Origin of the sequence: Thermococcus kodakarensis KOD1 (assembly GCF_000009965.1) — an archaeon.
Lineage (GTDB): Archaea > Methanobacteriota_B > Thermococci > Thermococcales > Thermococcaceae > Thermococcus > Thermococcus kodakarensis.
Map to the genome: position 1 here is coordinate 1,605,031 of NC_006624.1, position 57,014 is coordinate 1,662,044.

The following is a 57,014-nucleotide window of genomic DNA, read 5'->3' on the forward strand; positions in this document are numbered from 1 at the left end:
AACCGTCAACAGCTACAAGAGGCTCGTGCCGGGTTATGAAGCACCGGTTTACATCAGCTGGGGTTATAGAAACAGGAGCGCCCTCATCAGAGTACCAGCTTTCAAGGGAAGTGGTGCGAGAATAGAGTACCGCTGTCCAGACCCGAGTGCAAACCCCTACCTCGCCCTCGCTGGAATTCTTATGGTAGGACTGGACGGAATAAAGAAGAAGGTCGAGCCAGACTCGTACGTCGAGACCAACGTTTACGAGATGGACGATGCCGAGAGAGAAAGACTAGGAATAGATACCCTCCCAGGAAGCCTTGGAGAGGCACTGGAGGAGCTGAAGAAAGATAAGACAGTCAGAGAAGCACTCGGCGGAGCCTACAAGAACTTCATCGATTACAAGGAGAGGGAGTGGGAAGAATACATTGAATACCTGAGCTCAAGGGATATCCCAATTGACACCAAGAAGGTTACGGAGTGGGAGCTTGAGAGGTACTTCTACGTTTGATGGGCTCCCTCAGGCCCTTCTTTTTCTCCCATGTGCACTACGATGGAACCCCCTATTATGAGCGCCGCACCGAGTAGCTGAACCAGACTTAACTTCTCCCCGAAGAGGAGGAAAGCCAGAAAAATCGCCACGACGGGCTCCACAGTTGCCACTATACTGGCCCTGCTAACTTCCACCTCTTTGAGGGCGTGGTTGTAGAGAACGTAGCCAAGAAACGTCGGAAAGAGTGCCAGGGCAAAGAGGTAGGGGATTGCTCCAGTGGGTACACTAAAATCTGAGAAGGGGGCGAGGAATATCATACCAAACAGCAGTGTGTAGAAGAGCGCCTTTTCAGGCTCTTCTTTCCTAACCGCGAACTTGGCCAGGATGCCGTAGAGGGCATAAGTAAAGCCCGAAAGGAGACCAAAGACCAGGGCTTTGGTCGAGAATGAAGCACCAGATCCGTTAACAAAAAGCACACCAAGGGTGACCATAACCAGCGCCGTTAACTTCTCTTTCGTTATTTTTTCGTTGAAGATCAGCCTGCCGAGGATTATTGAGTACATAGGCGCGGTATAAAGCAAGAGGACGGCGAAGGAAACGGAGGATATCGTAACGGTGTAAAAGTAGAGGGTGTAGAACAGAAAGATGCTGAAGAAGCCGTAGAGGGCGTAGAACCTGAGCCTCGAGCGCTCGATTGAAAAGCCGATACCCTTCAGCTTGATATATGCACCGAGGAGAAGAAGGGCAAAAACGACGCGGTAGAAGACCATCGTAAATGGCGTCAGCCCAAAGCCATCCAAGTACTTGGCGAAGATGCCGAGTGTCCCCCACATCGAAGCTGCCAGAAAAACAAAAAGGTAGCCCTTCTTCATGATTTCACCTCAAAACTCCGGCCCCACAGGAAGCCTCCGCTTGTGCTCGCTCCTCCTTACAAGGCCCTCAACGTATTCGACCTTCTCGACGCTTATTCCAAGCTCCTCTACTATCTTCTCCTTCGGCATCTTGAGGTCAACGAGGCGCCAGAGTATCTCGTCAAGAAGGCGGTAGCTTATTCCCAGCTCATCCTCATCAGTCTGTCCTTCCCATAGGCCCGCCGTGGGCTTCTTCTGGATTATTCGTCCTGGTACGCCGAGCAGCTTTGCTATCTCCCAGACTTCGGTCTTGTAGAGGTTTATCAGCGGCGCGTAGTCGCTCGCCCCGTCGCCCCACTTCGTAAAGTAGCCAGTTAGAAACTCGCTCCTGTTGCTGGTCCCAAGGACGAGTCTGTTGAGCTGGTTTGCATGAGCGTACAGAAGAATCATCCTTGTTCTGGACATGATGTTTCCCAGAGAGCGTTTGTCTGGCTGAAAGCCGAGCTGAGAGACGAAAGACTCAACGATCGGTTTGATGTTTATGACCTCGTAGTCTATCCCGAGGCTTTCGCAGACGAGCTTTGCATCTTCGACGTCGTTGTTCTCGTAGTAGGGCATTATGAGGCCCAGAACATTTTCTGTTCCAACCGCCTTCGCAGCAAGGTAAGCAGCTGTCGCACTGTCAATCCCGCCGCTTATCCCAATCACAAACCCACCACTGCCACTCTCTTCGAGCTTTTCTGAAAGGAAGCTGGTTATAGTCTCAATGGCGGCACGATAGTCAAGGGCTCTCATTTTTTGCATCCCCCTTCTGCTTCTTCATATCTTCCTTCAGGGTCTCAAGGAAGCTGATATATCCCCTAAACGCAAACACACCGCCAATTATCATCAAAAAGAACGCGGGATAAGTAAGGTACGAATAGGGGTAGTCGAACCAGTAGACCACATACTCATACTCCAGATCCCCATCGAGAACCGTTATTTGGGGCGCTGATTGAACGTCCACGCTAACGTTTCCATTATTTAAAACGTACTCAAGGTCTTCTCCACCAAGGGACAGAAGCACTGACGCATTATCAGACCACATCACTAGGGTTCGATTAACGACATCGTAGGAGTACAAATTCCCCTCCTCGATTGTATGGTTACCCGGGCCAAGAACACCATGCCATTCGCTTTTTTCCAGGGTTCTATAAGATGCCGCAAACGACATGATGAGAGCGAGGAACAGCAAAATCAGACCGGCTAGTATTGGGGGGTAAGTTATACCTTTTTTGAATGTAGTCACGAGCCTCACCGAGAAGGAATAATGAAGAAGATATAAAAAGATTTCAATACTTGCCAACGAGGTGGCACTCGGCGAAGTGGTTGTGCTCGTACTCTATGAGCTGCGGCTGTTTGGCATCACAGAGGCCCTTCTGAGCGTAGATACACCTCGGGTGGAAGCGGCATCCCGGCGGTATGTTGACGGCGCTCGGAACCTCACCCTTGATCGGCAGTTCCTTGATGACGTTTCTCCTCTCCGGCTTTGGTTCGGGAACCGCTGCCAACAAGGCCCTGGTGTACGGATGAAGCGGGTTGTCAATGACCTTCTCGGCTGGGCCCATTTCGACGATTCTTCCGAGGTACATCACCGCCATCCAGTCGGCGAAGTACCTTGCAGTTGACATATCGTGCGTGATGTAGAGGTAGGTGACGCCAGTCTTCTCCTTGAGTTCCTTCATGAGCTCAAGAACCTCTGCACGGATCGAAACGTCGAGCATCGAGACTGGCTCATCTGCAACGATAAAGGTCGGATTCAGTATTAGTGCACGGGCGATTGCAACACGCTGCCTCTGACCACCGGAAAGCATGTGCGGGAACCTTCCGACGTAGTCCTCAGGCGGGGTTATCTTAACCATCTCGAGGGCTTTGTATATCAACTCCTCGCGCTCTGCCCTAGTTTCGCCGATGCCATGGATTAGGAGGGGCTCTTCAAGAACATCGAAGATCCTGAACCTTGGATTCATTGAACTAAATGGATCCTGGAATATCATCTGAACCTTTCTCCTGTACGCCAGGATTTCTTCCTTGGTCTTGATGTCAGTAACGTCCCTGCCCTCCAGGTATATCTTCCCATCGGTCGGTTCTAAGAGCTTTACGATGAGCTTTCCAGTTGTGGACTTACCACAGCCGCTCTCACCTACGAGTGCAAAGACTTGCTGTTTGTATATCTCAAAGCTCACTCCATCAACAGCGTGAACGAATCTCTGTGGGGCTCCCTTCAGGCTCTCAATGAAACCCCTCTTGATCGGGAAGTACTTTTTCAGGTTCTCAACTTTAAGTACCGGCTCCGCCATCTTTCACACCTCACAGCAGCCAGCATGCGGCATAGTGATCCTTATCAATCTCCTTCATTCCGGGCTCTTGCTCCCTACAAACGTCCATTGCATACGGGCACCTCGGGTGGAAGCGGCATCCCTTCGGCGGGTTGATGAGATTGGGCGGCTGACCTGGTATGAACTCGAGCCTGTCGACGTCCTCGTGGAGTCTTGGGATGGCTGCAAGGAGCTTCTGGGTATACGGATGGGCCGGCTCATAGTATATTTTCTCGCTGTCGCCGATCTCCACAATCTTACCGGCGTACATTATGGCAACACGGTCGCTAATCTCTGCGAGGATGCTGAGGTCGTGGGTAATGAATATCATAGAGAGACCGAGCTCCTTCTTCAGTTTCTTCATGAGGTTTATGATCTGAGCCTGAACTATAACGTCGAGTGCAGTGGTTGGCTCGTCAGCGATGACAACTGACGGGTTCATGAGGAGAGCCGTCGCAATTATAACGCGCTGCTTCATACCACCACTGAGCTCGTGGGGATAGCGGTAGACTATCTCTGGATCAAGACCGACGAGCTCAAGATACTTCTGTGCTACATCTAGGGCCTCCTCTTTCTCCATCCCCTTATGGTATATCAGCGGCTCTATCATCTGGTAGCCTACAGTGTACACTGGATTGAGGGCGTTCATTGCACCCTGGAATATCATTGAAATCTTCTGCCAGCGGATCTCCCTTCTCAACACATCCTCCGGGAGACCCACGATTTCCCTTCCATCGATCTTTATGCTCCCATCGACGATCTTGCCGGGAGGAGTGGGCATTCCCATAAGGGTAAAACCAAGGGAGGACTTGCCGCAACCGCTCTCACCGGCAAGTCCCAGCACCTCACCCTTCCTGAGCTCAAAGCTGATATCGTCAACTGCCCTGACAACTCCGCGGTTCGTGAAGTAGTACATTTTGAGGTTCTTAACTTCAAGGACAGTTTTTGCCATTGTCTATCACCTCACATCCTCCTCAACCTCGGATTGAGGACTCTATCGAGTGCCGTACCGATCATAACGAACGTGAAGCCCACGAGGGCTATCGCCAGTCCGGGCGGAAGAACCCACCACCAGTAACCGTTCGTTGCGGCTCCTGCGGCCTGAGCATCGTGGAGTATCTGTCCCCAAGTGACAGCAGTTGGGTCACCAAGACCAAGGAAGCTCAGGGAAGCCTCTGAAAGCACTGCACCCGGAACTCCAAGTGCCATGCTTGCGAAGGCGTAGGGGAGCAGCTGTGGCACCATGTGCTTGAAGATTATCCTGCCTGTGCTCGCACCTAGAACTCTGGCCGCCTCAACGTAAGTCTGCTCCTTGATCTGGAGGGCCATACTTCTCGCAACCCTGGCGACTCCAACCCATCCGAACACGACCAGCAGTAGTACTATCTGCCATAGCGAAATGTGGCCTCCAAAGTACGTACCCATAAGGATGAGGATCGGCAGGCTCGGGATTGAAGCCATGAACTCCTGGAATCTCATCATCATCTCATCCGTCCATCCACCAAAGTAGGCACTGGTAACCCCGTAGAATATACCAATGAGCACACTGAACACTGCAACGGACACACCTATGGCAAGGGAGACTCTTGAACCCCAGATGATACCCGCCAATAGGTCTCTGCCCTTGAAGTCAGTTCCAAGCCACCCGTAGGTTCTTCCAGTGAATATAATCTTCGCGTTGTCTAGGTCGACACTTGCATCTTTCGGAACATTAATTTCAAATATGAACGTGTAAGTCCCCTGGAGAGGCTCGGGCTTTTCAAGGATGTTCTCATTGAGCTTTCCAAAGATAACCCTTGTGGCATCCATGAGGGTCTTGTACTGGAACTCCTTGGTGGGATCAATTTGAATACCCTGGCTCTTAACCCACCTAATAAGGGCGTCCCTAACAGCGGGGTTAGTTCCAAGCTGGATTACCGTATTGCCCGAGAACTTGTAGTTCTGGAGGAGCACTACTTCCGTCCCATCGGGTCTCTTCACTTTAACGGTAAGGGTTGGCTTTCTAATACCCTCGGACTTACCGACAACATCTTTAAAGACTATGTCCTGGGGGGGAACGTCGTATTCATTATTGTACGGAATTTCAATAACGTATCCAGAGTCAGTCTGCTTCAAGTACTTCTGAAGTTCACTCCCCTCGAGGACGAGGTGGGGTGCCAGCTTCTGACTGGAGAAAACATTAACCCAAGTAGGCGGGACGTTCTTCGGGTTGTCAAGCCAGAACGTCTTCCATTTCTCTGGGATATCAGGGGAAGTAAGTATTGGTGCAGCCAATGCCGTGAATATCAAGAGGGCAAGCAGGAAGATACCGAGTAACCCAGTCTTCTGCCTCTTAAAGTCAGCCCAAAATTCAGACAAAGACTCCTTGAAGTCTACCCAGCGCATTGTTTCTCACCTCACACATTCTGGGATGCACCAACCTTGACTCTCGGGTCGAGGAAGCCGTACGTAAGGTCGGCGAGTATAACCCCCGCGAGGTAAAGAATAACGTTAACGAACGTAAGTCCCATGATAAGGTTCGTCTCGTTGGTCTCAAGGGCTATCCAGTAGACCCTACCCATGCCAGGCCACGTAAATACGCTCTCAGTGATTATTGCACCTCCCAGTGAACCGAGAAGGCTCATGATAATCATGGTCACGACAGGGGGAGCGGCGGCTCTAAGGGCATGCCCGTAGATTACCTTTCTCTCTGGAACACCCTTTGCCCTGGCAGCCATGATGAAGTCTTCCTGCATGGTACCGATCATGATGTTTCTTATAACCCATGCCCAGGCTCCAAAGGACACAAAGACTATTGTGGCAACCGGCAGGACCATGCGCTTCAGCATGTCAACTATGTGGGCCCATCCAGTCAGATTGGGGTCTGGGATCGACCTCGCCGGGAACCAGCCGAGCTCAAACGCGAAGATAAGGAGCATGATCATTCCAAACCACCACATTGGGATACTGCTGGTCACTAAGGCGAGAACTGAAAGGGCCCTATCAAAGGCACTCCCAACCTTCTGAGCAGCCTTAACACCCAGAAGGATTCCGAGGAAGATTATGATTATCTGCGCCGTTGTAAACAGCTGTATGGTTCTCGGTATGGCCCTCTTTAGGATTGCCTTAACGTCCCTCTCAGAACCGAAGACGGGGTTCCTAGTGTTTCCGAAGTCAAACGTTATAGTGCGCTTGAAGTAGTACATAACTCTCCATGCGTAAGACCGGTCAAGCTTATATTCGTGCCTATAATAAGCGATTCTCTCGGCCCTCCACTGATCGGGATTTTCCGGGGCTCTTCCCTGCTTCTGAAGGGCCTGGAATTCGGCGTTCACCTGCTCGATTATACGGTTCTGAAGGTCTTTCTCAGCGACTTTCACGAATAGGGCAGACATGACTAGAGTAACCAGCGTCAGGACGATCAGTGCATTCAATATTCTGATCAGCACGTACCTACCAAATCCCATGGAGTTCCCTCCTTAGCGGTTTTGGACGCCAGGACTCATTTTTAGTCATCGTCTTTTTCAGCTTTGTAAAGCTTCTTTATAAATATTTTGTGAATGTCCAATGAAGTTCAGAGAAAAGCCCATCACAGAGAAGGTGGAAATTTAAAGAGAAACTAAAAAGGGAAACTAAAGAGAGCCCCTTTACCTTCTCCTCCTGAGGAGGAGTGGCACGACTGCAAGGCCGACGAGGAATGCTGGACCGCAGATTCCACCGCCTTCCTCGCTGGTCTCAGTCGTTGTGGTCTGGGTCTCAGTCTCGGAGGTAGTCTGGGTGGAGGTCTCGGTCTCGGAGGTAGTAGTCGTGGTCTGGGTCTCAGTCTTAGTCTCGCCAACGGGGCGAGCACTCCTTATAGCCCAGTCAGAGGCAAGGCCCGCGACCGGGTCAACGAGCTTAATCTCGATATCCTTGCTGGCGGCGTAGAACTCCCAGTTCTCGTAGAGGAAGGTCCTGTAACCCTCGTATATTCCAATGGCAGTTCCGAGCCTGTTGAAGTCCCAGTACTTATCCTCACTGTCCATCTTAACGCCGTTGGCCTCGCCAGAGTATATTACAAGGGCGAAGTCATCAGCGGTCCAGTTGAGGAGCGGCTGAATCTTGTCAACGGTGTTGTAGTAGCTGAGTCCAAGGCTGTCGAGTCCAGCCTGAATGTCACCGTTGCCGAGGAACTTGAGAACCTCCTCAAGTGTAACCCTCTGGGTGTTCTCCGGAGTCCACTTCCAGCCAACGAGACCTGGGGCATACCAGTAGCTCGAGTAGTACTGGATGATCCTGGTCGTTGAGAACTTCACGTTGCTTGAGGAGACCCAACCCTCTGTGTAGAAGTTCCACTGGTAGGAGCTCGGGTCGCTGGTGTAGACCGTACCGCTAGCAGTCCTTCTGTCAACGATCTTAGCCTCAGCGTCAAAGCCGAGCTTCTTAAGGACTTCCTCAACTATGTAAGTGGCAACGTCCTTCCTCTCGTCCTCAACACGTCCGAGACCAACGACTTTTACCGGCTCTCCGTTGAAGTACCACTTGCCGTCGTCGCCCTTCTTGAGCTCATAGCCCATCTTGGCAAGCTCCTGAGCAGCCTCCTGCATGCCCTCCTCGAACAGCTTCATAGCGAGGTCTTCGTCAGACTGCTCGGTGAGGCCGAAGGCATCAACGACCGGCCTAACGTATTCAAAGCCGGTCTCGGTTGATGTCCACGGAGTGAACATCGGCCCGGCACTTCCCTGGAAGATGTTCTGGGTTATGTAAGCCCTGTTAACGAGGTACTGGATGGCGAACCTGACCTTCCTGACGGCGAACGGGTTGAAGTACTTCTTGTCACCAACGGTAATAACGTACGGGTTGTCCTGGTCGTGAACCGGGTTCCAGACGATGTCACCAAACGCTGAAGTGCTCCTGTAGAGCTTTATGTTGGCCCTCTGCTCGTCGCTCAGGCCAGTGAACCTGTAAGCCGCGAACGGGTACCAGAGAATGTCGTAGTGGCCGTTGGCAACTTCGAGGATTGCAGTGTCCTCGTTCTGGATACCGTAAACCTCAATGGTCTTGTAGTATGGATCAACCTGGTACTCCGGCTCGGCGAAGGCCGGGATGGTCCACTTGTCGAACTTCTTGATCCTAACGAAGAGGTTCTCTGGCTGGTACTCGTCAACGTAGTATGGACCCTGGCCGATAACGGCGTGATTGTGCTCGTCAATGAATTTGGCTATTGAGTCGTAAGCGGCGGTAGCGGCGTTCTCGTCCTCAATGTACGGCTTGAGGAACTCAGGAATCGGCTTGCTCTGTTTGAGCTCGAGAAGCTTCTCCTTTATGGCCTGAGCGTGGCTCGGGTTGATCTGGTCAAGCTGTTCAACGTCCTCGCTGGACTCACTCCAGGAGTACTTGGGGTTGTGGGCGACGAGCTCGCTCATCGCATACCAGAGCTGCCAGGGGGTTCCGGTGAACGGAACAACGTAAGCGGCAGTCATTATCTCGCTGGCCGGGAAGTAGTGGTTGTGGTAAACGTCGAAGACCATCCTGTCATCGGTCTGCTCGACGAGCTTGATACCGAGAATGGTGTTCATGTACTCGCCACTCCAGTCGGCCTCACTGGCGTCGTAGTATGGGTCGTCGTCGCCGTCCTGGGTGGTCCACTCCCAGCTCCAAGCAAGGCTGTACATCACATCGGCCGCGCTGAGCTTGTGGCCGTCGTGGAAGTACGGCCTGTCACACTCAATCCTAGCGTAGGTCTTAGCAGTTTCGCCGGCGTGAGCGGCAACCCATGTGTCCGTGGTTGAGTTAAAGATGACCGCATCCTCCGGAACGGTCACATCGGACTTGTAGTCAACAACGTGGCAGTGATACGGGTGCGGGACACCATCAATTCCATAGGGGATGCCGCTGTCGAAGACAAGGTCGGCAATCCTCCTGGAGTAGGTATCACTGTAACCTGAAGAACTCGGGTTCCAGACGCCCATGAACAGAGCGCCGCTTGAAGAGTATATGACTGTCTTCAGAACACTGTCGCTGTCTGCCGCAGCCACTGGCTTCACACTTGGCACCACGGCCAAGCTAAACAGCATCAGGCCCATAACGAACAGGCCTAGGACTTTCCTACTCATATTCCACTGCCTCCTTCAAATTTATAGCAGCATTTGCCATATACGGCGTGTAATGGCATGATGCTATACATTCGAGACCTATTTAAGGGTTACGTTAGAAACTTTGAGCGGATAGAAAAACGGGCTGAAAAAAGCCCCACAATCGCATATTTCGAACAAAGACGCTTTATAATATAATTGCGCCGCATATTTTCCATTAAAAGCATTTTCAAAACTCTGTAATTCAATCTACAGGCAAAAAGGAACTAAACTTCCTGAAGAAAACCAGAAAAAGGGTACGAACGGAGAAATCCGAGCAAAAAACTTAAAACTTGGGAAGGTTAAGCCCGCGTGGGCACTCATGCACGAGCTGGTTCTGTCCGGAAGGTTTGTACTGAACGGTGAGATAGTCGGGGGGAGCATCGGTATAGACAACGGCCTTATAACAGAAATCTCCAGGAGAGACATTAAAGGTGAAGAAGTCATAGCCTTCAAGAGCGAGATTATACTACCAGGATTGATAGACACCCACGTCCACCTGAGGGATTTCGAACAGAAGGAAAAGGAGACCGTGGAAAGCGGTACTAAGGCGGCCCTCCATGGGGGCATAACGGCGGTCTTTGACATGCCGAACACAAAGCCTCCCATCATGGACGTTAAAACTTTCGAAAAGAGGTTGAGTATCCTTGAGAAACACGCCTATTCAGACTACGCGGCAAGCTTTCTCCTCGCCGGAAACTGTGGGGAAGCATCCCGGGCGAGGGCGGATTTCTACAAGATATTCATGGGAGCCTCGACGGGGGGGATTTTCTCGGAGAACTTTGAAAGCGACTACTCATGCGCCCCTGGAATCGTCAGCGTTCATGCCGAAGACCCAGAGACCATAAGGGAAAACCCTGAGCGGCCTCCCGAGGCGGAAATTCGGGCAATAAAGAAAGCCCTGACTGCCGCTGAAAAGTTGAGGAAGCCCCTAAACGTATGCCACGTGTCAACCGTGGGTGGAATTGAGGCAATAATCAAAAAGAACCTCCCCTGGGTAAGCTTCGAGGTAACTCCCCATCATCTCTTTTTAACTTCAAAAGACTTTGAGAGGAACCCCTTGCTAAAGGTCTACCCGCCGCTGAGAAGTGAAGAGCACCGAAAAGCCCTCTGGGAAAACTTCTCCAGAATACCAATAATAGCAAGCGACCATGCCCCGCACACAATTGAGGACAAAGAAGCAGGCGCAGCGGGAATCCCCGGCCTGGAGACTGAGGTGGCGCTCCTTCTGGACGCCGCGAACAGGGGACTTATAACTGTATTTGACATCGTTGAGAAGATGCATGACAACCCCGTGAGGTTCTTTGGGATCAAAGGGCGCGATTTCTCACTGGGGAATGAAGCAACCTTCACGATAATTGACCCGAAGAAGGAGTGGAAAGTCAAGCCCGAGGAGTTCTACACAAAGGCGAAATGGAGCCCATGGGAAGGGAAAAAACTGAAGGGAAAGGTCGTGATGACCGTTATCAGGGGAATGGTCGTTATGGAAGGGGACGAAATCATTGAGGAGCCGAAGGGGGTAAGGCTGGATGTACAGGGTGGTAACCATTGAGGAAGTATGGGACGTGGCAAAGGACGTGAAGGCTTTCAGGTTCAACGAGAACATTGAGTTCGCACCCGGGCAGTTCATTATGGCCTGGCTTCCGGGTGTTGGAGAGAAGCCATTCAGCCTAGCATGGGAAGACATGATAGTCGTGAAGCGCGTGGGACCCTTCACGACCAAGCTGTTTGAGCTGAAAGAAGGGGACAGACTTTGGATCAGGGGGCCCTACGGCCATGGATTCATTAAGAGGGGCGAAAAAGTAGCCCTCGTCGGCGGGGGAATAGGGATTCCGCCCCTGTATGCTTTCGCAAAGAAGAACCAGGGGAAATTCAGGCAGATGACCCTTATATACGGCGCCCGCTCAAAGGACGAACTTTCTCTCCTAGACATTGAGAACTACGTGGACGATGCCGTAATAACGACTGACGACGGCTCCGCTGGGAGGAAGGGCTTTCCAACCGAAGTGCTCGCCGAGAGAAGGGAAGAGTTCGACCAGGTCTACGCCTGCGGCCCGGAGCCGATGCTGAAGGCCGTGCTGAAAGTAATGAACTACAAGAATGTCCAGATATCGGCGGAAAGGTATATGAAGTGCGGTATAGGTGTCTGCGGCTCCTGCAACCTCGGGAAATATCTCGTCTGCAGGGATGGGCCCGTCTTTGAGGGAGAAAAGCTCGTTGGACTTCTGTGACCAATTACCTTTTTAAACCCACTTTTTCTGCTCTTCCCGGTGAGAAGATGGGTATAAAAATGAGGTGGGAAGACTTTGCGAGGAGCATGGGTGTCGAGCCCCAGATACTCGAGAACAAAGAGGCGAGACTCCTAAAACAGTTCGTGATGGATTTGAAGTTTCCAACTCACTGCCAGGGCTGCCAGGGTCTTGATTTAAATAACCCTAATCCAGTTCACCATCCGAGCTATGAGCTGACTCCCGCATGCAACCACGACTGTATCTTCTGCTATTCAAACGTCGCAGTGAAGCTCGGGAAGGCACCGAAGCCGGGCTACTACGGGTGGGAAAACCCTTACGCGATAACCGTCTCCCAGTATGGAGAACCGCTGATAAGCCCGCGCATAGTCGAAGTTAACAGGATGCTCCGCGAGAAGTTTCCGAATGCGAGGTTAGACCTCCAGACCAACGGCTCCCTCCTGACCGAGGAGCTGTGGGCAAAGCTTGACTTTGACCTAGTCATGATAAGCCTCGACGCCGCGAGCAGAGAGAAGCACCTCAAGATTACAAACGCGGACACTTTCGAGGCTGTTGTCAACGCCCTCAGGATCGTTGGTTCGGACAAGTCCGTCCGCTCGGTTGTGAGGACCATCTTCATGCCGGGCATAAACGACGAGGACATACCGAAGATAGCGGAGCTCGCCGCTTCCCTCGGAATAGACGAGATGATGCTCCAGCCGCTAACCATTCACGAGCTTAACGTTGAGAGACTGAAGAAAGCCGGTCTGGACTTCGAGAGAGCAGAGAGCATAAGGGAGTTTCTCAAGGCGGCTATGGAAGCCAAAAAGCATATAGACGTGAGGATAAGCGGCTGCCAGCTTGCGATATACAGGACGATGGACCCATTGACGCTTTTCAGCGCGAAGAGAGTCGCTAGAGAAGTGGCACCTGTAGTTAAGAGGGAGAGGCTCCTGTGAGGGAGATGCGTTTCAGGATTGACCCTAAAACTCAGTCACCTTAGACTGTGAGCAACATCTATGGGCGAAAATTTATTTTCAGCACTCCTAAACATACAAGCGGTGGACTTAATGGACATCTGGACGCTGGTGGCGGTTTATATCTTGATATTCCTTTCCCTTGCGAACCTCTTCATCAAGCCAATCCTTTTTGCAAAGCGGATGGCTGGCAAAGTTTTGAAGAAGCTCCTCCGCGTCCGGGTTCCAGAGAATCAAAAGAAAGGTGTAGAGAGATTATATACCCCAATCTGGGTCATCATTGGCCTCTGGGCCTTTTTCAAGCTGAAGGATGCAAGCCTGCTCGGCGCGGTCTTCGGTCTTTTAGCCTTCCGGAGCGGGGCGAACATAACGAGGCTCCTGGTCTACTCCAGCCACGATGGAAAGATTCTCAAGGAGATGGCAGAGGGAAGGGTTTTGGGCATCCTTGAAAAAGCCGTCAGGATTTCTCTAATACTCGAAGCGGCGTTCCCATTTGCCATGTTGCTGGCGTACAAGACTCTAAGTGCTGTAACGATTTCGCACGGGAGCGTAGGAAAGTTCCTCCTGGAGCTTTGGGTCGCCGGGGCGATTTTCGGGCTGGTATTTGGATACTTGATAGCGAAGGACAACAGGGGTCTGCTCCTTGAAGACAGTGTTGAGGCTCTAACATTTATGATAGCACTGAAAGGGAAGCAGAAGGCGGAAAAGGCAAAGGAGAGAATAAAGTTCAGAGCTCCCTGAAGCGGAGTCTGAACCTGAGTTCTCCCTCGACAGGGAATAGAACGGTGTAGCTAACGCCCTGCTGGATGAAGTCCCACCCACTCTCACTCTGGCTGAGGGTCTTTATTGGGTACTTCCAGACTTTTGCCCTTCTGTCGAGCTCTATCTCGACCTTTCCGATGCCGTAGGGGTCGTTCACCTCGAACTTCTCTGCCTCGAACTCGGCCGGCTCCTCCATGACGCTGTGGACTGCCAGGTTGAGCTCGACGCCGAAGAGGGCTCTGGCATCGCTTCTGACGGTGTAGTCCACTATGAAACCGTCCTCGGTGAGCCTAACCGACTTTTCCACACGTGCTGGCCTCTTAGCAACGCTTCCATCGCGCTCAAGGGTTATTCCGTTCTCAATAAGGCTGAAGTTGTAAGCACCGGTGAGGAAGTCCCCAAGCTCGATGTAGCGGCTCAGCCTGTACTCATCGAGCGTCGTCTCTGGCTCAAGGAAGTGGTCCTGCAGAATTGCCCTTAGATGGCTGTCGTAGGCAAGCTCACGCCTTATCTCGTCGGGAATCTGCTTTCCAAGCTCGTGGATGCTGGCGACTCCTTCACCACCTTCTTCCGGTGTAGCGGCCTCTGGAACCTCGTGGTAGTGCTCCCAGCGCCTCGCGAGAACGTCATTGTAGTTGACCGCCTTTCTCTTGGAGGAGAGCTCGAAGAGGGCTCCGCCGTATGCTGGTTTGAAGACGGCGTAGAAGTTCTCGTTCTCGATGAAGACCTCGTCCCTGCCGTCGAAGTCGATGTCCCTCACGAAATTCCCCGTCTTAACGTGGCTCTGAGCCTTTATTATGTTCTCCCAGACAGCCCTGCGGAGGTGCGGGAGGTAGACACCGCCGAAGACGCCGTGCCAGTAGGCGTCGTTGCACTGGGCCCTGAGGATGAATTCCCTCGCCTCGGGGTTGTTTCTCACGGCCTTACTCACCATCAGCATGCGCTTGTGCATGTAGTTGCTCTCCGGGTACTTGAAGAAGAAGTTCTTCCAGATTCCGCCGCGGACGAAGACGCGATAGCGGTCGAACTTGTTCTCTTTCTTTAGCTCTTCGACGAACTCCACGAAGAGCTTGGCCTGCCTCGCCGGGAGGCTCCACTCGCTCATCTCGAAGTATGAAGCTATCGGGAGGTAAACCAGACCGCGCGGCCTGAACCTCTGGAGGTATTCAGAGTAGAGCATGAGGTTTATCCTCTCGTCGCTTGAAACCCTATCGAAGAACTCCCTGAGCCAGCCCTTCTCGTAGACCCACTCGTAGGTTCCGGGCCAGACCCCGAACTTCTCACCGTCATCGTGGAAGACCGCAACCTTGCTCTCATCACCATCATCGAGGGAGTGTAGGTATTCGAGGGTCTTATCAACGGGGCGGAAGGGGATCAAATACCTGAGCTTCTCGTCTATCGGGAAAACCGTTATGACTTCACCGCCATCCTCGGTGTAGTACGGCCAGAACAGCTCATCCTTTGAGAGGCCCGCGCTCATGAAGTGGTAGTCGTCAACTATGACGTAATCTATTCCAGCAGCGCGGAGGCTTTTCACGAGCTCCGGCTGCCAGACCCTCTCAGTGAGCCAGACGCCCCTCGCTTCGTAGCCGAGATTCCTGGCGAACTCCTTGAGCTTCTCGATCTGGACTATCCTATCTTCCTTCGGAATCGAGGCAAGAACGGGCTCGTAGAAGCCAGCCACCACTATCTCAAGCTGTCCCCTCTTGACGAGCGAGCGGAGCAAATCGAGGTGTTCTGGCTTGTTGTCGCGTATCCACTCAAGGAGCGGGCCGGAGTAATGAACGGCCACCTTCATGTTAGGGTACTCCTCAAGGGTCTCCATGAAGGGCCTATAGGACCTCTCGTAGGCGCTCTCCATAACCCATCCAAAGTTTCCAAGGGGCTGATGGTTGTGGATACCAAATATGAAGTTCACCATCTCCATCACCGACAAGCTTTGTTATCACTGGAGGTGATATGGTAAAGAAAGGCATATAAACCTTTTCTTCAGGACTCAGTGGAAGATCAGGAGACAAGGAAAACCAAATACACGGCAACTGCTACTGCCAGCTGGTTTGAGAAGTTGTCGTCGGGCGGGACGTTGTAGAACTCCACAATAGTGCCGATGACTGCACCAGCTAAAGCGGGAGCAAAACTCACAAGGGGGATTAAAACCAGCAGAGCCGTAAGGAAGTATGCCAAGCTCCCCTCAAGGCTCTTACCGCTTGAGAATCTGTGTCTCCCAAGGCTCTTCCCGATTATAGCGGCCAGGGCATCCCCCAGGGTTGCCACAGTTATGGCACCCACCGCCACCTTCATCGGGAAGAAATATACTACTATGAACGAAGCGGCCGCAAAGTATATGTGGGCCGCAACTCTCTCACGCTCGTGAGGTCTAGTTATGGCCTCGATATGGTTTTCTATAAGCTCAATGCTCCTACCCAGCTCGGGGGAAGGGTACATATTCAGGAGGCGGTACTTTATCCTATCCCTCCACTCTTCGATTATCCTGAATGGTTCAAGCACGACGAAGAGGACAAAGGCCAGACCTATGAAGGCGAGCGTTGTGGTCTTGCCACAGCAGAGATAAATGGCAGGCACAGTAAGTCCCGTGAGGTGGAGTGCTTTACGCTTCAACTCGCTTCTTATACTCACGCTTTATCACCTCCAGGGCCTCAAGAAGGTTATTCACAACGTAATCGGCAAACCTGACTTTTCGGGACTTGAAATAGCCCCTGCGAACCAGTATGGTGGTGGCCCCAATCGCCCTACCTCCACGCATGTCAGTCTCGTCGCGGTCACCAACAACGTAGACCTCGCTGGAAGGGAACTTTTGAAGGGCAAGCTTGAAGTTGTAATCTTCAAGCTTGCTGTGGCCTGTTTCACCGCTTATGATGACGCCATCAAAGTAATTGGAGACGCCGAGAACTTCAAGCTTTTTCCTTTGCCACTCCGTCGATGAGTCCGTCACGAGAACTATTTTTGCCCCAAGCTTCTTCAGACCGGAGAGAAACGGCAGGGCATCAGGGAAAAGGCGTAAGTGTTCGAAAAAGGCGCGCTCAACAAAGGACACAACTTCCCGGATTTCATCGTCAGAGGCATCTGGGTAAACGTCCCTAAAGACGGTTTCAACAAGCTCGTCCAAATCCATCAGGTGGACTTCCTCAGAGCTTTCAAAACGACGGTACTTTTTTAGCAAGAAGTACGCTATGGCCCGGAACTTTCTTCTCCTGATCAGGAACAAGAGAGTTCTCAAGAGGGTCTTTTTTCCCGCCTCCCACGTATTGCAGAGGGTATCGTCGAGGTCGGTGATTACCAGCATATTGGTATTATTTCTTCGGGGCTTTTAAAGGGTAATGCAAAGCTTTTAAAGACGGTAAACGAGTTCTGGATTGATGAGAGGCGAAGAACTCGTACTGGCGGGAATAGCCCTGATATTCCTGGGGTTCATCCTGGTGTTCATCGGGACCCTGCTATCTGCCTTCAGCGGTGAGGCGGACGTTGAAGGCGGCGGGGTCATAATGATAGGCCCAATTCCAATAGTCTTTGGAACAGGAAGGGGTGTCACCCTGGCCATGATTCTGGCGGTGCTCCTGATGGTTCTGTGGATAATTGGTACTCTTCTCGCAAGGAGGGGATGACGTGGAGTTCCTCGGCTACCTAGCAGTCCTTCTAGTTGTGGCAAAGAGCATAGAATGGGCCTTCGAGAAGGCGGAGATACACCCGATCATCGCCCACGTTATAACTGGCATTCTCCTCGGGCCGTTTGCACTCGGAATTGTAAAGCCGGGCAAAGAAATTGAAGTGCTGGCACAGTTTGGACTTATAATGATGATGCTCTACATGGGCCTGACCAGCAACTTCTCTGCAATAGCCCAGAACACGAAGAAAGCCACGTTTGTGGCAGTTCTCGGGGTTGCTTTCTCGTTCATACTGGGCTTTGCCACCGTGTACCTCTTTGGAAAGGGGTTCTCCGCGGCGGTGTTCGTTGGCGTAACCCTCGGAAACACGGCAATCGAAGTCACGAGCGGCGTCCTGGTCAAGGAGAGGGTGAACAGAAGAGTCTCGGCCATACTGATGGGAGCGGCGTTCGCGGACGACATACTGGCCGTTTACCTTATAGGCATCATCACCGGCATGGCGAGCGGGAACTTCAACGCCCAGTCCCTCCTCATCCTGACGGGGAAAATCTTTGCCTTCATAGTCGCGACGCTCCTGATTTCGGAGTACATCTTCAAGCGCTCCAGATGGTTCTACAGCGTGGTCAGGAACCTCAACGTCTTCTTTACATTCACCCTCATCCTCACGTTTGCACTCGCCATAATATCGGAGTGGGTTGGCCTGAACCAGATAATAGGGGCCTACCTGGCGGGTCTGACCATAAGCAGACTCCGCGAGAGAAAAGACCCCCTCGTCGTTACCAGGATAAAGCTCAACGAGCTCATAGGCGACCTTCAGGTTGTCCTCACGGAGTTCTTCATGCCGCTGTTCTTTATCTACGTCGGCCTGATGTTCAATCCCCCCATTAAAGACATTAACATATTCCTCATTTTGGCCCTCTACGCCTCGGCAGTGCTTGGTAAGCTGATCGGCTGCGGTCTTGGTTCAAAGCTGGTTGGTCTCCCCTGGGAAGATTCGATAGCAGTCGGAATTGGAATGGGTGGAAGGGGAAGCCTGGAGCTGGCTATCCTCACGTTCGGCCTCAGCACGGGGTTGATAGACCAGAGCATCTTCGCGAGTGTTATAATGGTCTCAATGCTAACGGCCTTAACAACGCCGATATTCTTCAAGGCGTACCTGAAGAGGCAAAGGCTTAAAGCCGGGGAGAGCTAGTACCGCAAGGCGGTGAGAAAATGTTTCCAGAGAGGGGAGCGAGCGAGGAAGAAGTCCTGAGGGAGCTTGAAGAGAAGACAAGAGAAGATTTAACCTTCGATTCAGGCAAGATACTCGGTTCTATGTGCACTTACCCACACCCCTTCGCAGTGAAGGTCGTTATGAAGTACATAGACAGGAACCTCGGCGATCCTGGTTTACATATCGGGAGCCAGAAGATCGAGAAAGAAGCCGTTGACATGCTGGCCAACCTACTTGGGCTGGAGAAGGGCTACGGCCACATAGTCTCTGGCGGGACGGAGGCCAACATTCTGGCAGTGAGGGCAATGAGAAACCTCGCTGGAATAGAAAAGCCCGAACTGATCCTTCCAGAGAGCGCTCACTTCTCATTCATAAAGGCCGCCGAGATGCTAGGGGTAAAGCTCGTCTGGGCGGAACTGAACGACGACTACACAGTCAACGTGAAAGACGTTGAGAAGAAGATAACAGACAGGACGATAGGAATAGTGGGGATAGCTGGAACGACCGGCCTTGGAGTCGTCGACGACATCCCGGCCCTGAGCGACTTAGCACTTGACTACGGTCTTCCCCTCCACGTTGATGCAGCCTTCGGCGGCTTCGTGATACCCTTTGCAAAGGCTCTCGGTTATGAGATTCCCGACTTCGACTTCAGGCTCAAGGGAGTGAAAAGTATAACAATAGACCCTCACAAGATGGGGATGGTACCGATTCCAGCCGGGGGAATAATCTTCCGCGAGAAGAAGTTTCTGGACAGTATAAGCGTTTTAGCCCCGTATTTGGCCGGAGGCAAAATCTGGCAGGCGACGATAACCGGAACCAGACCGGGAGCCAATGCTCTGGCAGTGTGGGCGATGATAAAACACCTCGGCTTCGATGGGTACAAGGAAGTTGTAAAAGAGAAGATGGAGCTCGCAAGGTGGTTCGCCTCGGAACTGAAGAAGATTCCAGGGATTTACCTCATCAGGGAGCCAGTGTTAAATATAGTCTCATTCGGTTCAGAGAAGCTGGAAGAGCTTGAAAAAGAGCTTAAGGCGAGGGGCTGGGGTGTAAGCGCTCACAGGGGCTACATAAGGATCGTCGTCATGCCTCACGTGAAGAGGGAGCACCTCGAGGAGTTTTTGAGGGATTTGAGGGAGATTGCAAAAAGGCTTTAAAGCTGTCCGACAAATTGACCCATTGGTGAGACAATGACCACTGGTGTGAAGGTTTCTGTGAGACTTCCTCCGAAGCTTGCCGAGGAGATAGACTCGCTCGTCAAAGCGGGCCTCTTCAGCAACAGAAGCGACCTGATAAAGGAGGCTATACGGCACTACCTCAGGGAGCTCAGAAAGGAGCTCACGGAAGAGGAAAGATGGAGGCTGAAGGCCGTCGAGGACGTCCTCAAGGAGGACTGGGAGAGTGAGGAGGACAGCTTCTGGGACTCCTACTGAAGGAGGGCCTTTCAAAGAGGGAGAGGTAATCCTCCTGCCGTTTCCCTTCAACGACCTCCAGAACGTGAAAACGAGGCCAGCCCTCGTCCTTTCGAGCGAGAGCTTCAACAGGAAGAGCAACTCAATCATAGTGGCTCAGATAACTCCAACCTGAAAAGCGGGTTTAAAGAACTCAACGTCCTGATAGCGGACGAGGACCTTGACAGGTATCCAGGAACAAGGCCGATAATACCCAGCATTGTCAAGCCCTACGTGATTTTCTCAGTCAACAAAAGGATGGTCATCAAGAGAATCGGCCTCCTGCGGGAGGAAAAGCTAGCCGAGGTCTACGAAAGCCTCATGAAGGCGCTCGACCTCACTCAGTAACGCCCTTTATGTCCACGTGGACAAAGGCCCTCTCCACCTCTGGCATCTCCTCGATCCTCTTCTTGACTTCCTCGCTGATATCGTGGGCCCCCTTGAGTGTGATTTCCGGTGGAACTTCAATGTGAAGCTCAACGTGGAGTTTGTTCCCCACGTAGTGTGCCCTGAGGTCGTGGACTCCCAGGACGTTTGGGACGCTCATGGCGCGCTTCCTAATCTCCTCGCACACCTCAAAGGGCGGGGCGCTTCCTGTGAGGTAGCCAACGTTCTCAAGGATTATCTCCGCCGAGACCTTGACGAGGAAGCCCGCAACAACCAGCCCGGCGAGGGCATCCCCATACTTGAAGCCGAGCTTCTGAAGACCGAGACCCACGAGAACCGCAACGCTGCTGAGGGCGTCGCTCCTGTGGTGGTAAGCGTCGGCAACTAAGATTTGGCTTTTGAGCTTCCTGCCGACGTAAACGGAATAGCGGAACATCAACTCTTTGGCAAGAATGGAAAGGACTGTAACCCCGAGCATTAGGGAGTTTACCTCAATGGCCGTGCCATGGAGAAGTCTGAAGAGTGAATCCCTCCCAATCTCGTAGGCCACCAGGAGGAGAGCCTCGCTTATGAGAAAGGCCACCAGGGGCTCAAAGCGGGAGTGTCCGAAGGGATGGCTTTTGTCAGGGGGCTTTGAAGAAACCCTCATCCCAAGGTAGCCGATGACGCTCGTAACCACATCGCTGAGGGAGTGAGCTCCGTCCGAAATCAGGGCTATGCTCGAGTAGAGAAACCCAACGACCAGCTTGAGCACTGAGAGGAGAAGGTTTCCAACTATCGAGACCCATATGGGGCGGTAGAGCTCCTCCAAGGGCCACCCTCCGGGGTTTAAACGAATTAAACAACCAACATGCACAATGCGGTCAGTCCGTCACTCCCTCGTCACAGCTCGGACAAGGCTGAACTCATCATCCCAGAAAAGGTAGAGGATGGGACTTAAAAGGGTTGCTCAGCGATCACCTTTCCTTCCTCACCGGTCGGTTCGCCCATCACTCATCATCGCAGGGAAAAATTGGAGAGGGGGTTTAAGTGGCTTCCGCTCACTGTGAAGCAGTTATGAGCATAGCAACCTCAGAGGTATCGGTCTGGCACTCGTTTCCCGCATCGGGAGAGAGTTCTACGCGCATAGTAATTCCTATGGCTTCGCTCTCAGCCAGCTTGCCCTCAAAGAGGCGTATAAGCGTACCGTTGAGCTCTTTAAGGGATTTTCCAGCGTAGAGATCAAGTTTCATGACTGTCCCGTTAACCAAGACACGGATGTCCTTGACTATCAGGTATTTGCTGAGCTCTCCAACGTCTGGCGTGCTGTCCACGAGTGCCTCAGCTTTAGAGAGCTTTCCATCTTCACGGTCAGTCACGTTTAGGGTCATTGTGATCTTTGAAACAGGGTAATCTCCGCGGTTCTTGATGTAGAATCGGATCGTCTTCTCTTCTCCCGGCAGAAGGTCTCCAAACTCAAAGACCTTGTAAGCATCGTAGTACCTCCCGTCATCTCTGCTTATCCCGATATCGAACTCACCCGTGGAGAACTCGTTGCCCGTGGACTTCGCCACGTCGCTGAAGTACGAGGCACCAAACTTGACGCCAGCGAGGAAAACCAGCAGGGCCGCCAGTGTAACGCCCAGCGTTCGTTTCATAAATACCACCAATCATGGTTTCTCAGAAGAAGAACGCGTAAGAATATATAAGTTTTTCGGAAGTCAAGTTGTAAAAACTGGTGGCGTAATGCATTCTACTACATTATTTGGAGAGATACAACAAAAAGCCTATCAACCGACAGATTCCAAAACCGTTTAAAGGCACGCCCAAGAAAACCGTACCGCGGTGAAATCCTTGGAGGGAAGCGAAGAAACTCTGGGCAAGGTCGCAAAGGGGGCTGGCATAGTCCTAGCAGGAACAGTTGTGGGAATGCTCCTCAACTTTCTCACAAAGGCAGTCCTGGCAAGATACTACGAGAGGAGCCAGTACGGGTCGTTCACACTCACCGTAACTGTTCTGAGCATTGCAATGACCATAGCCCTTCTCGGACTTCAGAACGGCCTCTCAAGGGAGATAGCCCGCCACCTCCAGAGGGATAGAGAAGTTGCACTAAAACTGGCGTCAACGGGAGTTTTGATAGGGTCTAGCTCTTCCCTGGCCCTTATACTACTCTTATTCACCCTGGCTCCCAATCTTGGAAATGTCCTAAACGACCCGTACCTAAACCAGACTCTCAGAATAGCCTCTCCAGCGCTTCTCCCGATGGTTTTGACTATGATAATCGTGGCAATATCCAGGGGACACGGAAGGGTTAGGGAGAACTTCTATTACAGGAACGTCCTCCCCCAGCTCATTTTCCTGGTTTTCCTGGGTATGAGTTTTCTCTTAAATCTCAGCTTCAACTGGGTGTTCATTTCTTACGTCGCCGCATGGACAATCCCAGCGCTTCTGGGCTTCTTAGATGGCATAAAGCTCGGGCTGTTGCCGAAAAAACCTGAGTTCGACTGGAATCTCGCAAAAGAACTTTTGGCGTTCTCATTCCCGCTCATGCTGACGGGCATATTGGACTATGTTCTCGGCTGGACAGACTCCCTGATGCTGGGCTACTATTTTGGGCCTGATAAGGTGGGTCTTTACAACGGGGCGGCGCCAATAGCCAGGGCACTGCCCGTGGTTCTGAACTCCCTCGGATTCGTGTTTATGCCTATGGCAACGGTGTTTTTTACAGGTGGAAACATTGAAGGGCTGAAAAGGCTATACCAGAGCACTGCAAAGTGGGGTTTCATCCTGACTTTTCCGGCCTTCCTGCTGGTTTTTGCGTTTCCAAAAGGGACAATAAACCTGTTCTTCGGGGCCAAGTACACCGAAGCGGCGACAGCCCTGAGAATACTGGCCCTAGGTTTTATGTTCCACGTGGTAATGGGGCTCAACGCTATGAGTCTGGTGGCCGTCGGAAGGACTTCAGACAACCTAATTGGCAACCTCCTTGCCGCACTCCTAAACGTGGCCCTCAACATGGCCCTCATTCCGGTGTACGGGATAAACGGGGCGGCTTTGGCAACGGCCTCCTCGTATATAGCGGCGAACCTGTACAGGGTGTCAATCCTCTACAGGACGACTGGAGTCCAACCATTTGGAAAAACCTATGTCAAGGCCCTCTTAATCGGCGCCCTAATGCTCCTCCTTGGGCTTCTCCTGGGAGATACCGGTTCGATCGTTGGAGCCATCTTAAAGACTGCCATCCTCTACGGTGGTTATCTCATCCTAATCCTTCTGAGCGGGTGCATAGAGAAAGAAGAAGCTGAAAATCTGGAAAAACTGGCAGAAAAAGCTGGTGTGAACCTAAGATGGCTCATTAGAGCTATGGAAAGGCTTTCAAAGGATGAGTGAAGCAAAGAGGCTTTGCGAGTAAAAATCCCAACACCTCGGCAAATTTATAAGCCTGCCAAGTTAATACGCACACGAGAAATAAAAGAGGAGATGTGGTATGGTCTCAACCCTCGCAGTGATCCTCGCGGGAATCGCGGTCTTCTGGATGGTTCTGTACGCCCTCTTCGGAAAGAAGGAGATAGACCCTGAAACTGGAGAACCCATAGAGAAGGAAGAGGGTCTCAGCGTTGACATGTTCATCGCAATGTGGAGAACAAAGCGCCTCTTGGGGTTCATAGACAGAGTATCACGCATCAACCCGCGCTTCTGGAAGGTCTATGCTGACGTCGGCATAGCCCTCGGTTACATGGGTATGGTCTACGTCTTCTACGCCCTTGCAAAAACCGCCGCTCAAACGCTCCAGACCAAGGGACAGCAGGCTGGGGTTCAACTCGTGATCCCTGGCGTGACGATCCCGCTTTGGTACGGGCTTATCGGCCTCGTTGTTGTGATGGTCGTCCACGAGCTCAGCCACGGAATAGTTGCGAGGGCCGATAAGCTTCCTCTAAAGTCCGTTGGGCTTGTTCTCCTGGCCGTGATTCCTGGGGCCTTTGTTGAGCCCGACGAAGAAGAACTTGCAAAGGCGCCCCTCCGCTCGCGCCTCAGGGTGTACGGGGCGGGATCAATGGCCAACATAACAACGGCAATAATAACGGCCCTCATAATAACCTACGCAATAAACCCGCTTCTCGTCCCCGCGGGAGTTGAGGTGAAGGGAATAATACCCGGCTCCCCCGCCGAGAAGGTTCTCCAGAAGGGTGACGTTATAATCGGCATAAACGGGCAGGAAATAAAGACCATGGAAGACTTCATGGAGTTAATGGACAAAACCAAGCCTGGAGAAACCCTGGAACTTGAAGTCCTAAGAAACGGGGAGAAGATCAGCGTTGAGCTGACCCTCGCAGAGCACCCAGACAGGCCAGGAAAGGGCTTCATAGGGATACAGCCGGCTCAGCATGTTGAATCGAAAGTCGGGTCTGCGAAGGTAGTCCTCCCGATTTTCTTCGCCCTCTACTGGATATACCTGCTCAACGTTGGGATAGGCCTTATGAACCTCTTCCCGCTCGTGCCCCTCGATGGCGGCAGAATGCTGGACGACGTCCTCAAGGAGTACCTCCCAGAGAAAATAGCGAGGCCGGTGAGGTACACGACCATAGGCGTTGGACTGCTTCTCCTTGCCCTGAACCTGTGGCCGGCTTTACTGAACCTCGCCGGCTGAATGGGTTTTCTTTTTACTTTCTCTTCTGAAAGCCTCGCCGTTCACGGCGGGGAGGAGGTCAGAATGTTTTCCATGGCCACCACCACGTACCCAATATCAAACATCTGCATTAACAGTTTTAAATCTATCCAAGAATCCAGACCAGGTGAGGAGATGAAGTGCTCCAAATGCGGTAAAACAGCGGTCTATCACGCACGCTACACGGGAAGGTATTACTGTAAGAAACACTTCAACGAGATGGTTGAGAAAAAGTTCAAGGAGACCGTGAAGAAGTATCGGCTCATAGAGAAGGGTGAGAGGATAGCCGTCGGTGTGAGCGGCGGAAAGGACAGCGTCGTCCTCATGCACCTTTTAGCCAAGCTCCGCGAGAAGTTCCCCTTTGAGCTTGTCGCGATAACCATAGACGAGGGGATAGCCGGCTATCGGCCCCCAAGCGTCGAGATAGCGAAGAGGAACGCGAAAAAACTTGGAATAGAGCACCGCATCTATTCGTTCAAGGAGTACATAGGCTTCACGCTGGACGAAACCGTTGAGATAATGGGTAGCTTCGAGAAGGGCGAGCGCGTTGGGGCATGCTCCTACTGCGGTGTGTGGAGGCGCTGGCTGCTCAACTACGCGGCGATGGACGTTGGAGCAGACAAATTGGCGGTAGGCCACAACCTAGATGACGAGGTACAGATGTTCCTGATGAACATCCTGAGGGGAGACATAGCTAGGCTCGGAAGGACAGGGCCGTACTACGAGGAAATTCACCCCGAGCTCGTTCCGAGGATAAAGCCCCTCCGCGAGATACCCGAGAAGGAAATCGTTCTGTACGCAGTTCTGAACAACATCGAGGTGGATTTGAGCGAGTGCCCCTACGCGGTAGAGGCGTTCAGGGCGGAGATAAGGGACTGGATAAACGAGATGGAGGAGAAGCATCCAGGAACGAAGTATCAGATACTCAGGAGCTACGACAAGCTCTTCCCGCTCATAGCGAAGACCTACACTAAGAAGACGAGCGAGCTGAACCGCTGTAAGATATGCGGACAGCCAACGACGGGGGAGATATGCAAGGCCTGCCAGTTCAGGCTCCAGGTGGAGAAGAAGGCCAGGGAGAAGGGTCTGACTTTCAGGGTTGAGTGAATTTGATAAACAGGGATTTATAAATGGCTGTAAAGTATACTTAGCAATGTTTATAAACAAAGGAGCGAATATAAAATCATGAAGGAGAGCCTTGCGAGAGTCCTAACCGAATGGCAGGAGACCTGGACACCGGAGCTCATTGAGAGGGATTTTGATTTCTCATTAATCCCTGAAAAGCCAAGAAAGGTCGTCACCTTTGCCGGCTGCCGGAGGACGGGAAAGACGTATCTAATGTTCCAGCTGATCAACGAGCTGTCAAAGAAAGTCCCGAAGGAAAGAATCTTCTACATCAACTTTGAGGACGAGAGGCTCGAAAAGAACATTTCGACGCTTACCGGGCTGATACCAACAATCGAGGAGCTTTTTGGAACCTCAGCGGAGCTTTACCTCTTCCTCGACGAGATACAGAACGTGGAAGGGTGGGATTCCTGGGTCAGGAGGGTTCATGATTCTGGAAAGGCGAAGCTGTTCCTAAGCGGTTCCTCCTCAAAGCTCTCTAGCAGGGAGATTCCAACTTCCCTCAGAGGTAGGGCACTAACTTTCGAGGTGTTCCCATTGAGCTTCCGGGAGTTCTTGAGATTCAAGGGGTTTGAAGTTCCGTCGAGGGTGGAATTCAGCTCAAAGAAGCCCAGACTTCTGAACCTCCTTAGAGAGTACGTAACCTACGGTGGTTTCCCAGAGGTTGTTCTGGCGGATGATCCGAGGGTGAAGAGGCTCATAGTTACCGACTATTTCAACACCATAATAGCCCTCGACGTCGTTGAACGGTACTCATTGAGAAACCCGGAGGAGCTCAGGGCGTTTCTCAGGCTGGCCCTCAATTCGGAGTACCTGAGCCTGAGCAAAATGGAGAGAACCCTCAAGAGCCTCGGCTACAGGATAAGCAGGCTGACCCTCGCCAACTACTTGAGGTATCTGAGCGAGTCCTACTTCCTCTTCCCGGTCGAGGTACTTTCACCTAAAGTCCGCCTCAGGATCGGCCATCCCAAAAAGGTCTACTTCGTCGACAACTCGTTCCTGACGTTCCTCAGCGTCAAGTTCAGCGAGAACTTTGGAAGGCTCATGGAAAACACAGTCTTTCTGGAGCTTAGGAGGAAGGGAGAGGAAATCAACTACCTCCTCAACGAAAACTGGGAAATTGACTTCGCCCTACCTGAGAAGGAGACCCTCATCCAGGTGAGCTACGACTTAAGCGATCCAGAGACCCTCGGGAGAGAACTTAAGGCGGTAAAAGCGGCGAGGAGGGAGACGGGATGGAAGAAAGCCTACGTTATAAACTGGGACATCGAGAAGGAAGTAGATGGGATAAAGTTAATCCCCCTATGGAGGTTTCTGCTTGAGGAGGATTATTGAGACTCCAATACCGCCCGAAGAGCTTGAGGAAATCCGCCGTCGGAGCGGGACAAGGGTGAGACTGGCTCTTCTTGAAGTGATTGTAAAAAACAGAATCCCGCTCAAAAGGGTGGCAATTGAGGGAGAAGACGAGGAGATAAAGAGGTTCATGGAGTTTCTGATGAGGGCGAGGGCCGGTGGATAGCTACTCAATGTGGACTTGCCCCTCTCCTATCCAGAAGTCATATCCACCTTCTTTGGGCTTAAAGTCCGGCAAAGGCGACTTTCTTATTACCATTTTTTCCCTGAATGTCTTCGAGGAAGAGCAGAATTCTATGACGTACTGACTGTAGAGGGCAATCCAAGCAGTCAACCTCTCTGAGGCTCTGCCCTTGTTCAAGAGAAAGATGTTTATCGGCCGCTTCCTCTTTTCAGTTATTCTCGCCTTTTCCTTCAGGGCAATGAGATTCTGGAACAATTTGATGAAATTGTCTTCACCAAACAAGAACGCCAGACCGTCTATCGTGAAGTCTATACCAATGGGGCGTCTGTCCTTAATCTTCTCCTCAAGGATGCGCCGATAGAGGTAGTTGTATTTGGGCACAAAGGTTGAAGTGTCAATGCTTTTATTCGTATAAACAAAATCCAAGGGGTAATCAACACCATAAATTGACGAGAATAAATCCACGATTGCGAGATTATTCTTTTTGCCAAATTCCTCAATGTCAAATCGAATAAGCCCCAGCTCCATTTTTAAAGGTGTGAAAGGCAGCACTGAGTCTAAAATTACACCGAAATCGCCTTCCATTATGCGGTTTCTCAGTATTTCAAAGGCCAGAGTCCAGCCGTTTGAGTATGAATCGTACACTATGAGAATGTTACTGTCTTCCAGTAATCCTCCTCCAAGTGCGTCATCGAGGATAGGAATGCCTGTACTCAGAAGTTCCATAATCATCACCAGAGTATTTGGTGTGCATGGAATATTTAATGGTATCGTGTTCCCGGAGGAAACACTCTGAAATTCAGAGAAACTCCACGCTATAAATAGGAGAACGTCCTATTCTCAATAGGGGTGGTGGATATGGAAGATGTTAAGGAACTCAAGAGCGTGCTCGAGAAAGTTGAGGGCAAGCTGATAGCGGCTGGAAAGATGTACGCCGCGATGAACTTCGCGGGTTTTCTGGCGGTGATGACTCTGTTCTACGTTATACTCCGGTTCTTCAACGGCGGGCCCGCTTTCAGCATCGCATACTGGACGGCAGCCACTATCGTTGTGATTACTTTCACCTCAAAGGTTTGGAGGAGGATAGTGACCATCTCCGGAATCAAAAGGAACTCCGGAAAAAAGATCGGTCTAGAAATAGCGGGTGCATGGGTAATCGGCGCTGCGCTTGGCTGGGTTTTGATCCCCTCATTGAATCCAGGGATAAACGAGGAAGCGGGCCTGGCCGTGGGCTTCCTGAGCTTTATCAGCGTTTCGCTCCTCGGCCAGTGGGCGGTTCTGAAGAAGTGCTGTGGGGCCGAGAACGAGATGGTTCCTGCGTTTCTGATTCCAGCACTGGCCATACCTCTAGCGTGGGGAATGGGAAGTGGAGCGATGCTCTGGGCCGGCTACGTAGTCTCACTCGGCTTTGCCACGACTATACTTCTATACCTTCACTCCGCCTTCAAAGCCGTCAAGCGGTGATAAAATGGAAGCCCTCAGGGAGCTGAGCTCTAACAACGTCCTGGGAAACCCCATAAGGCTCGCCATCATGCTCTACCTCCTGCCGAGGGAGAGGGCCCTCTTCAGAGACCTCCTGGAAGTGCTTGAGGTAACTCCTGGCAACCTAGACTCACACCTTAAGACCCTTGAGAGGGAAGGCTACGTTGAGGTCTTCAAGATCATAGCCGACAGGCCGAGGACTGCGGTAAAGATAACCGATAGGGGAGCAGAGGAGACGGGAAAATATTTGAAGGCCCTAAAGAAAGCCCTAGAAGAGATAGAAGGATAAAGCTACGGGTCTTCCTCGCCGGGGAGCTTCTTCGTCCTCGCTATCTCCCCGTAGAGGTAGGCGCTTCCCCTCGGCCTTCTCTCGAAGGTCTCGAAGTCCACCTCTATCAGCCCGAACCTGGGCTCGAAGCCCTCCCTCCACTCGTAGTTGTCCATGAGCGACCAGTAGAAGTAGCCTCTGACGTCGAGGCCATCCTCTATCGCCCTGAGAACCTGGCGGAGGTGCTGGATTATAAACTCCTTTCTCCACTCGTCGTCGAGCGTCGCTATTCCGTTCTCCGTGACGTAGAGCGGCCTTCCGTATTCAGAGGCCCTCCTGAGAGCCAGGTAGACGCCCTCGGGGTAGACGCTCCAGCCCATCTGCGTCCTCCTCTCGCCGATCTCTGCATCCTTGGCCTCGAAGAACATCTTCAGTGGGTTGAGGCTTCTCCTAACGGTGCTCGCGGTGTAGTAGTTTACCCCTATGAAGTCAGCATCGCTCTCCGGGACGGAGTAGGTCTTGAAGGCCCCCCTGTACTTTCCGCTCCATATGGCGTCGAGGAAGTACCAGTTGAAGAGGTTGTCGGCCTTCTGGGCCGCTTTCTCGTCGCCTTTCCTCTCCGGGAGCATCACGCGGATGTGCTTGACTATCCCAACCTGGAACTTTCCGTGAAGGAGCTCGTAGGCTATTGCGTGGGCCTTGAGCAGGTTCGCGGCGACCCTGAAGGACTTGAAGGGGCTCTTGATGAAGGGCGGCCAGTAGGCCGTGAGGTAGCCCATCGTCACGTAAACCAGCGGCTCGTTGAAGGTAGCGACGAGTTTCACGCCTTTGAGGAGCTCCGCGGCTTTATCAACGTACCCCTCCCAGTACTTCAGGTTCTCCTCCTTCAGGAAGCCACCCTTCCTCATAAACCACAGGGGCGAGGTAAAGTGGTGCAGGGTAACGTTTGGAGTTATGCCCTTCTCAAGCAGGAGCTCAATGATCTCTCTATAGCGGTTGAAGGCATCCTCGTTGAACTTTCCCTCCTCGGGGAAGAGCCTGCTCCACTCTATTGAAAAGCGGTAGGCGTTGTAGCCCAACTCTGCCATCAGCTCTATATCCTCTCTGTAAAGCTCCCAGTGATTGCAGGCCTTTCCTGATTTGTAGGGGAGTTTACCCATCTCCTCGTAGTACCACCAGTCGTTCCACTTATTGTCACCCTCAACCTGGTGAGCGGCAGTTGAAGTGCCAAACAAGAACTTCTCCGGGAACATGGACAGCACCGTACAATTAAACGCACGGGTGGTATAAATCGTTTTCGGATGATGAAAAAATTTTAAAGGATCGAAAAGAAGCACCACCGGTGATCAAATGAGGGAACTGAGGTTCAATCCCCTAACCGGGCAGTGGATAATGGTCTCAGCGGAGAGGAAAAAGCGCCCCTGGCGACCCAAGAACTTCTGCCCCTTCTGTCCTGGCACTGAGGAGACCGGCTACGGCTGGGAAGTTCTCCTCCTTCCAAATCGCTTCCCGATGCTCTCCTTCGAGGCCCCTAAGCCGGAGAAAGTTGAGTTCTACAAAAAGGCGAGGGCCATTGGCCAGTGCAGCGTAATAGTCGAGACGCCGGAGCACGGGCTGAAAGACCTCGACGAGCTTTCCAGGGAGGGGATGGTAAAGGTCGTGGAGCTGTGGAAGGAAGCAACCAGAACCCTCAGAGAAAACAGGCACATAGCCTACGTCGCCATATTCAGAAACAAGGGCGAGGAGATTGGAGTGAGCCTCCACCACCCCCACGGCCAGCTCTACGCACTCCCCTTCATTCCGCTCAAGGTGAGGCTTAAGATCGAGAACTCCCGGAGGCACTTTAAGAAACACGGCGAGTGCCTCTTCTGCAGGATCCTTGAGGAGGAGCGGAAAGGAGGAAGGGTGATCTACGAGAACGATAGCTTCGCGGTCTTCCTCCCATTCTTCGCGAGCTGGCCGTTCGAACTCCACGTCTATCCGAAGAGGCACGTCCAGTACCTGACCCAGCTCGACGGGAAGGAGAGCGAGGACCTGGCAGATGCAGTAAGGGCAACCACCGCAACGCTCAATGCCCTTTTCGACAGGGGGATGCCCTACACGATGATGATATTCCAGGCGCCGTTCAAGGGGAGGTATCCATTCTACCACCTCCACATCGAGTTCTACCCGATCCTTAGGGACGCAAACAAGGTGAAGTTCGCGGCCGGAATAGAGATGGGCACCTGGGAGTTCACGTACGATTCAGTTCCAGAGGAGAACGCCGAGAGGCTGAAGGAAGCCTGCGGAAAGATAAAGGAAGAAAAGGGGCTAATTGGCAGGTGCCTTTGAAAGGAGCTCTTCTGCCCTCTTCTTTAATATTGCCTTCACCGCGTCCCTGTCCTCCGGGTAGGTCTTCTTTATCCAGAGCCACGTGAGGGCGCAGGGTATCCAGAAGAGCGCGCCTATGAGCAGTGTGTACTGGTAGGCGAGGGGCTTTGAGTAACCCATGCCCCTCAGCCACTCTATCATCAGGCCGCCGAGGAGCGGGCCGGTGGCCTTTCCGACGTTGTCGAGGATGTTGAAGAGGCCGAATATTGTACCCCTGTCCTCCGGAAGGTTGACCTGTGAAACTATCGCCCTCACGTTGGGCCCGGCGTAGGACACGAACTGGATGAAGAGGAGCGAGTAGACCGCTATGAAGGCCCAGTCCTTGGCTGTGAGCTGGGAGGGAAGCGGGTAGAGGATTATGCCTATCGAGGCCAGCATTCCAATGAAGATAGCCGCCCCGGTCAGGATGGCTCTTCCTCCTCTCCACCGTGCCTCGAAGTAGTCGCCGAGGAACCCTCCCATTAGGCTTCCGAGGACGCTTGAGATGCCGATGATAAGGAGCACGAAGGTGGAGGTTGTCTTGTCCATTCCCCTCGTTACCTGGAGGAAGGAGATGAGCCAGTACATTATGATGCCCCACGGAACCGTTCCGATGATTCCCTGGAGGAAGATGAGCTGGTTTGTCTTCGTCTCAAAGGACTTCTTGACAGCTTCCCAGCTTATTCTGTACCTGTACTCGTAGCCCTTCTCAAGGACTTCTCGAAGCTCCTTTTCACCCTCGCCCCTCTTGGGCTCCTCCGCTATGAAGTAGAAGAGCGGTGCGAGGATGAAGTTGGGAACGGCGGCTAGGATAAAGGGAAGCCTCCAGCCGGCTATCATTCCGGCCATTATCATTCCGAGGAGCGTACCAAAGCCGAAGGCCGTCTCCATGTAGGCGTAGCCCCTTCCCCTCTTGGACTCCTCGAACATGTCAGCTATGAGGGAGTAGCCTATGGGGATTATGGAGCCTATTCCTATTCCCGTGAGGAAGCGCATGGCCAAGAGCTGCCAGTAGTTCGTGACGTAGGCAGTGAGGAAGCACGGGATTTCGCCCAGGAGCACGCCTATGACGAGGAGCTTCTTCCTCTGCTTTATGTCCGACAGAAATCCCCAGATTATTGTTATCAAAGCGCTCGTTGCCACGAATATTGACGATACAAGCCCCATCTTGGCTTCGCTTATTCCGAACTCCTCCATTATCAGCTGGTAGTTAGGGGGTAGGAGATTCTGGTCGGCCATCAAAAAGACGGCCATCAGGACAAGCAGGGCTATTGAGACCTTTCTCCTTAAATCCCTCACTTCGAACCCCTCCAATCGTTGTATATCGCCCGGAAGGCGTCGAGCCTCCTCTCAGGGAGAGGCTCCCACCCGCGGGCGTCGCTGTTTTCAGCCAGAAAAGCAAGGGGTTCCCCAACGAAGGGGGTGAGCATGTTCAAGCGAGCGTTCCCCTCATCCTCCGTCCATATTCTAAGGCTCTTGTCGGGCGCCCAGCTCGAAGTTCTGAGGTAGAGCTTCCTTCCGCTGTGCTTCAGCTCCGAGGGTAGGGAGAGCTCGACGTTGAGAGCTTTAACCACCTCAAGAAGGCCGTCTATGCTCATCCTCCTCCCGGCGAGGTCGCGGTAGCCGATGAACTCTATGTCAGTCCCATAGAGCAGTACATCGTCCTTCCCCCTCAGCCAGTTCGCTGCTTTCTTTGGGTTCATGAGCGGGAAGCGCCCTATCCCGAGCATCACCGCGGTGTTTATCGCCACCCACACGGGGACGGCATCGATGTTTTTGACCGCCTCAAGTGTTACCTTTCCGGGGAAGGCCTTTTCCACCGCTTTTTTCAGCTCCCTGAGGCCGAGGATGTAGTTGAGGAAAACGTTGCCCTCCCCCCTCTGGGCCTTTATGAGGTGCGGGTAGAGCGGCTTTATCGGCTTCACAGCGGAGTTTAGGTGATCCGAGAGAAGCATCGCCTCTCCGTCCGCAAAGACGTACCCGTAGCCGTTGTCCTTCAGTATGGCAGGGATTATCGGGTCGTAGGCGAGCTCCGGAAGCCAGAAGCCCTTTGGAGAAACCTCGAAGAGCTCCTCCTTGAGCTCCCTGTCCTTCCGAACCTGGGCCTCTACCCTGTCAAGCGGGAGGAGAGGGAGTATGGCATGGGTGTAGCTCGTTCCGATTATCTCTATCAGGCCGCCCGCTATTCCCTCCCTAACTAGCTCTATGACCTCCCTGGGGAGAATCTCAAGCGTGTAGCCGGTTATGTTGAGCCCAAAGGGAATCTCCTCCTTGAGGAGCCTGCCGATGACGGGGAGGTAGGCCTTCTCTATGACCTTCGGGATTTCACTCTTCGGGATTTCAGCGTACTGGAGGTTGCCGTGGAAGACGAGGGACATCATAGAACCATCACCCCTTCAGAGGGCCTTACCACGAAGACCTCTGGCGTCCATGGGAAGACCTTCGTGTAGAGCTCTGCCACTTCCCTTCCGAGGGATTCGCCCTTCCCGTGCTCCACGAGGGCTATGGCCGAGCCACCAAAGCCCGCCCCCGTGAGCCTGGCACCGAGGGCGCCGAGTTCGAGGGCCTTTTCCACGAAGAAGTCGAGCTCCTCACAGCTGACGCGGTAGTTCTCGGCTATGTCCCTGTGGGCCTCGACCATGAGCTGCCCCATGGCCTCGACGTCCCCCTCTTTCAGGGCGTCCCTGAAGGCAAGGACGCGGGAGTTCTCGCGGACAACGTAGCCGAGGTACCGCCTTTCCTTCTCCGGGAGCTTTGAAAGCTCTTCCTCAGTCACGTACTTCGAGGAGCTCTTTCCGAGAACCCGGAGGGCCTCCTCGATTGCCTTCTTCCTTTCCGCGTAGGCAGAGGAGGCGAGCTCCCTCTTGACCCCCGTGTAGAAGACGAGAACCTCAAGGTCCTCCGGAAACGGCAGGTACTCGTAGTCAAGTGTCTCCGTGTCGAGGAATATGGCCTTCCCCTCCCTGCCAAAGGCTATCGCGAACTGGTCGAGTATCCCGCAGGGGACGCCAACGAACTCGTTCTCGGCTTTTTTGGCAAGGAGGGCCATATCGAGCCGGGAGAGCTTGAGGGAATAGGCCTCGTTCAGGAAAGCGAGCACTGCCAGCTCGAAGCTCGCGGAAGAGCTAAGGCCGGAGCCGAGCGGGAGGTTTCCTCCGACCCTTCCCTTCATGCCCCCCACTTCATACCCTTCCCTCTGGAGAACCCAGTAGACTCCCTTCACGTAGTCCGCCCAGTTGTTTCCCTTTTCCAGCTTTTCCAGCTCAAAGGACACGCTCTTCTTGAAGTGCTCCGAGTAAAGCTCCACCCTCTCGTGCGGCTCCCCCTCTATGACGGTGTAGCGGTCTATCGCCATGGGGAGAACGTAGCCGTAGGAGTAGTCGGTGTGTTCTCCGATTAGATTCACCCTTCCAGGGGAGTACACCCTCATTTGAGCCACCATCAATGTTCAACTTTTCACAATAATAAGCTTTTCTGAACAGTCATATTCATAAATTCGGAGTCCAGAAGAGAGCATTAACAAAACGTTCGCAGTTGAGCATCGCGGGGTTAAAAATACTGGCTAATCCCTCCCCAAACCGAAGGGGTACCTTCTCTTTTCTACCACCCACCACCCGAAGAGCGCTCCCAGAGTATCCATTAGGAGATCGCGGAGCTTGTTGGTGAGGCTTTCATGGATGAAGCTTATCTCGCTCTCGCTCAGCTTTTCAGCCACTTCCCAGCCGAGGGAGAGGACGTAGAAGACGATGAAGGTGTAGAGGACAACCTGTCTCTTGGAGAGTTTGATTCCAATCCCCTCAAGTTCTGATAAAATCTGAGCAACGATCAGCCAGACCGTTAGGCCGCCGAGGAAGTGGCTTATCATGTCGGCGTTTCTCCAGTCTCGATGGAAGAGGTCGTAGTGGGTGAAGGGCACGTTCACGAGGGAGACGTGGACGGCTATGAAAATCCCGAGAACCGCCATCGTCCTCTCGTCGTAAACGGGGGAGAGGAAGGGTTTTACTTTTTCAGGGGGATTCAGGAGCTTCTTGGGAAGAACCAGCGGAATAGAGAGACCGAGAATAGCTACGATAGTGCGGTATATGTGGTCGCTCCTTCCGTTGATGACGGCCGTCAGAAAGCCCAGGAAGACAACGAAGATCGAGCCCTTTATTATCGCCCTCTCCCTGGTTATATACACCACCGGCCTATTTAGAACCTCAGAGCTTAAAACCCTTCCCTCTTCCTCCGCTTCTCCCCCTCAAGCTCCTCCCTGGCCTTCCTCTCCAGTTCTCTGGCCCTCTCAATTCTGTACTCCTCGACCAAACGGAGCAGTTTTTCCGCTTCCCTCTCGCGGTCTTCCTCTTCCCATCTCTTGAGAAGCTCCTCAATAGCTTTCTCAAGCGTCTCCCTCTCAACAACGGCAAACTCATCCACCCTCTTGACGTCAAGCTCCTCGCTCGTGAAGAACGGTAGGTGGGCCTCACGGAGAACTTCTTTCACAACTTCGGGCAGAGGCTTTTCCGTTATTATGGCCCTTATCCCCTTCTCAACGAGCTCCTCAGCTATCGCCTTCCCAGCTCCAGCAGGGTTTATCACGAAGAGCACATCACCCTTCCTTAAGCCGACTTCTCGCTCTATCCTATCCAGCTCACCCCAGCTAAGAACCCTGAGAACTTTAAGTGGAACCGCCGAGCCGCGAACCTCTACCACGTTCATCCTCTTTACCTGGACTAGATCCCTGCTCAGCCTCTCGATGACGGCCTTCGCTTCCCTCAGCTGTTTTTCAAGGACTTCAATGCGCCTGACCTTCGCCTCCAGCTCCCGCTCGCGCAGAACCTTTCTTCTCACCTCCTCGTCGTAGTCGGCTATCTTCCGCTCAAGCCTTCCTATCGTCTTCCTCTGCTCCTTGATTATCTCCCTCAGCTCTTCGTTCTCCCTCTCAAGGAGCTCAATCCTTCTCTCAAGCTCACGTATCCTCTTGAGATAGGGCTCGGCATCGAAGCTTTTCTCTGTCTCGGGCTCTTCCTTCTCTTCTTCCTTTTTTCTCTCCCTCAGGGTTACCCTCTGCATCGCCTCCCCAAGGTTGTAGCCGGCTATTACGAGAGCCTTGACCTCGTCGGACTTCTTAGTCAGACCGGCTTCTCTCAGGCGGGCATCAATGTGTTCCAGCTTGGGCTTTATCCTCAGGTAGGCTTTGTATGCAGCTGCCAGAGCATCCCGCTGGTGGTCATCGTCAACGGTTATTCCCAGATCCCTTAGGAGTTCGTTCTTCTCCTCCACGCGGAGGCTCTCCCTAGGGACGAAGAGCTGGGCCTTGAAGGAGCGGGCTATCTTTTCCACGAAGCCCGGAGCTGGAGAAACGTCCGTTGCTATTATAACCGGGTGTCCAATCTCGCTGATGAAGCGGAACACCTCTCCGACGGGCATGTTCCTCTCGCTGTGGAGAGCAACTATTCTGCCGTCGAGATCTATCGCCGCTATCCCAACGGTTATCCCGGGGTCTATGCCAACTATGATGCTCTTCCTTTCCCGTATTGCCTCCTCCTTTTTCAGCGGAGCGAAGCCGAGTTCAGCCCTCTCGACGGGCTGAATTCTGACCTCGACATCTCCACCCCTCATCGGTCTTATAAGGCCGGCGAGCTCCTCCCTGCTGGCGTATACCCTGAACTCGCCCCTGGCCAGCCCGTAGTCCTTCTCTTCGGTCTCAAGGTCGAATGGTATATCCGCCCTCCTAAGCCTGTCCTCTATCTCCCTCACCTTGTCCCTCACGAGGTTGTGAACGCGTTTCCTGTACCTATCCTGACTCCAGCCGCCCTTCCCGTGGCTCCTGCCGCGGGTTACCTTCACAATCACCTCGTCCTCGAAGGCGAGGACTTCATAGCCGACTCCTTTGCTCGCTAGAAGAGCCGCTACTTTGGCCTCCTCGTAGGGGTCAAAGCGGTCGCCAGTCCTTATCCCGTGCTCCTTGGCGAGGCTCTGGAGGGTCCTCTGCTCCCCAGGCTTTCCAGTGACCTGGACGAGCTTTGTTCCTGGTGGGAGGGCGCGCAGAAACTTCCTTAAATCATCACCAAGTTCGGTAACACTGTCAATGGCAACAATATCCGGCCTTTTAGCCTGAATGAAGCGGATTAACCTGTAGAGTGTAAACTCACCCTTTCTCTCAAGCTTTCCGTTGAACCAGCTCACCACCGCAAACCTTTTTGGATTCTCGCCGACGACGTCAAGCCCTAGGATTAGAATGAGTCATCACCTTCACCGGAAACTTCGGACGTGACCTTAAAAGTTTAGGGGGTTTGAAAATCAAACCGATAGGGTCTTTAAGGTTGAATGCGTAGAACTATAGTGGTGAATCCCAATGAAGCTGAGGATAGTGTTCGACAAAGAATACGACATAATGAATGGAACCTACAAGGTAAAAGTTCGGGAGCTTGAGTTCGATGAAGAACTCCAGGAGATACTAAAGGGTATCACGCCGACCGTCAGAATAGGCGAGGAAGATCTCCCGATATCAGAGCTAAAAGGAAGGGTCTTTGAGCTTCCGAGCAAGGACGCGGCAGAAAGATTGATGGGGGAAATAAGGGGAGCACTGGTAGAGGCCCTCAGCGGAATAATAGCAAGGTTTAGGGAAGCCCAGAGCTTCAACGGCTCGGTCTCCTACGAGATAGACTTCAACGAGCTTTAATAACCTTCTCGGGTCAAATCCTCAAAAACCATTTTAATCGCGATTTCTAGGCCTTTTCTGATGGTTTCAAGCGCCATGGAAGGCCTCGGCTTGTCGAGGGCCTGCTCATGGCTGAAGGGAACATGGATGAAACCTGCCTTTGTCGTCATTCCTGAAACTTCTATGGTATGAAGGGCGGTGAACATGGCTGCGTTGCATACGTAGGTTCCAGCGGTGTTTGAGACCGCCGCTGGAATCTTAGCTTCTCTGAGAGCTTTGACAATGGCCTTTACAGGAATCGTCGCAAAATATGCCGCCGGAGCGCCTTCAAAGACGGGTTCGTCCTCTGGCTTGTAGCCCTCGTTGTCTGGCATAGTTGAGTCCATGACGTTGATCGCGACCCTCTCAACTGTTATGTTTGGCCTTCCGCCCGCCTGTCCAGTTAGGATGACTGCGTCGGGACGTTCCTTGACGATCAGTCTCGGAAGAATCTCCCTCACACCGCTGAAAGTCACCGGGAGCTGGAACTTGATAATATCCGCGCCCTCAATCTCATTCGGAAGCCCCTTCACGGCCTCCCAGGAGGGGTTTATCTCCTCACCGCCAAACGGCTCGAAGCCAGTAACTAAAACCTTCATCTGAACCACCAGAAAGGTTAGGTTTTTAGGGTTTTAAAACCACCCCATCCGAGGGGTGAAGATGAAGTACGATGTCCTCATAATCGGCGGCGGTCCCGTTGGAAACTACCTGGCGTCTCTTCTCGCGAGGGACTTTAACGTTGCCGTCGTTGAGAGAAAAACCTCCTTCGGCGGAAAAGCCTGCACCGGAATAATAGGGGCCGAGAACTACGAAAGACTCGGACTCCCAGAAAAGGCCGTTCTGAACCAGCTAAGGGGAGCGGTCTTTTATTCGCGAATACAGAGCTTTGAAATCCAGAGAAAGTCCCCCCAGGCCTATGTCGTTGATAGAAAGACCCTTGAAAAAGAGCTGGCCAAAAGCGCGGTAAAGAAGGGAGCCGACTACTTCATGGGAACGACCTTCCAGGGCTTCAAGAACGGGAAGGCCGTACTGAGCCACATGAACGAGAGGCTTGAGGTAGAGGCGTCCTTCTATGTCGGTGCAGACGGGGTCGCGAGCACGGTGGCGAAGAACATTGGGGCATCGACGAAGGCAGAATTCCTGACCGGATATGAGATCGAGGTCGTGGGGGAGTTTGAAAGGACAGATTTCACTGAAGTATGGGTGAACAAGGAGATAACGCCCAAGTTCTTCGCGTGGGTAACTCCCGTCGAAGACGACCTGGCGAGGGTGGGAACCTTTGGAACCCTAGACGAGCTAAACAGGTTCTTAAGGGTTAGAATGCTTAAACCTACTTCCTCCATTGAGTTCAAAGCTGGCAGTGTCGGTCTCGGCTGGAGAAAGCCATGGATCAGGGAAAACGTTGCCCTTATTGGGGACGCCGCACTCCAGATAAAGCCGACGACCGCCGGCGGAATCGCCTACGGAATGCTCTGCGCTCATGCCCTCAGAAAGGCACTCATTGAGGGCGCACCCGAGAGGTACTGGAACTACTGCTCATGGGTGAGAAAGCAGATAAGCTTCGGCCTGAAGTTCAGGAAGCTGTTCCTCGGACTCGACCAGGAGGCCATTGAAAAAATATTTGAAGTCCTGAAGAGCGAGGAGGCGAGGGAAGTCATAGAGAGCCAGGCGGACTTCGATGACCACTGGAGGACTGCAAAGGCCATACTGAGAAAGCCGAGCCTTCTGGCGAGGCTTATAAAGGTCAGCCCGTCCATAATCAGGGCACTGCTGTGAGGTGAGAAGATGGCCAGATGGAAGATGGGCCTCCAGGAGGAGTACCTGAGGGCGATAGCCGAGGGAAAGAAGAAAATCGAGGGCAGGCTGTACGACGAGAAGAGGCAGAAAATCAAGCCCGGAGACGAGATAGTCTTCGAGAACAAGCTCGTATGCGTCGTCAAGGACGTCAGGGTCTACTCTTCATTCAGGGAGATGCTGGAGAAAGAGGGCCTTGAGAACGTCCTGCCTGGGGTCAAGAGCATTGAGGAGGGCGTGAAGGTTTACCGGAAGTTCTATTCAGAGGAGAAGGAGAAGAAGTACGGCGTTGCGGCGATAGAGGTCGAGCCGGTTGCGTGGATAAGCGAGGAGAATAATCCCTAAAACAACTTTGGGGGCATTGAGAGGGTATGAAGCAAAAATTAGCTGCTTTGATTCTCCTCCTCTTTGTCACTTCAGCTCTGTTCTCACCGGTTCTTGGTGGCAGTGAGACACAGATGAGAAGGATATCCCATTTCTTATGAGGAATACCGGACGAGAACCCTCTACTCCTACCCATGGGACATCACGGAAGGCCTCTCGGGATGGAATGTCTTCAGGGACAACGAGAGCTTTTACTTGGCATGCCTGAAGGTTATAGCCCTCGCGCGGAGCGGCTATCCGCGGAACTCTTCCGAGTTTCTGGAGCTCGTTGAGTGGATAAAATCCCGGCAGAGGGGAGATGGTTCGTTTCCCGCGGTGATAACGGACGACTACCCTGAATCTGACTCGGAGTGGTTCTACTGGGAGCTTTCAAAGGCCGCCGGAACGGGGCTCGCTATTTTAGCCCTTCTCGAAGCGGGGGAGAACCCGAACTCCAAAGAGATAGAGGAAGCCGCTCAGTTCCTCCTGAAGAACGAAAGCAAGAACTACTGGACGAGCACGGTGTACCTGTACTGGGAGAAAACGGGACTTCACAAGGTAAACGAGTCGCCCAGCATAGTTGCCACTGCCTACGCCGTGGCGGCGCTATCGAGGCTCGGCTACAACGTTTCCCGGGAATGGAAATGGCTGAGGGAAAGGCTAACACGGGAGAGGCTCATAACCCCGTATCTCGACAACTTCTTCACGGGTTTCCTCTTTCCGATGCCGTACAGAGACATGAGGGCACCCTACGAGAGCATAGTTTTACCCCTCCTATTTCTCAGAGAAGAGAACATGACGCTACCGAACGAGACGCTTGAGTTCATAGCTTCACTGTTCGAAGAGACGCAGTACGCCGGAAACGCAACTTTGAGGCTGAGCTTTAAGAGAGTCACCAACTACACTGTGAAAGAGCTGGAGTACAGCATAAACGGCTGTGAAGTTAGAGAGGAATGGAAAGGCAGTGGAGAGAAAGCCAGCATTGACCTCAACCCAGGCCCATCTAAAAATAGCAGGGTATTTCTAATCATTTCTGGGGAGCCGCTTCTTTTAAATGAGTCGGGCTTTTTTAAGGGGAACCAAAGGTTGTACCCCCACCTTCCCGAGGACTACATTGAGTTCGTGGGAGATTTTTACGCTGAGAGAAGCGTTCTTCAGTTCGAAGACGGAAGAAACTACGCGATAATCGAAGTTCCAGCCCTCGATGGCTCGTGGAACCACGACGTTTACTCAACGGCAATGGCCCTGATGTGGCTGTACCTCGCTGGAAAGAAAGACAACCACACCGAAGAAGTGCTTCGGTTCTTGGAGCTTGCAAGTTCCAAAAACACCATGGCTTTTGATGGCAGTGCTTACGCCCTGATATCGCTGAGCCTCTACAGTGGAGAATGGGAGAACGAACAGGCGACAGTTGAAAAGGAACAGAGCTCCCAACACCAGCTCCCACTGAAATTGCTGGCGGTTTTCATCCTTGGACTTCTGATAGGAGCGCTCGTGGGCGTTAAAATTGGAATGACAAAAAAGAAAAGAAGTTAAAGGCCTCCCAGCGCTTTTCTTAGGATTTCCACGGCTTCCTTCTCAATCAGGAACGCCTTTCTTATGTCCCAGAGACGTGGAATCCGCCTTGTGGGCGACTCGAAGTTCCACAGGTTCGCCCTGATGTCCTCCAAGTTATCCGCTCCCCATGCACCCAACATCAAAGCCGTCGCGTTGTCATTGAGTTCCAATGCCAATTGTATGGTTTCGTTATCAACCCCCAAGACCGTTGCGTTCTCGTAGAGCTCAAAGAACTCGGTACGGTGATTGAAGAACCAAGTGGTCCACAGGCACGACAGCTTAATCCAGATATCGTACGTGGACTGGGTGTTGACCTTTATCGTTACACTCCTGACCTCTGTGCTAAACCAGTTCCCAAGGGAATCCCTGCCCCATACCCTAAGGGTGTAGAGTCCGTTCTTTAATCCCGTCATGTTGAAGTACCAATTAGTGCCCGAAGCGTTGTTCATAGTGAAGTTCTTTCCATCCCACTCCAGTAGGGCAGACTCTAGAGGCTGACTGGACGTGACGTTAATGAAAACGCTGTCGGAGTTCAATACGTCACCATCCCCTGGAGTCGGGGGAACGAAGGACAGGGTTATCGTCCTGTTGACGGCAATCGTTCTAATACCACTGGCGAACCAGTTCCCCAAGGAATCTCTGCCCCAAGCCCTAAACGTATAACGACCGTTTGTCAGATTGGTCACGTTTAGATACCAGCTCGTGTTCGATAGCATTTCCATGGTGAGATTCTGGCCGTTCCACTCCAGCTTGGCAACCTGTAGAGGCTGACCAGAGGTAACGTTCACTAGAACATAATCAGTGTTAACCACCGCACCGTCTTCCGGAGTCGGAGGAGCAAAGGACAGCACGACCGTTGAATTCACGGTGACGGTTCTAACCTCAGTGCTAAACCAGTTTCCAAGAGAATCTCTGCCCCAAGCTCTGAACTCATAGTGGCCGTTTGTTAGCCCCGTTATATTCAAGTACCAATTCGTGCTTGACGTATTGTGCATGGTAAGATTGTGCCCGTTCCATTCCAGTAGGGCAATCTCGAGAGGCCGGTCTGAGGTAACGTTTACGAAAACGTAGTCGGAGTTTATTGAACTGTTATTCTTGGGAGTTGGCGAGACAAAGGATAGCGAAATCGTCCTGTTTACAGCAATGCTCCTGACTCCACTGCTAAACCAGTTCCCCAGCTGATCCTCTCCCCATGCTCTAAACGTGTAGTATCCATTCGTTAAGTTGGTCATCTCAATGTACCAGTTCGTATTGGATGCACTCTGCATGGTGAGGTTCCGTCCGTTCCATTCCAGCAGAACAGTTTTTAGAGGCCGACCTGAGCTTACGTTTATCAGAACTCTATCGGTGTCCACAACAGCGCCATTCTCAGGAGTCGGGGGGACAAAGGAAAGAACGACTGTTGAATTCACTGTGATTGTCCGTGCTTCACTGCTAAACCAGTTTCCAAGAGAATCATTACCCCAGACCCTAAAGGTGTAGTGGCCGTTTGAAAGACCCGTTAGAGCCAAATACCAACTCTCACTAGACTCTCTGTGCATTGTGAAATTCTCTCCATCCCACTCCACTACGGCAGACTCAAGGGGCTGGCTTGAAGTGACGTTTATGACGACGCTATCAACATTCACCACTGCACCATCAGCCGGAGTTGGCGGGACAAAAGACAAGAAGATCGTCCTGTTCACGGTAACAGTTCTAACCTCACTGGCAACCCATTTCTCCGATAAATCCTTGCCCCAGACTTTGAAAGTGTACTCTCCGTTTGTTAGGTCAGTGACATTAAAGTACCAGTTAGTATCTGAGGCTTTATCCATCGTGATGTTCTCACCGTTCCACTCCAGCTTTGCACTCTCCAAAAGGTTGTTGGAGGTCACGTTGACAAAAACGTAGTCCGATGTTAGCACGCTACCGTTCTCTGGAGTTGGAGACGTGAAAGATAACTCAGTGGGGCCAGCGTAGTAGTACTGGGTCTCGACTACGGCGTTCGTGTCTTGAGGGATAACGTTGGTAAACTTCTCTGAAACACTCGTATCATAGGGAGTTGGAGTATAACTAGATGAGATGGCGTTCGTGGCACCTACTATTGCATTGCTATCACTTACATGAAAACCCAAGTTCCTAATACCCTCAGAAGGGAGGTACCCATCGGGGAGAATGCGAAGAGCCCAAACATCATAGTTACCCGCGCCGAAGCTTTCAGTAAAACCTGCTACGATAATATCTCCATTTGGGGCCATGGCAACTACATTAGCCCTATCTCGAAGGTTCCCTCCGTAGGTTTTTTGCCATACAATATTCCCATTCCCATCGAGCCTGAGAACCCAAACATCAGACCTGCCAGCGCCAAAGCTGTAAGTGTAACCTGCTACAATAATATCCCCGCTGTTAGTTACGGCGACCGCGTTGGCCTCGTCTTCGCTGTTTCCCCCATAAGTCTTCTGCCATATGACATTACCGTTCCCATCAAGCCTGAAAACCCAAAAATCACCATTAGTACCAAAACCCCAAGTGTATCCTGCTACAACGATGTCCCCGTTATCAATGGCAACTGAAGTAGCCTCATCTGCAGCCCTACTAATACCCCAGGATTTCTGCCACTCAAAATCACCGTTCCCATTAAGTTTGAGAACCCAAAAATCAGAATTAGTGCCAGCTACTATAATATTCCCATTCGAATCAATAGCAACGGCGTTGATAACGGCGTAAAATCTGTAAGCTTTTTGCCATACAATATTGCCGTTTCCATCAAGCTCGAGAACCCAGGTATAGCCTCCATATGTACCAGCTACGACAATGTTCCCATTTTGAGTTATAGCGACTGCATCAGCCTCATCGTCGTTGTTTCCCCCGTAGGTTTTCTGCCATACAATATTCCCATTCCCATCAAGTCTGAGAACCCAAACATCTTTATCCCCTGCCTCAGTGCTGTTAGTGTATCCAACAACAATAATATCTCCGGTGGTATTATCTACGACAGCCGAGTTAGCCCAATAACTATCTCGCTCCCCGTAGGTTTTCTGCCATACAATATTCCCATTCCCATCGAGCCTGAGAACCCAAACATCAGCGTCAGAGCCTCTCCAATCGGTTCCCCCATAGTGGCCCACTAAGATTATATCCCCGTTTGGAGCGAGGGCAACCGCGTTAGCTTCATCATAACCGCTTCCTCCATAGCTCCGAGCCCAAGGTGTTGGTTCTTTTTGAAGTATGCCTAACGCTTCTGCGTAGTTCTCATAGAAGACTGGAACTGCACCCAAACTTACCAAAAACAAAAGAACTAGTCCAAAGCTTACCAACTTCTTCATCACAAGACGTCACCTTCCCGCCATATTGATTAAAAGAGCTTAAATACATTTCTAGGAACCACAAACCAGCGCACTAAGAACCGTAGAAAAACAAATCAGAAAGAGAGGAAAAGAAATCACAGATACCTCTCCTTCACCCAGCGGACGAAGTAGTCTGGGTTCAGCTCCTCGCCGAGGGCCTTCTGGAGGAGCTCCTTCGGCGGGTAGATGCTTCCCCAGCGGTGTATCCTCTCCCTGAGCCAGGCCTTTATCGGCTCGAACTCGGCCCTTGCAACCTTCTCCTCGAAGTCCGGGATGTCGCGCTTCATGTGGTAGTATATCTGGCTCGCGAGGAGCGTGCCTATGCTGTAGGTCGGGAAGTAGCCGATAGTTCCGTGGGCCCAGTGGATATCCTGGAGGATTCCCTCGGCGTAGGTCTTCGGCCTGATTCCGAGGAGCCTCTCCATCTCCTCGTTCCAGAGCTCAGGTAAGTCTTTCGCCTTAACGCCCTCGTTGAGCATCATCCTCTCGAGCTTGAAGCGGAGGAGTATGTGGAAGTTGTAGGTAACGACATCCGCTTCAGTCCTTATGAAGTCCGGTCTGACTATGTTGAAGTAGAGGTAAACGTCTTCGGGCGTGTAGTTCGCCATGAACGGGAGGTTCTCCTTAAGCACCGGGTAGATTAAGCCGGCGAACTCCCTTGAACGGCCGATTATGTTCTCCCAGAAGCGGCTCTGGCTCTCATGGATTCCGAGGGAGACACCGCCGGCTATCGGGCTGAACATAAACCTCTCGTCCTGCTGGAGCTCGTAGAGTGCATGCCCAAACTCGTGGACGGTGCTGAGAATGGTTCTCCTGAAGTCGTAGCCCTCGTATCTGGTAGTTATCCTCACATCCCTTATTCCGAACTCGGTGGTGAAGGGGTGAGCAGAAACGTCGAGCCTTGAGCGGACTCCAAGCGGGAAGCCGAACTTCTGGAGTATCCAGAGGTTTACCCTCTCCATCTGCTCCCTCTCATAGCGCTCCTTCTCGAGCGGGTGCTCCCTGGGCACTTTGCCCTCTTCCATGATTTTCTCAAGGAGCGGCTTCAGCTCCTTCTCAAGCTTGTCGAACATCTTCTCGACTTCCTTCGTGGTGAGGCCCTCCTCGAAGAGGTCGAGCAGGGCATCGTAGGGCTCGTCCTCGTAGCCGAGATAGTCAGCGGCCCTCTTGGCAAGGTCTATGATTCTGTCAAGCCACGGCTCGAACTTGGAGAAGTCGTCGCTCCTCTTGGCCTCTTCCCAGGCCTTAGTGGCCTGGCTCGTGACCTCGCTCATCTCCCTGAGGAACTCGGGCGGGAATGACTTGCTTATCCTTATCGAGCGGTCGAGGACACGAACAACGCCGCGCTCGTACTCGTTAAGGCCCTCTATCCCCTTGGCCTTCTCGACAAGCTCGACGAACTCGGGCTTGAGCAGGAACTCCTGAGAGAGAACGGAAAGCTCCCCCTGAGCGACGCTCCTCTCAAGAATGCCCTCCTTTGGCATGTTGACCTCCATGTCCCAGCCGAGGACGCTCTGAGCGTGCCCAATGGCCCATATCCTGCGGTACTTCTCAAGAATAGCCTTAATTGTCTCGTTCTGGAAAACGGACTCCATGTTAAATCACCGCTACTTTTTGGATTGCCAAACTTTTAATCTTTTCGATGGGCATCTGAACGAGTGAAGGTAAAGGAATTACTATTGGGGCTGTTTCATAAATAGTTAATAGCGTAAAGTTTAAATGTTTTTGAGTCATATTTTGTTTTGGTGGAGGTCACTATGAAGCTTTATCGGACGGGAAAAGCCTCAGAACTCTTGGGAATCAGCAAGCCTACACTTCTCAGAAAAATCAAAACAGGCGAAATAAAAGCCTACAAAATAGGCAAAGAATACCGCATTCCAGAAAGCGAAATAAAGAGACTTCTTGAGGGCAAAGTTCCCGATAAAGTTGTCATTTACGCCAGAGTCTCAAGCAGAGACCAGAAAGAAGACCTTGAACGACAAGTCGAATACCTCAAAAACTACTGCTCCGCAAAAGGATACCAAGTTGCTAGAATCCTCACTGACATTTCATCAGGCCTAAACGAAAACCGGAAGGGTTTAAAACAGCTCTTCAAACTCGTGGAAAGCGGAGAGGTAACCAAAGTCGTGATAACCTACAAGGACAGGCTCACCCGCTTTGGCTTCAAATACCTCGAACAATACTTCAACTCTCACGGTGTCGAGATTGAAGTAATCTTCAATGATGAAGAGAAAACGCCAGAGAAAGAATTAGTTGAAGACTTGTTAGCTATCGTTACCTCTTTCGCTGGAAAGCTTTACGGAGCTCGTTCTCACAAGAAAAAACGCCTCGTCGAGGCGGTAAAGAATGCCCTCAGAGACGATTAAGCTCACGGCAAAATTCAAGCTCAAAAACCCACCAGAGGAGTTAAACGACCTCTTCTCCACTTATCGGGAGATTGTGAACCACCTCATCAGCTATGCTTTCGAGAACAATGTTACGAGCTTTTACAGGCTCAAAAAGGAAACATACAAAAGCCTCCGCAAGGAGTATCCAGAACTACCAAGCCATTACCACTACACAGCAACTCAAATGGCCACAATGATTTACAAGAGTTATCGGAAGCGGAAAAAGAAGGGTAAGGCTAATGGTAGGCCAGTTTTTAAGAAGGATGCCATAATGCTCGACGACCATCTCTTCAAGCTCGACCTTGAGGCTGGAGTGATAAAACTCTCCACTCCGAGCGGGAGGGTTGAGCTGGAGTTTTATCCATCCAAGTATCACGAGAAGTTTAGGGACTGGAAAATCGGCCAAGCGTGGTTGGTGAGGACTCCAAAAGGCGTTTTCATCAACGTGGTCTTTTCCAGAGAGGTTGAAGTGAGAGAACCTGAAGCCTTTGTCGGCGTGGATTTGAACGAGAACAACGTTACGCTCAGCCTTCCAAACGGTGAGTTCGTCCAGATACTCACTCACGAGCGGGAGATAAGGACTGGCTACTTCCTAAAACGGAGGAAGATTCAGAAAAAGCTTAGGACTAGAAAGAAAAGGAAAGAGCTTCTCGAAAAGTATGGGCAAAGGGAGAGGAACAGGCTGGACGACCTTTACCACAAATTAGCCAATAAAATCGTTGAGCTGGCGGAGAGATACAGTGGTATTGCTCTGGAGGATTTGACCGAAATCAGGGATTCGATTAGGTATTCGGCTGAGGTGAACGGTAGGCTTCATCGTTGGAGTTTTAGGAAGCTTCAAAACATAATCGAATACAAGGCCAAGCTGAAGGGGATAAAGGTTGTTTTTGTTAATCCTGCTTACACTTCGTCCCTGTGTCCGGTATGTGGGAGAAAGTTAAGCCCGAATGGGCACAGGGTCTTGAAGTGTCCTAAGTGTGGTTTTGAGGCCGATAGGGACGTTATTGGCTCTTGGAATATCTCCCTTCGTGCCCTGAAGATGTGGGGAGTTTCCGTTCCCCCCGAAAGCCCCACGATGAAGACGGGAGTGGGGAAGGTCGGCCGTAGCGATGTTTACGAACTTTACACAAATTACGGCTGACCAGAACGGAAACGGTATTAAGGAGAACCCCTAAGGGCCTCCGGTGGTATCATGCTGGATCTCGTGGTTATCGGTCACGTTTCGATTGACACTCTTATATTCCCGGATGGAAGGCGTGTGACAATGCCCGGAGGGGCCGCCGCGGGGGTGGCCACTTCGGCGGCGCTCGCCGGGGCAAAAGTCGGACTAGTGACGAAGATAGGGACAGACTTTCCGAAGGAGTGGCTCCAAGCGCTTTCCTCCGTGCTGGACATTAGTGGAGTTCAAATACTGCCTGGAAAGACGATTCACATCCAAATGATTTACCACGAGGACGGAAGCGTGGATGCCCCAGTTGAGATGGGAGTTGCCCAGAAGATGGGCGAAATCCCAATCCCAGAGGAATACCTTGATGCCAAAGTCTTTCACATTTCCCCGATTCCACCGGAAGAGCAGCTGAAGCTCCTCAACCGACTGAAGGGAAAGAGAGTGACCGTTGATTTCAACCCAACGTACAAGGAGGAGTACATCAAGAGAAGAGACCTCCTGCGGGAGATAGTCTCTCGGGTCGAAATAGTCTTCCCGAACGAGAGGGAGGCTCTCATGATCACGGGGGCGGAGGACGTCAAAGATGCCGCCAGGATTCTCCACGGTTGGGGAGCCAAGCTGGTCGTGATAACCCGTGGCGAGAAGGGTGTTCTCGTATACGACGGCTCGTTCAGGGAGTTCCCTGCCCTTCCGATAAAGCCCGAAGAAATCGTCGACCCAACTGGCGGCGGGGACGCCTTTGCAGGCGGTTTCCTCGCAGGCTATTCGAGGGGTCGTCCACTCGAGGAGTGCGTAAGGCTGGGTCTAGAAAGGGCAAGGGAAGTCCTGAAAAAATGGGGGGACTGGAGTATCACCGTCTAACAACAAGATAAAAGAGCAGGTAAAGAGAAACGACAAAGAGAGCCGCTACCATTGTGTTTACCAGACTTGGCAGATAAGCCGAAAGATAGTAAGCAACAGAATAGAGCGGTAGTGCCATGATTACCGCTGCGGTAAGGGTTCCGTAATGCCTCATGGAAGCACCAACGCGTGTAAGGTGGAGGGACTCAACAAAGATTATTCCAAGTGAGAGAAGGGTCAACCCGTAGAAACCTCCCAACCTATGATAAACCAGGGCAATCCCCAGCAGGGCTAGGTAAGCATAGCCCATCCACCAGACTAATATGGAGAGACTAAGAGCTAGAGACAGCACGAGGGTAACTCTGCTATCAAATCCAAGATAAGTTATGTATGTTATGATGGTAAAAAGCGCCGCAAGGTAGAGCCGTCGTATCATACTTTAATCACCTCCGCTATCGCGGCCTTCAGGGGTTTCTTGACGTCCCAGTCTATTATCAGTCCATAGGTGGAGAGTTCGCGCAGTAGGGCCTTTCTCCTGAGTTCAACGAGCCTCATTGCAACTTCTTCCTCCTCGGTAGATGGAGTGTAAAGACTGTTCGGGTTCGGGCTTATGACAACAACTTTGTAGCCCATCTCTCCTAGGATTCTAAGCGTCTCTCGGCTCTCACTGGTCAGTAGGGGAGAGAAATAGACTATCTGGGCCCTCAGTGGAAAGGCCACTCTGGCAAGGTGCTCGACCTGGTACAGTATGATATCATTTGAGCCCGGTTTGGCAGTACTCAGAAAGTCAACACATTTGAAGAAATGCCTCTTTCCATAATCCACTCTGACCCAGAGGGGCGTCTCCTCCGCAAGGAGCAGTCCAAAGCTTGTGCCATCGTTGAGAGCGTTGAGCATAAGAGAAGCAGCAGCCCTAACTTGATAGTCCAAAACAGGGGCATTTGCGCGGGAGGCATCGACTACAAACACCACGTCCACTTTTCTCTCGCTCTCAAACTCGTTGGCCATTATTTCACCAGTTCTGGCCGTTGCTTTCCAGTTTATTATCTTAAGTGGATCACCTGGCCTGTACTCCCTTACCGCGTGAAACTCAAGGCCCTCCCCAAGGCGTGGGGATGGGAGCGGTCCAATAGTTATCTTGGTACCCCTCGTGGAGTACGGCGTTGGAATATCGTAAATCCGAGGGACTCCAACGACTTCCGTGAAAAGCTCGACTAAAACATCCCCCGAGAAGAAGCCAAGGGGGTCCCTGTAGGAGACCCTAACCCCCTCAAAGTTGTGAACTCCCCTCTTCATCCTAACGCGGTATCTTAAAATGCCCTCCTCACCAGCACTGAGACAGAAAACCTTCTCCGGATTACCCGAAACAACTTCAAGTTCCTCTGGCACCAAGTCTCGGACAACGAGATTCTCGACATCGAACTCAGGAACGACGTGGAGCTCGACCTCAACTTCCTCCTCTTCAAGAAACCTGTCGTGGGGCACAACGCGCCAGATTTTAACTTCTCCGCGGGGCTTGAAAAGAAGGTATTCAACGGAGATGAGAGTAACGTATGGAAGAACGAGATAGACAAGTTCCCACCTCAAAAGGAAGAAAGCGACGATTGGGATAACCCACGCCGAGATAACCAAAAGGGCAAATTTAGCAGTTGGAGCGACACCTTTGGGTGGCTCAATTTTCCTCTCTCCAGGGGGTAGCGAGCCTGGCTGATATGGTAGCTGAGGTAACCCGCCTATACTCCACTGGAGCATGTTCTTCCCGCCCTCAATCGAATTTTGGAACCGGGACCCTCTCAAGGATCTTTGCCATAACCTTCTCTTGGCTAACCTTCGTGTACCACAACTCCCTCTTGAGGATGAGCCTGTGGCTCAGGGCTGGAATGGCCACGGCCTTAACGTCGTCGGGGATTACGTAGTCCCTCCCCTCTATGGCCGCGTATGCCCTCGCGAGCTTGAGGAGTGCAAGGCTTCCCCTCGGAGAGGCCCCTACCTCAACGTCCTTCTTGTCCCTTCTCGTGGCCTCGACGATATCGACGATGTACTCTAGGACTGGGTCGCTGACGTAAACGTCCTCAACGGCGCGCTGCATCTCAAGGACTTCCTCAGCCGTGACAACCGGAGAAACGCTGACCTCGTCGCTCTTTCTACCTATCCTCCTCCGCAGGATCTCAAGCTCCTCCTCCTTCGTTGGGTAGCCAACGTGGAGCCTCACCAGAAACCTGTCGAGCTGGGCCTCTGGGAGCGGATAGGTGCCCTCCTGCTCTATCGGGTTCTGAGTGGCAATTACAACGAAGGGCCTTGGGAGTGGGTATGTCTTCCCCTCAACGGTAACCTGCCTCTCCTGCATCGCCTCAAGGAGGGCAGACTGGGTCTTCGGCGGAGACCTGTTAACCTCGTCGGCGAGGAGTATGTTAGTGAACACCGGGCCCTTTCTGAACTCGAACTCGAGGGTCTTCTGGTTGAAGACGCTCACACCAATGATGTCGCTGGGCAACAGATCAGGAGTGAACTGAACGCGCTTGAAGTCGAGGCCAAGGGCACCGGCAAAGCTCTTCGCCATCAGGGTCTTCGCCAGACCGGGCAAGTCCTCTATGAGAACGTGGCCATCGGCAAGGATTGTGGCCAGTATCATTTTCAGGACGTTCTCCTTTCCAACGATGACCTTTCCGACCTCGGAAAGCACGAGGTCAGCCTTCTCATGTACTTCCTCAATCTTCATTTAGTTCAGCCTCCAGGATTTTTAACGCCTCTTTAAGCCCTTCATAAGGGTTTTTAGATGAGTAGAATGCCTGAAGGGCCTTTGGAGGATCTGTCCTCAGCTCGTAGAAGGAACGGCCGGTGATTGAGTGGAGTATCTCAAGGATGTACTCCTCCGCAACCTCCCTTCCACCGCCTTTTTTTGTCCGTTTTACCAGCTGGAGAGCCCTCTCAAAGTCGGGCCTTCTGTTAACCCGAAAAGCGGAACCTGATCCCCTATCGACTACCACATCGTATCCTACGATCACAATATCGTAGCCTATCAACATCCAAGCCACGAAAACCGAGAGGGCAACGGCAGAAAGCCACCTAACATAATACGGACCTGGCAAAACGGCACCTGCAATAAACACCAGGCCCACAGCAATCCTTAGTTTGTACTGTTTAGTTAACTCCCGCAAGCTCATAGGCCTTCCCCCTCAACCGGAGGTATATTTCAAACGCCCTCTCAGCGTCTTCCCAGCCGATCTTGGCGGGGGCGTACTTTGCCTTCTCAAAGAGTCTGACGAGCTCAGAATAGAAGTTTCTCATATAATTAACATGCTCAGCATGCTCCCAATGCGTCCAGCTTTCCTGATATGGGATCCCAAGTGCCTCAAGCCACAGCACGGCGTTTTTGTAGATCTGGATTATCGCATCCCGAGGGCCATCAAACTGGTCGAGCCCAAGATCATCAAGTTTTCTATCAAAGCTGATCGCGGTCTCCAGCTTCTTCTTACGACGGACTTCCTCAGACCACGCCACCACATAATGGTAGGCCAAGTATCCCACCCCAACAAAGATTGGAATCAGAAAAAGGGAATAGAGCGAAATACTCCTCTGTGAGGACACAACTCTGTGCAGTATCATGTCAGGAGATGCCGTTGGAGAAGAAACGGTACTGTTTAACACCAAGCCTTTAGAGGAGCGCGCAGCCACCGCCTTGCCAAAGAACAGGATCAGTAGCGGAAGAAAAATACTGTAAAGAATCACCGAGAATATATCTACCTCAGAGACGACGTCCTTCCGCCTCTTTGCTGAGAATCTGTCATAACGATAATAAGCGATGAGTATGAGCAGTAAGAGAGCATCCACAAAGAGGACAGCCAAAATTAAGCCCATAAAATCGCCCGCCCTCGAGTTTCTTTTGGCAGGGGCGTTGATTTCACTAGCATTCATCAGCAAAGAGGTCAGAAGTATCAAAACAATTAGCAGGGAAATGAACCTTACTTTAGCGTTCATGAATGCTCACGGATGCAGGTACCAATAAACATATAAAAGTTTTACGGCATAGTAAACCTCAGGTGAGAACATGGAGAAGCTGCCGAAGCTTTACGTTGAGACCACTCAGGAAGAATGCGTAAAGGACGGGAAGACGCTGGCCGAGTGCGTCGTCATTATGGGGAACGTTGAGGTCTGGCTGAAAGAAAACGAGGAGCTTCCAGATTTCATTGACCCATCGAGAGCAAAGTTCTTGAAGAGGGAAGTTTACGACCGCTTTTACCTCTACGTTGACAGGACGGAGCAAAAGATGACTGCCGATGTCATACTCGTCCTCCCGGACGGGAGAACAAGGATTTATCTCAAGAAGGGCGACGAGCTGATGATACTGCCCGTTGAGGGGTTCACGAAGACCTTAATAGCCAACGTGGGAAACAGGGTTAGGACTGGAGATGCATTCGCGGCAGTGACTACCAGGAAAGGCGAAGTCCACTACCTAAAGCCTCCGAAGACGGGTACGGTAGTCTTCATTGACGAGATAACGAACAGACCGCACTACCTCTACTACATCCTGCCCGAAGAGTGAGTCCTTTGCTTTTTCTCACTTCCCAAGTATGTTTCCGAATGCCCAAAGATTTATAAAGGGGAGAGCCTACTCCCGCTGAAGACACTTTTGGAGTTGAAGGAAATGAAAGTTGAAGCTGGTGATTATGTTCTCTTCCACTACGTTGGAAGGTTCGAGGATGGAGAAGTTTTTGACACAAGCTACGAGGAGATAGCCAGAGAGAATGGCATTCTCGTCGAGGAGAGGGAGTACGGCCCAATGTGGGTCAGGATAGGCGTCGGTGAGATCATCCCTGGCCTCGATGAAGCCATAATTGGCATGGAAGCTGGAGAGAAGAAGACCGTGACCGTTCCCCCCGAAAAGGCTTACGGAATGCCGAACCCAGAGCTCGTAATCTCCGTTCCAAGGGAAGAATTCACAAAGGCCGGCCTTGAACCCCAGGAAGGTCTCTACGTCATGACCGATTCTGGCATAGCCAAGATAGTCTCCGTTGGAGAGAGCGAGGTATCCCTTGACTTCAACCACCCTCTAGCAGGTAAGACCCTAGTCTTTGAGGTAGAAGTCATAGAAGTAAAAAAGGCCGAAGAGGACTCAGAAGCTTAGCTTGAGTATCGTGGCCACTTTGAACACAACAAGCCCCATTACAGTTAGCATAAGGGAATACTTCAAGCCTGCGCTGTACTTCCCTTCTCTTATTATCCCCATTCCCAGACCTGAAAGGACTGCCTGGACTACAACGAAGGCCATCAAAATCGTTGTCATCGAGTCCATGGGAAACATGATTCCAAGCTCCGGACTGCTCATCGATGACATTACTTGAGTAACTATACCGAGGATAAGGGGGCCAACAAAACCGCTAGTTATGGTAAAAAACATTATTTGCATGCCCGTCGATGCCTTTCTCTCCTGCTGTATCCTCAGTATCTCCCTGACATCGTTGGCAACGTACATGAGAACATCACTCATAGGAGCACCCCTCTCAAGGGCCTCAATGACTATCATCATTGAGCGGTATAGCACCTGTGATCTTTTGTTTCTGAGGGCAAATGCCCTCAACGCGTCTGCCGTTGGGCGACCTTTGTTTATCTCAGCAACCGTTCTCTTGAACTCCTCGGTAAGTGCCCCGAACTTTGCGGTTGTCAGCTCCTCCAGAGCTTCGGAAAACGAAATACCCGCCCTCAGGGAGCTAGCGAGGTAGAAGAAGGCATCTGGGAGACTTTTTTCTATCTCGTCAATTCTTTTGGTGAGGCGCCAGTAGGGATAAAGGAAGGCCATCCCGATGAAACCGGCTATGAACGCAATAGCTCCATACAGAAAACTGAATATTGAAAAGGCTAGTCCAAGGATAAGTCCCATTAGGAGGGATATAACCAAGTACTCAGCAGCCAGGAAGTTAATGTTAGCGGAGTACAGGAACAGTTCATAACGCTTAAGGTACCTGCCTGGAAGGAGTCTCTCGATGAGCTGAACGAGAGGCCCTGAAATATTCAGCTTTGGCATCCGCTTCACCTCGGCTCGGCACTCTTTATCATGTTTATTATCATGAAGGACATCATCGGGAACACGACCACGAGCATAATTGCAATCATCGGGACGCTGAATATCAGCTTTCTCGCCATTAACGAACCCGCTAGAATACCGACAACTAACATTGTAGGCATGACTATCGTCATGAACATGTAGACGAAGGAAATACCGTTGACTTTCTGAACGTACTCGACGAGCTTCATACGGTACTCGAATGCAAAGTCCTCTGCAAGCTTATAGAGGATCTCAGCAAGGTTACCACCGAACTTAACGGCACGGAGAATCTGCTTGACCACCCTGCTCACGTTCTCTGAGGCCATTTTCTCCTCGAACTTCAGCATTGCCTCTTCAAAGGAAGAACCTGTTCTCATGTCCCTTATGACTAGTTCAAACTCCTCCGAAAGGGGTCCGTAGTCTGCCTTTGCCACCGAGAGCATGGCCTCGGCAATGCCAACACCTGCACTCAGGAGCGAAGCTATATGTCTCAAAGCATAGGGAAGCGCCTTCTCAACTTCTCTAACACGCCTCTTCCATACCATCTTGGGATAGTATCTCATGTAGAAAAACCCGCCTAGGAATCCCAGGAAGCCCGCCAGGAGTGAAATGTCAATTGGGAGGTACATAAGGTAAGCAAAAACAAAACCGAAGAACGCAGTTATCATGGCAACTCCAAGCATGTATGCCACGTAGGCCTCTTTTGACATCGTGATGTTTGCCCGATATAAATCAACGTCCAGCCCGGAGAGCGAAGTCGTCAGTCTCTCAACAGGTCCTCTAAAGTATTTGAGGATGGCACTAGCAAGACGCTGGGCAAAGGGTTGCTGAACCTCCTCTTTGCGCTGCTCGATGACCGCCTCTATAAACGTCTCCCGCTCATCTTTCTGCTCTTTTTCCCGTTCAAGTTCCTTTTGAAGCTCTTTAAGAGCCTTTAATCTTTCTTGGACATTTTTTCCCTCAGGAAGGCGCCTCATAGGCTTTTCTGCAACTTCGAGAGTTTTGCCACCGAGTTTTTCAAGGAACTCTATGAAC

Annotated in this window: 57 protein-coding genes (2 of these 57 only partly in view); 27 read left to right on the top strand and 30 right to left on the bottom strand. The window is 51.9% G+C overall.

The features are described 5' to 3' along the window. A protein-coding gene (gene glnA, locus TK_RS08990) for a type I glutamate--ammonia ligase (protein WP_011250747.1) crosses the window boundary here: on the top strand, positions 1-493 show its final stretch. The gene continues 839 nt to the left of window position 1, outside the view; only the last 493 of its 1,332 coding nucleotides appear in the window; its start codon lies beyond the left edge, outside the window; its stop codon occupies positions 491-493. Here glnA and TK_RS08995 read toward each other — a convergent pair. The 8 genes from TK_RS08995 to TK_RS09030 form a co-directional block, all read right to left on the bottom strand. Further along, the gene (locus TK_RS08995) at positions 484-1,347 is read right to left on the bottom strand and encodes a DMT family transporter (protein ID WP_011250748.1); all 864 of its coding nucleotides are present in this window, start codon (positions 1,345-1,347) and stop codon (positions 484-486) included. The two genes, glnA and TK_RS08995, sit on opposite strands and share 10 nt — an antisense overlap. Before the next feature lie 9 nt (positions 1,348-1,356). Further along, complete coding sequence (locus TK_RS09000) at positions 1,357-2,121, bottom strand: NAD+ synthase (RefSeq protein WP_011250749.1); 765 nt, start codon at positions 2,119-2,121, stop codon at positions 1,357-1,359. After that, a complete protein-coding gene (locus TK_RS09005; RefSeq protein WP_143598713.1) occupies positions 2,108-2,623 on the bottom strand; it encodes a hypothetical protein in 516 nt (171 codons plus the stop codon). The genes TK_RS09000 and TK_RS09005 overlap by 14 nt, the downstream gene beginning before the upstream one ends. 34 nt (positions 2,624-2,657) lie before the next feature. After that, complete coding sequence (locus tag TK_RS09010) at positions 2,658-3,665, bottom strand: ABC transporter ATP-binding protein (protein ID WP_011250751.1); 1,008 nt, start codon at positions 3,663-3,665, stop codon at positions 2,658-2,660. A gap of 10 nt (positions 3,666-3,675) precedes the next feature. Next, the gene (locus tag TK_RS09015) at positions 3,676-4,635 is read right to left on the bottom strand and encodes an ABC transporter ATP-binding protein (protein WP_011250752.1); all 960 of its coding nucleotides are present in this window, start codon (positions 4,633-4,635) and stop codon (positions 3,676-3,678) included. A gap of 11 nt (positions 4,636-4,646) precedes the next feature. Then, positions 4,647-6,068 (bottom strand): ABC transporter permease, encoded by a 1,422-nt coding sequence (locus TK_RS09020; RefSeq protein WP_011250753.1) that lies wholly within the window; start codon positions 6,066-6,068, stop codon positions 4,647-4,649. Between the two features lie 11 nt (positions 6,069-6,079). Then, positions 6,080-7,129 carry an ABC transporter permease gene (locus TK_RS09025; protein WP_011250754.1) on the bottom strand — a complete coding sequence of 350 codons (1,050 nt, stop codon included), beginning with the start codon at positions 7,127-7,129 and terminating at the stop codon, positions 6,080-6,082. 180 nt (positions 7,130-7,309) lie between these two features. Further along, complete coding sequence (locus tag TK_RS09030) at positions 7,310-9,757, bottom strand: ABC transporter substrate-binding protein (protein ID WP_011250755.1); 2,448 nt, start codon at positions 9,755-9,757, stop codon at positions 7,310-7,312. 340 nt (positions 9,758-10,097) lie between these two features. Here TK_RS09030 and TK_RS09035 point away from each other — a divergent pair, with 340 nt between their 5' ends. The 4 genes from TK_RS09035 to TK_RS09050 all read left to right on the top strand — a co-directional run bounded on the left by TK_RS09035 (position 10,098) and on the right by TK_RS09050 (position 13,721). Beyond that, complete coding sequence (locus tag TK_RS09035; protein ID WP_011250756.1) at positions 10,098-11,327, top strand: dihydroorotase; 1,230 nt, start codon at positions 10,098-10,100, stop codon at positions 11,325-11,327. Then, the gene (locus tag TK_RS09040; RefSeq protein WP_011250757.1) at positions 11,305-12,006 is read left to right on the top strand and encodes a dihydroorotate dehydrogenase electron transfer subunit; all 702 of its coding nucleotides are present in this window, start codon (positions 11,305-11,307) and stop codon (positions 12,004-12,006) included. Before TK_RS09035 ends, TK_RS09040 begins: the two co-directional genes overlap by 23 nt. Positions 12,007-12,053: 47 nt before the next feature. Beyond that, positions 12,054-12,962: a radical SAM protein gene (locus TK_RS09045; RefSeq protein WP_011250758.1), complete on the top strand. Its 909-nt coding sequence runs from the start codon at positions 12,054-12,056 to the stop codon at positions 12,960-12,962. Between the two features lie 102 nt (positions 12,963-13,064). After that, positions 13,065-13,721: a hypothetical protein gene (locus TK_RS09050; protein ID WP_143598714.1), complete on the top strand. Its 657-nt coding sequence runs from the start codon at positions 13,065-13,067 to the stop codon at positions 13,719-13,721. Here the strand turns inward: TK_RS09050 and TK_RS09055 are convergent. From TK_RS09055 to TK_RS09065, 3 genes are all read right to left on the bottom strand, one after another. Next, on the bottom strand, positions 13,708-15,669 hold the full coding sequence (locus TK_RS09055) for an alpha-amylase/4-alpha-glucanotransferase domain-containing protein (RefSeq protein ID WP_011250760.1): 1,962 nt from the start codon (positions 15,667-15,669) through the stop codon (positions 13,708-13,710). The two genes, TK_RS09050 and TK_RS09055, sit on opposite strands and share 14 nt — an antisense overlap. Before the next feature lie 80 nt (positions 15,670-15,749). Continuing rightward, entirely contained in the window at positions 15,750-16,379 is a 630-nt protein-coding gene (locus TK_RS09060) for a diacylglycerol/polyprenol kinase family protein (protein ID WP_011250761.1), read from the bottom strand. Next, the gene (locus TK_RS09065; RefSeq protein ID WP_011250762.1) at positions 16,351-17,046 is read right to left on the bottom strand and encodes an HAD family hydrolase; all 696 of its coding nucleotides are present in this window, start codon (positions 17,044-17,046) and stop codon (positions 16,351-16,353) included. Before TK_RS09065 ends, TK_RS09060 begins: the two co-directional genes overlap by 29 nt. A 73-nt stretch (positions 17,047-17,119) precedes the next feature. Between TK_RS09065 and TK_RS09070 the strand changes: the two genes are divergently transcribed. From TK_RS09070 to TK_RS12155, 5 genes are read left to right on the top strand one after another with little or no spacing between them, the layout of a single operon-like run. Further along, positions 17,120-17,365, top strand: a complete 246-nt coding sequence (locus TK_RS09070) for a TIGR00304 family membrane protein (protein WP_011250763.1) — start codon at positions 17,120-17,122, stop codon at positions 17,363-17,365. Position 17,366: 1 nt separating this feature from the next. Then, a complete protein-coding gene (locus TK_RS09075; protein ID WP_011250764.1) occupies positions 17,367-18,557 on the top strand; it encodes a cation:proton antiporter in 1,191 nt (396 codons plus the stop codon). Positions 18,558-18,577: 20 nt separating this feature from the next. Continuing rightward, positions 18,578-19,732: a tyrosine decarboxylase MfnA gene (mfnA, locus tag TK_RS09080; protein WP_011250765.1), complete on the top strand. Its 1,155-nt coding sequence runs from the start codon at positions 18,578-18,580 to the stop codon at positions 19,730-19,732. A 33-nt stretch (positions 19,733-19,765) separates the two neighbouring features. Then, on the top strand, positions 19,766-20,008 hold the full coding sequence (locus TK_RS09085) for a ribbon-helix-helix domain-containing protein (RefSeq protein ID WP_011250766.1): 243 nt from the start codon (positions 19,766-19,768) through the stop codon (positions 20,006-20,008). Further along, on the top strand, positions 19,977-20,162 hold the full coding sequence (locus TK_RS12155) for a type II toxin-antitoxin system PemK/MazF family toxin (protein ID WP_011250767.1): 186 nt from the start codon (positions 19,977-19,979) through the stop codon (positions 20,160-20,162). Before TK_RS09085 ends, TK_RS12155 begins: the two co-directional genes overlap by 32 nt. A gap of 201 nt (positions 20,163-20,363) precedes the next feature. On the opposite strand, the gene TK_RS09095 is transcribed toward TK_RS12155, so the two are convergent. Further along, positions 20,364-21,224: a cation diffusion facilitator family transporter gene (locus TK_RS09095; RefSeq protein WP_011250768.1), complete on the bottom strand. Its 861-nt coding sequence runs from the start codon at positions 21,222-21,224 to the stop codon at positions 20,364-20,366. A 229-nt stretch (positions 21,225-21,453) separates the two neighbouring features. Then, the gene (locus TK_RS09100; protein ID WP_011250769.1) at positions 21,454-22,050 is read right to left on the bottom strand and encodes a TasA family protein; all 597 of its coding nucleotides are present in this window, start codon (positions 22,048-22,050) and stop codon (positions 21,454-21,456) included. A gap of 187 nt (positions 22,051-22,237) precedes the next feature. Here TK_RS09100 and TK_RS09105 point away from each other — a divergent pair, with 187 nt between their 5' ends. The 5 genes from TK_RS09105 to TK_RS09125 all read left to right on the top strand — a co-directional run bounded on the left by TK_RS09105 (position 22,238) and on the right by TK_RS09125 (position 27,702). Continuing rightward, positions 22,238-23,782, top strand: coding sequence for a flippase (locus TK_RS09105; protein WP_011250770.1), 1,545 nt, complete (start codon positions 22,238-22,240; stop codon positions 23,780-23,782). Positions 23,783-23,879: 97 nt separating this feature from the next. Further along, a complete protein-coding gene (locus tag TK_RS09110; protein ID WP_011250771.1) occupies positions 23,880-25,040 on the top strand; it encodes a site-2 protease family protein in 1,161 nt (386 codons plus the stop codon). Positions 25,041-25,193: 153 nt separating this feature from the next. After that, complete coding sequence (locus TK_RS09115) at positions 25,194-26,165, top strand: TIGR00269 family protein (RefSeq protein ID WP_011250772.1); 972 nt, start codon at positions 25,194-25,196, stop codon at positions 26,163-26,165. A 78-nt stretch (positions 26,166-26,243) separates the two neighbouring features. Further along, positions 26,244-27,518 (top strand): ATP-binding protein, encoded by a 1,275-nt coding sequence (locus TK_RS09120; RefSeq protein ID WP_011250773.1) that lies wholly within the window; start codon positions 26,244-26,246, stop codon positions 27,516-27,518. Then, on the top strand, positions 27,502-27,702 hold the full coding sequence (locus tag TK_RS09125; RefSeq protein WP_011250774.1) for a TIGR04140 family protein: 201 nt from the start codon (positions 27,502-27,504) through the stop codon (positions 27,700-27,702). The genes TK_RS09120 and TK_RS09125 overlap by 17 nt, the downstream gene beginning before the upstream one ends. Here the strand turns inward: TK_RS09125 and TK_RS09130 are convergent, their stop codons facing one another. Next, the gene (locus TK_RS09130) at positions 27,703-28,446 is read right to left on the bottom strand and encodes an RAD55 family ATPase (protein ID WP_011250775.1); all 744 of its coding nucleotides are present in this window, start codon (positions 28,444-28,446) and stop codon (positions 27,703-27,705) included. A 132-nt stretch (positions 28,447-28,578) separates the two neighbouring features. On the opposite strand from TK_RS09130, the gene TK_RS09135 reads away from it, so the two are divergent. After that, positions 28,579-29,184, top strand: coding sequence for a hypothetical protein (locus TK_RS09135; RefSeq protein ID WP_011250776.1), 606 nt, complete (start codon positions 28,579-28,581; stop codon positions 29,182-29,184). A gap of 4 nt (positions 29,185-29,188) precedes the next feature. Further along, positions 29,189-29,491 (top strand): transcriptional regulator, encoded by a 303-nt coding sequence (locus tag TK_RS09140; RefSeq protein WP_011250777.1) that lies wholly within the window; start codon positions 29,189-29,191, stop codon positions 29,489-29,491. 2 nt (positions 29,492-29,493) lie between these two features. Here the strand turns inward: TK_RS09140 and TK_RS09145 are convergent, their stop codons facing one another. Next, positions 29,494-30,723: a glycoside hydrolase family 1 protein gene (locus tag TK_RS09145; RefSeq protein ID WP_048053751.1), complete on the bottom strand. Its 1,230-nt coding sequence runs from the start codon at positions 30,721-30,723 to the stop codon at positions 29,494-29,496. A 97-nt stretch (positions 30,724-30,820) separates the two neighbouring features. On the opposite strand from TK_RS09145, the gene galT reads away from it, so the two are divergent. Further along, complete coding sequence (gene galT / locus TK_RS09150; RefSeq protein WP_011250779.1) at positions 30,821-31,801, top strand: galactose-1-phosphate uridylyltransferase; 981 nt, start codon at positions 30,821-30,823, stop codon at positions 31,799-31,801. Here galT and TK_RS09155 read toward each other — a convergent pair. The 5 genes from TK_RS09155 to TK_RS09175 form a co-directional block, all read right to left on the bottom strand. After that, positions 31,781-33,118, bottom strand: coding sequence for an MFS transporter (locus TK_RS09155; protein WP_011250780.1), 1,338 nt, complete (start codon positions 33,116-33,118; stop codon positions 31,781-31,783). The genes galT and TK_RS09155 overlap by 21 nt on opposite strands. Then, the gene (locus TK_RS09160) at positions 33,115-34,200 is read right to left on the bottom strand and encodes a hydrolase (protein ID WP_011250781.1); all 1,086 of its coding nucleotides are present in this window, start codon (positions 34,198-34,200) and stop codon (positions 33,115-33,117) included. The genes TK_RS09155 and TK_RS09160 overlap by 4 nt, the downstream gene beginning before the upstream one ends. Continuing rightward, entirely contained in the window at positions 34,197-35,258 is a 1,062-nt protein-coding gene (locus tag TK_RS09165) for a galactokinase (RefSeq protein WP_173254066.1), read from the bottom strand. Before TK_RS09165 ends, TK_RS09160 begins: the two co-directional genes overlap by 4 nt. Positions 35,259-35,381: 123 nt before the next feature. Further along, positions 35,382-36,002 (bottom strand): hypothetical protein, encoded by a 621-nt coding sequence (locus TK_RS09170; protein WP_011250783.1) that lies wholly within the window; start codon positions 36,000-36,002, stop codon positions 35,382-35,384. 23 nt (positions 36,003-36,025) lie between these two features. After that, on the bottom strand, positions 36,026-37,990 hold the full coding sequence (locus tag TK_RS09175; protein WP_011250784.1) for a DUF460 domain-containing protein: 1,965 nt from the start codon (positions 37,988-37,990) through the stop codon (positions 36,026-36,028). Positions 37,991-38,156: 166 nt separating this feature from the next. Between TK_RS09175 and TK_RS09180 the strand changes: the two genes are divergently transcribed. Next, positions 38,157-38,483: a hypothetical protein gene (locus tag TK_RS09180; RefSeq protein ID WP_011250785.1), complete on the top strand. Its 327-nt coding sequence runs from the start codon at positions 38,157-38,159 to the stop codon at positions 38,481-38,483. Here TK_RS09180 and pcp read toward each other — a convergent pair. Beyond that, positions 38,480-39,100: a pyroglutamyl-peptidase I gene (gene pcp, locus TK_RS09185; RefSeq protein ID WP_011250786.1), complete on the bottom strand. Its 621-nt coding sequence runs from the start codon at positions 39,098-39,100 to the stop codon at positions 38,480-38,482. The genes TK_RS09180 and pcp overlap by 4 nt on opposite strands. Before the next feature lie 61 nt (positions 39,101-39,161). Between pcp and TK_RS09190 the strand changes: the two genes are divergently transcribed. The 3 genes from TK_RS09190 to TK_RS09200 all read left to right on the top strand — a co-directional run bounded on the left by TK_RS09190 (position 39,162) and on the right by TK_RS09200 (position 42,194). Next, complete coding sequence (locus TK_RS09190; protein WP_011250787.1) at positions 39,162-40,277, top strand: geranylgeranyl reductase family protein; 1,116 nt, start codon at positions 39,162-39,164, stop codon at positions 40,275-40,277. A 9-nt stretch (positions 40,278-40,286) separates the two neighbouring features. Continuing rightward, complete coding sequence (locus tag TK_RS09195; protein WP_011250788.1) at positions 40,287-40,640, top strand: ASCH domain-containing protein; 354 nt, start codon at positions 40,287-40,289, stop codon at positions 40,638-40,640. A 234-nt stretch (positions 40,641-40,874) separates the two neighbouring features. Next, positions 40,875-42,194 (top strand): prenyltransferase/squalene oxidase repeat-containing protein, encoded by a 1,320-nt coding sequence (locus TK_RS09200; protein WP_011250789.1) that lies wholly within the window; start codon positions 40,875-40,877, stop codon positions 42,192-42,194. On the opposite strand, the gene TK_RS11675 is transcribed toward TK_RS09200, so the two are convergent. Together TK_RS11675 and TK_RS09210 are read right to left on the bottom strand one after the other, a co-directional pair. Continuing rightward, the gene (locus tag TK_RS11675) at positions 42,191-45,520 is read right to left on the bottom strand and encodes a hypothetical protein (protein WP_052273634.1); all 3,330 of its coding nucleotides are present in this window, start codon (positions 45,518-45,520) and stop codon (positions 42,191-42,193) included. The genes TK_RS09200 and TK_RS11675 overlap by 4 nt on opposite strands. Before the next feature lie 116 nt (positions 45,521-45,636). Continuing rightward, positions 45,637-47,136 (bottom strand): carboxypeptidase M32, encoded by a 1,500-nt coding sequence (locus tag TK_RS09210; protein WP_011250791.1) that lies wholly within the window; start codon positions 47,134-47,136, stop codon positions 45,637-45,639. A 162-nt stretch (positions 47,137-47,298) separates the two neighbouring features. Between TK_RS09210 and TK_RS09215 the strand changes: the two genes are divergently transcribed. Genes TK_RS09215 through TK_RS09225 form a run of 3 tightly spaced genes read left to right on the top strand, consistent with a single transcriptional unit; the run spans position 47,299 to position 49,957 of the window. Continuing rightward, on the top strand, positions 47,299-47,907 hold the full coding sequence (locus TK_RS09215; RefSeq protein WP_011250792.1) for an IS607-like element ISTko2 family transposase: 609 nt from the start codon (positions 47,299-47,301) through the stop codon (positions 47,905-47,907). Further along, positions 47,888-49,069: an RNA-guided endonuclease InsQ/TnpB family protein gene (locus TK_RS09220; protein WP_011250793.1), complete on the top strand. Its 1,182-nt coding sequence runs from the start codon at positions 47,888-47,890 to the stop codon at positions 49,067-49,069. Before TK_RS09215 ends, TK_RS09220 begins: the two co-directional genes overlap by 20 nt. 51 nt (positions 49,070-49,120) lie before the next feature. Continuing rightward, complete coding sequence (locus tag TK_RS09225; RefSeq protein WP_011250794.1) at positions 49,121-49,957, top strand: carbohydrate kinase family protein; 837 nt, start codon at positions 49,121-49,123, stop codon at positions 49,955-49,957. Here the strand turns inward: TK_RS09225 and TK_RS09230 are convergent. Genes TK_RS09230 through TK_RS11680 form a run of 5 tightly spaced genes read right to left on the bottom strand, consistent with a single transcriptional unit; the run spans position 49,947 to position 53,914 of the window. Continuing rightward, the gene (locus TK_RS09230; RefSeq protein ID WP_011250795.1) at positions 49,947-50,372 is read right to left on the bottom strand and encodes a hypothetical protein; all 426 of its coding nucleotides are present in this window, start codon (positions 50,370-50,372) and stop codon (positions 49,947-49,949) included. The two genes, TK_RS09225 and TK_RS09230, sit on opposite strands and share 11 nt — an antisense overlap. Beyond that, complete coding sequence (locus TK_RS09235) at positions 50,369-51,688, bottom strand: DUF58 domain-containing protein (protein ID WP_011250796.1); 1,320 nt, start codon at positions 51,686-51,688, stop codon at positions 50,369-50,371. The genes TK_RS09230 and TK_RS09235 overlap by 4 nt, the downstream gene beginning before the upstream one ends. A 13-nt stretch (positions 51,689-51,701) precedes the next feature. Further along, on the bottom strand, positions 51,702-52,655 hold the full coding sequence (locus TK_RS09240; RefSeq protein WP_011250797.1) for an AAA family ATPase: 954 nt from the start codon (positions 52,653-52,655) through the stop codon (positions 51,702-51,704). After that, positions 52,645-53,100, bottom strand: a complete 456-nt coding sequence (locus TK_RS09245) for a hypothetical protein (protein WP_011250798.1) — start codon at positions 53,098-53,100, stop codon at positions 52,645-52,647. Before TK_RS09245 ends, TK_RS09240 begins: the two co-directional genes overlap by 11 nt. Continuing rightward, a complete protein-coding gene (locus TK_RS11680) occupies positions 53,078-53,914 on the bottom strand; it encodes a DUF4129 domain-containing protein (RefSeq protein WP_011250799.1) in 837 nt (278 codons plus the stop codon). The genes TK_RS09245 and TK_RS11680 overlap by 23 nt, the downstream gene beginning before the upstream one ends. Before the next feature lie 70 nt (positions 53,915-53,984). Here TK_RS11680 and TK_RS09255 point away from each other — a divergent pair, with 70 nt between their 5' ends. Together TK_RS09255 and TK_RS09260 are read left to right on the top strand one after the other, a co-directional pair. Continuing rightward, positions 53,985-54,479, top strand: coding sequence for a DUF2118 family protein (locus TK_RS09255; protein ID WP_011250800.1), 495 nt, complete (start codon positions 53,985-53,987; stop codon positions 54,477-54,479). 102 nt (positions 54,480-54,581) lie between these two features. Then, positions 54,582-55,061, top strand: a complete 480-nt coding sequence (locus TK_RS09260; RefSeq protein ID WP_011250801.1) for an FKBP-type peptidyl-prolyl cis-trans isomerase — start codon at positions 54,582-54,584, stop codon at positions 55,059-55,061. Here the strand turns inward: TK_RS09260 and TK_RS09265 are convergent. Further along, on the bottom strand, positions 55,050-55,958 hold the full coding sequence (locus TK_RS09265) for a type II secretion system F family protein (protein ID WP_048053754.1): 909 nt from the start codon (positions 55,956-55,958) through the stop codon (positions 55,050-55,052). The genes TK_RS09260 and TK_RS09265 overlap by 12 nt on opposite strands. 5 nt (positions 55,959-55,963) lie before the next feature. Further along, positions 55,964-57,014, bottom strand: the 3' portion of a protein-coding gene (locus tag TK_RS09270) for a type II secretion system F family protein (RefSeq protein ID WP_011250803.1). The gene runs 5 nt beyond the window's last position; only the last 1,051 of its 1,056 coding nucleotides appear in the window; the start codon falls outside the window, past its right edge; it ends in the stop codon at positions 55,964-55,966.

Bases quoted from the DNA above. Each gene is read 5' to 3' on its own strand.
- TK_RS08995 (WP_011250748.1), bottom strand. From the start codon at position 1,347: ATGAAGAAGGGCTACCTTTTTGTTTTTCTGGCAGCTTCGATGTGGGGG.
- TK_RS09000 (WP_011250749.1), bottom strand. From the start codon at position 2,121: ATGAGAGCCCTTGACTATCGTGCCGCCATTGAGACTATAACCAGCTTC.
- TK_RS09010 (WP_011250751.1), bottom strand. From the start codon at position 3,665: ATGGCGGAGCCGGTACTTAAAGTTGAGAACCTGAAAAAGTACTTCCCG.
- TK_RS09015 (WP_011250752.1), bottom strand. From the start codon at position 4,635: ATGGCAAAAACTGTCCTTGAAGTTAAGAACCTCAAAATGTACTACTTC.
- TK_RS09020 (WP_011250753.1), bottom strand. From the start codon at position 6,068: ATGCGCTGGGTAGACTTCAAGGAGTCTTTGTCTGAATTTTGGGCTGAC.
- TK_RS09025 (WP_011250754.1), bottom strand. From the start codon at position 7,129: ATGGGATTTGGTAGGTACGTGCTGATCAGAATATTGAATGCACTGATC.
- TK_RS09030 (WP_011250755.1), bottom strand. From the start codon at position 9,757: ATGAGTAGGAAAGTCCTAGGCCTGTTCGTTATGGGCCTGATGCTGTTT.
- TK_RS09035 (WP_011250756.1), top strand. From the start codon at position 10,098: ATGCACGAGCTGGTTCTGTCCGGAAGGTTTGTACTGAACGGTGAGATA.
- TK_RS09040 (WP_011250757.1), top strand. From the start codon at position 11,305: ATGTACAGGGTGGTAACCATTGAGGAAGTATGGGACGTGGCAAAGGAC.
- TK_RS09045 (WP_011250758.1), top strand. From the start codon at position 12,054: ATGGGTATAAAAATGAGGTGGGAAGACTTTGCGAGGAGCATGGGTGTC.
- TK_RS09055 (WP_011250760.1), bottom strand. From the start codon at position 15,669: ATGGAGATGGTGAACTTCATATTTGGTATCCACAACCATCAGCCCCTT.
- TK_RS09065 (WP_011250762.1), bottom strand. From the start codon at position 17,046: ATGCTGGTAATCACCGACCTCGACGATACCCTCTGCAATACGTGGGAG.
- TK_RS09070 (WP_011250763.1), top strand. From the start codon at position 17,120: ATGAGAGGCGAAGAACTCGTACTGGCGGGAATAGCCCTGATATTCCTG.
- mfnA (WP_011250765.1), top strand. From the start codon at position 18,578: ATGTTTCCAGAGAGGGGAGCGAGCGAGGAAGAAGTCCTGAGGGAGCTT.
- TK_RS09085 (WP_011250766.1), top strand. From the start codon at position 19,766: ATGACCACTGGTGTGAAGGTTTCTGTGAGACTTCCTCCGAAGCTTGCC.
- TK_RS09100 (WP_011250769.1), bottom strand. From the start codon at position 22,050: ATGAAACGAACGCTGGGCGTTACACTGGCGGCCCTGCTGGTTTTCCTC.
- TK_RS09110 (WP_011250771.1), top strand. From the start codon at position 23,880: ATGGTCTCAACCCTCGCAGTGATCCTCGCGGGAATCGCGGTCTTCTGG.
- TK_RS09115 (WP_011250772.1), top strand. From the start codon at position 25,194: ATGAAGTGCTCCAAATGCGGTAAAACAGCGGTCTATCACGCACGCTAC.
- TK_RS09120 (WP_011250773.1), top strand. From the start codon at position 26,244: ATGAAGGAGAGCCTTGCGAGAGTCCTAACCGAATGGCAGGAGACCTGG.
- TK_RS09130 (WP_011250775.1), bottom strand. From the start codon at position 28,446: ATGGAACTTCTGAGTACAGGCATTCCTATCCTCGATGACGCACTTGGA.
- TK_RS09135 (WP_011250776.1), top strand. From the start codon at position 28,579: ATGGAAGATGTTAAGGAACTCAAGAGCGTGCTCGAGAAAGTTGAGGGC.
- TK_RS09140 (WP_011250777.1), top strand. From the start codon at position 29,189: ATGGAAGCCCTCAGGGAGCTGAGCTCTAACAACGTCCTGGGAAACCCC.
- TK_RS09145 (WP_048053751.1), bottom strand. From the start codon at position 30,723: ATGTTCCCGGAGAAGTTCTTGTTTGGCACTTCAACTGCCGCTCACCAG.
- galT (WP_011250779.1), top strand. From the start codon at position 30,821: ATGAGGGAACTGAGGTTCAATCCCCTAACCGGGCAGTGGATAATGGTC.
- TK_RS09160 (WP_011250781.1), bottom strand. From the start codon at position 34,200: ATGATGTCCCTCGTCTTCCACGGCAACCTCCAGTACGCTGAAATCCCG.
- TK_RS09180 (WP_011250785.1), top strand. From the start codon at position 38,157: ATGAAGCTGAGGATAGTGTTCGACAAAGAATACGACATAATGAATGGA.
- pcp (WP_011250786.1), bottom strand. From the start codon at position 39,100: ATGAAGGTTTTAGTTACTGGCTTCGAGCCGTTTGGCGGTGAGGAGATA.
- TK_RS09190 (WP_011250787.1), top strand. From the start codon at position 39,162: ATGAAGTACGATGTCCTCATAATCGGCGGCGGTCCCGTTGGAAACTAC.
- TK_RS09195 (WP_011250788.1), top strand. From the start codon at position 40,287: ATGGCCAGATGGAAGATGGGCCTCCAGGAGGAGTACCTGAGGGCGATA.
- TK_RS11675 (WP_052273634.1), bottom strand. From the start codon at position 45,520: ATGAAGAAGTTGGTAAGCTTTGGACTAGTTCTTTTGTTTTTGGTAAGT.
- TK_RS09210 (WP_011250791.1), bottom strand. From the start codon at position 47,136: ATGGAGTCCGTTTTCCAGAACGAGACAATTAAGGCTATTCTTGAGAAG.
- TK_RS09215 (WP_011250792.1), top strand. From the start codon at position 47,299: ATGAAGCTTTATCGGACGGGAAAAGCCTCAGAACTCTTGGGAATCAGC.
- TK_RS09220 (WP_011250793.1), top strand. From the start codon at position 47,888: ATGCCCTCAGAGACGATTAAGCTCACGGCAAAATTCAAGCTCAAAAAC.
- TK_RS09225 (WP_011250794.1), top strand. From the start codon at position 49,121: ATGCTGGATCTCGTGGTTATCGGTCACGTTTCGATTGACACTCTTATA.
- TK_RS09230 (WP_011250795.1), bottom strand. From the start codon at position 50,372: ATGATACGACGGCTCTACCTTGCGGCGCTTTTTACCATCATAACATAC.
- TK_RS09235 (WP_011250796.1), bottom strand. From the start codon at position 51,688: ATGCTCCAGTGGAGTATAGGCGGGTTACCTCAGCTACCATATCAGCCA.
- TK_RS09240 (WP_011250797.1), bottom strand. From the start codon at position 52,655: ATGAAGATTGAGGAAGTACATGAGAAGGCTGACCTCGTGCTTTCCGAG.
- TK_RS09245 (WP_011250798.1), bottom strand. From the start codon at position 53,100: ATGAGCTTGCGGGAGTTAACTAAACAGTACAAACTAAGGATTGCTGTG.
- TK_RS11680 (WP_011250799.1), bottom strand. From the start codon at position 53,914: ATGAACGCTAAAGTAAGGTTCATTTCCCTGCTAATTGTTTTGATACTT.
- TK_RS09255 (WP_011250800.1), top strand. From the start codon at position 53,985: ATGGAGAAGCTGCCGAAGCTTTACGTTGAGACCACTCAGGAAGAATGC.
- TK_RS09260 (WP_011250801.1), top strand. From the start codon at position 54,582: ATGAAAGTTGAAGCTGGTGATTATGTTCTCTTCCACTACGTTGGAAGG.
- TK_RS09265 (WP_048053754.1), bottom strand. From the start codon at position 55,958: ATGCCAAAGCTGAATATTTCAGGGCCTCTCGTTCAGCTCATCGAGAGA.